At 65.5% G+C, this 57,671-nt stretch carries 45 protein-coding genes and 1 pseudogene (1 of these 46 running past the window's edge); 8 read left to right on the forward strand and 38 right to left on the reverse strand.

All coding sequences use genetic code 11. The annotated features are described in order from the left end of the window. Positions 1-3,068, forward strand: a 3,068-nt coding sequence (locus CRD59_RS04745; protein ID WP_113853552.1) for an RCC1 domain-containing protein, incomplete at its 5' end; no start/stop codon positions are given. A gap of 390 nt (positions 3,069-3,458) precedes the next feature. On the opposite strand, the gene CRD59_RS04750 is transcribed toward CRD59_RS04745, so the two are convergent. The 3 genes from CRD59_RS04750 to CRD59_RS04760 all read right to left on the reverse strand — a co-directional run bounded on the left by CRD59_RS04750 (position 3,459) and on the right by CRD59_RS04760 (position 7,476). After that, on the reverse strand, positions 3,459-5,603 hold the full coding sequence (locus tag CRD59_RS04750) for an isopeptide-forming domain-containing protein (RefSeq protein WP_113853553.1): 2,145 nt from the start codon (positions 5,601-5,603) through the stop codon (positions 3,459-3,461). 301 nt (positions 5,604-5,904) lie between these two features. Then, entirely contained in the window at positions 5,905-6,546 is a 642-nt protein-coding gene (locus tag CRD59_RS04755; RefSeq protein ID WP_113853554.1) for a hypothetical protein, read from the reverse strand. Between the two features lie 18 nt (positions 6,547-6,564). Further along, entirely contained in the window at positions 6,565-7,476 is a 912-nt protein-coding gene (locus tag CRD59_RS04760; RefSeq protein WP_113853555.1) for an HhH-GPD family protein, read from the reverse strand. Between the two features lie 78 nt (positions 7,477-7,554). On the opposite strand from CRD59_RS04760, the gene CRD59_RS04765 reads away from it, so the two are divergent. Continuing rightward, on the forward strand, positions 7,555-8,208 hold the full coding sequence (locus CRD59_RS04765; protein WP_113853556.1) for a tRNA (cytidine(34)-2'-O)-methyltransferase: 654 nt from the start codon (positions 7,555-7,557) through the stop codon (positions 8,206-8,208). A gap of 4 nt (positions 8,209-8,212) precedes the next feature. Here CRD59_RS04765 and CRD59_RS04770 read toward each other — a convergent pair whose 3' ends face one another. The 17 genes from CRD59_RS04770 to CRD59_RS04850 all read right to left on the reverse strand — a co-directional run bounded on the left by CRD59_RS04770 (position 8,213) and on the right by CRD59_RS04850 (position 30,295). Next, a complete protein-coding gene (locus CRD59_RS04770) occupies positions 8,213-9,256 on the reverse strand; it encodes a LacI family DNA-binding transcriptional regulator (RefSeq protein WP_161522282.1) in 1,044 nt (347 codons plus the stop codon). Between the two features lie 221 nt (positions 9,257-9,477). After that, positions 9,478-10,737 (reverse strand): galactokinase, encoded by a 1,260-nt coding sequence (gene galK / locus CRD59_RS04775; protein ID WP_113853558.1) that lies wholly within the window; start codon positions 10,735-10,737, stop codon positions 9,478-9,480. Positions 10,738-10,827: 90 nt separating this feature from the next. Continuing rightward, positions 10,828-12,117 carry a galactose-1-phosphate uridylyltransferase gene (gene galT, locus CRD59_RS04780; protein WP_113853559.1) on the reverse strand — a complete coding sequence of 430 codons (1,290 nt, stop codon included), beginning with the start codon at positions 12,115-12,117 and terminating at the stop codon, positions 10,828-10,830. 88 nt (positions 12,118-12,205) lie between these two features. Beyond that, on the reverse strand, positions 12,206-13,042 hold the full coding sequence (locus CRD59_RS04785) for a DeoR/GlpR family DNA-binding transcription regulator (protein ID WP_113853560.1): 837 nt from the start codon (positions 13,040-13,042) through the stop codon (positions 12,206-12,208). A 171-nt stretch (positions 13,043-13,213) separates the two neighbouring features. Beyond that, positions 13,214-13,939, reverse strand: coding sequence for a polyprenol monophosphomannose synthase (locus CRD59_RS04790; protein ID WP_113853606.1), 726 nt, complete (start codon positions 13,937-13,939; stop codon positions 13,214-13,216). A 95-nt stretch (positions 13,940-14,034) separates the two neighbouring features. Further along, the gene (locus tag CRD59_RS04795; protein ID WP_407923112.1) at positions 14,035-15,339 is read right to left on the reverse strand and encodes an NADH:flavin oxidoreductase/NADH oxidase; all 1,305 of its coding nucleotides are present in this window, start codon (positions 15,337-15,339) and stop codon (positions 14,035-14,037) included. A 159-nt stretch (positions 15,340-15,498) separates the two neighbouring features. Continuing rightward, entirely contained in the window at positions 15,499-17,700 is a 2,202-nt protein-coding gene (locus CRD59_RS04800; RefSeq protein WP_113853561.1) for a transglycosylase domain-containing protein, read from the reverse strand. A 66-nt stretch (positions 17,701-17,766) separates the two neighbouring features. Beyond that, entirely contained in the window at positions 17,767-18,522 is a 756-nt protein-coding gene (locus tag CRD59_RS04805; protein ID WP_113853608.1) for a Crp/Fnr family transcriptional regulator, read from the reverse strand. Positions 18,523-18,622: 100 nt separating this feature from the next. Continuing rightward, positions 18,623-19,870 carry a lipoate--protein ligase family protein gene (locus CRD59_RS04810; RefSeq protein WP_113853562.1) on the reverse strand — a complete coding sequence of 416 codons (1,248 nt, stop codon included), beginning with the start codon at positions 19,868-19,870 and terminating at the stop codon, positions 18,623-18,625. Between the two features lie 24 nt (positions 19,871-19,894). Beyond that, positions 19,895-21,367, reverse strand: coding sequence for a TM2 domain-containing protein (locus CRD59_RS04815; protein WP_113853563.1), 1,473 nt, complete (start codon positions 21,365-21,367; stop codon positions 19,895-19,897). A 149-nt stretch (positions 21,368-21,516) separates the two neighbouring features. Beyond that, positions 21,517-23,952, reverse strand: a complete 2,436-nt coding sequence (locus tag CRD59_RS04820; protein WP_113853564.1) for a S9 family peptidase — start codon at positions 23,950-23,952, stop codon at positions 21,517-21,519. Positions 23,953-23,959: 7 nt separating this feature from the next. Further along, positions 23,960-25,144 carry an App1 family protein gene (locus CRD59_RS04825; RefSeq protein ID WP_236632731.1) on the reverse strand — a complete coding sequence of 395 codons (1,185 nt, stop codon included), beginning with the start codon at positions 25,142-25,144 and terminating at the stop codon, positions 23,960-23,962. A gap of 66 nt (positions 25,145-25,210) precedes the next feature. After that, complete coding sequence (gcvH, locus tag CRD59_RS04830; RefSeq protein ID WP_113853566.1) at positions 25,211-25,621, reverse strand: glycine cleavage system protein GcvH; 411 nt, start codon at positions 25,619-25,621, stop codon at positions 25,211-25,213. 71 nt (positions 25,622-25,692) lie between these two features. Continuing rightward, on the reverse strand, positions 25,693-27,492 hold the full coding sequence (locus CRD59_RS04835) for a L,D-transpeptidase family protein (RefSeq protein ID WP_113853567.1): 1,800 nt from the start codon (positions 27,490-27,492) through the stop codon (positions 25,693-25,695). Positions 27,493-27,588: 96 nt separating this feature from the next. Further along, the gene (gene nudC / locus CRD59_RS04840; protein WP_236632727.1) at positions 27,589-28,635 is read right to left on the reverse strand and encodes an NAD(+) diphosphatase; all 1,047 of its coding nucleotides are present in this window, start codon (positions 28,633-28,635) and stop codon (positions 27,589-27,591) included. Between the two features lie 33 nt (positions 28,636-28,668). After that, positions 28,669-29,538: an alpha/beta fold hydrolase gene (locus CRD59_RS04845; protein ID WP_201736554.1), complete on the reverse strand. Its 870-nt coding sequence runs from the start codon at positions 29,536-29,538 to the stop codon at positions 28,669-28,671. A gap of 127 nt (positions 29,539-29,665) precedes the next feature. Then, positions 29,666-30,295 carry an NUDIX hydrolase family protein gene (locus CRD59_RS04850; protein WP_113853569.1) on the reverse strand — a complete coding sequence of 210 codons (630 nt, stop codon included), beginning with the start codon at positions 30,293-30,295 and terminating at the stop codon, positions 29,666-29,668. 157 nt (positions 30,296-30,452) lie between these two features. On the opposite strand from CRD59_RS04850, the gene trxA reads away from it, so the two are divergent. Then, positions 30,453-30,809, forward strand: a complete 357-nt coding sequence (trxA, locus tag CRD59_RS04855; RefSeq protein WP_113853570.1) for a thioredoxin — start codon at positions 30,453-30,455, stop codon at positions 30,807-30,809. 202 nt (positions 30,810-31,011) lie between these two features. After that, positions 31,012-32,025: an aggregation-promoting factor C-terminal-like domain-containing protein gene (locus tag CRD59_RS04860; RefSeq protein ID WP_113853571.1), complete on the forward strand. Its 1,014-nt coding sequence runs from the start codon at positions 31,012-31,014 to the stop codon at positions 32,023-32,025. A gap of 435 nt (positions 32,026-32,460) precedes the next feature. On the opposite strand, the gene CRD59_RS04865 is transcribed toward CRD59_RS04860, so the two are convergent. The 3 genes and pseudogenes from CRD59_RS04865 to rhuM all read right to left on the reverse strand — a co-directional run bounded on the left by CRD59_RS04865 (position 32,461) and on the right by rhuM (position 36,170). Continuing rightward, positions 32,461-33,861: an NCS2 family permease gene (locus CRD59_RS04865; RefSeq protein WP_113853572.1), complete on the reverse strand. Its 1,401-nt coding sequence runs from the start codon at positions 33,859-33,861 to the stop codon at positions 32,461-32,463. A 186-nt stretch (positions 33,862-34,047) separates the two neighbouring features. After that, on the reverse strand, positions 34,048-35,052 hold the full coding sequence (locus CRD59_RS04870; RefSeq protein WP_113853573.1) for an AEC family transporter: 1,005 nt from the start codon (positions 35,050-35,052) through the stop codon (positions 34,048-34,050). A 78-nt stretch (positions 35,053-35,130) separates the two neighbouring features. Continuing rightward, positions 35,131-36,170 (reverse strand): annotated as a pseudogene (gene rhuM / locus CRD59_RS08410) (RhuM family protein). Between the two features lie 722 nt (positions 36,171-36,892). Between rhuM and CRD59_RS08365 the strand changes: the two are divergent. Then, complete coding sequence (locus tag CRD59_RS08365) at positions 36,893-37,327, forward strand: RCC1 domain-containing protein (protein ID WP_113853574.1); 435 nt, start codon at positions 36,893-36,895, stop codon at positions 37,325-37,327. A gap of 185 nt (positions 37,328-37,512) precedes the next feature. Here the strand turns inward: CRD59_RS08365 and CRD59_RS08275 are convergent, their stop codons facing one another. After that, positions 37,513-37,644 carry a hypothetical protein gene (locus CRD59_RS08275; RefSeq protein ID WP_269088371.1) on the reverse strand — a complete coding sequence of 44 codons (132 nt, stop codon included), beginning with the start codon at positions 37,642-37,644 and terminating at the stop codon, positions 37,513-37,515. A 1,117-nt stretch (positions 37,645-38,761) separates the two neighbouring features. On the opposite strand from CRD59_RS08275, the gene CRD59_RS04885 reads away from it, so the two are divergent. Continuing rightward, positions 38,762-41,212 carry a leucine-rich repeat domain-containing protein gene (locus CRD59_RS04885; protein ID WP_113853575.1) on the forward strand — a complete coding sequence of 817 codons (2,451 nt, stop codon included), beginning with the start codon at positions 38,762-38,764 and terminating at the stop codon, positions 41,210-41,212. A 158-nt stretch (positions 41,213-41,370) separates the two neighbouring features. After that, complete coding sequence (locus CRD59_RS04890) at positions 41,371-41,577, forward strand: hypothetical protein (protein WP_201736555.1); 207 nt, start codon at positions 41,371-41,373, stop codon at positions 41,575-41,577. A 137-nt stretch (positions 41,578-41,714) separates the two neighbouring features. Here the strand turns inward: CRD59_RS04890 and pstB are convergent, their stop codons facing one another. The 4 genes from pstB to CRD59_RS04910 are packed head-to-tail and all read right to left on the reverse strand — an operon-like array spanning position 41,715 to position 45,754. After that, complete coding sequence (pstB, locus tag CRD59_RS04895) at positions 41,715-42,494, reverse strand: phosphate ABC transporter ATP-binding protein PstB (RefSeq protein ID WP_113853576.1); 780 nt, start codon at positions 42,492-42,494, stop codon at positions 41,715-41,717. Between the two features lie 55 nt (positions 42,495-42,549). Next, positions 42,550-43,548 (reverse strand): phosphate ABC transporter permease PstA, encoded by a 999-nt coding sequence (pstA, locus tag CRD59_RS04900; protein WP_236632732.1) that lies wholly within the window; start codon positions 43,546-43,548, stop codon positions 42,550-42,552. Between the two features lie 35 nt (positions 43,549-43,583). Beyond that, positions 43,584-44,561: a phosphate ABC transporter permease subunit PstC gene (gene pstC, locus CRD59_RS04905; protein ID WP_113853611.1), complete on the reverse strand. Its 978-nt coding sequence runs from the start codon at positions 44,559-44,561 to the stop codon at positions 43,584-43,586. A gap of 47 nt (positions 44,562-44,608) precedes the next feature. Then, complete coding sequence (locus CRD59_RS04910; protein WP_113853578.1) at positions 44,609-45,754, reverse strand: phosphate ABC transporter substrate-binding protein PstS; 1,146 nt, start codon at positions 45,752-45,754, stop codon at positions 44,609-44,611. A gap of 308 nt (positions 45,755-46,062) precedes the next feature. Between CRD59_RS04910 and CRD59_RS04915 the strand changes: the two genes are divergently transcribed. Continuing rightward, a complete protein-coding gene (locus CRD59_RS04915) occupies positions 46,063-47,712 on the forward strand; it encodes an MDR family MFS transporter (RefSeq protein WP_113853579.1) in 1,650 nt (549 codons plus the stop codon). Positions 47,713-47,872: 160 nt separating this feature from the next. Here the strand turns inward: CRD59_RS04915 and CRD59_RS04920 are convergent, their stop codons facing one another. From CRD59_RS04920 to pgi, 10 genes are all read right to left on the reverse strand, one after another. Further along, entirely contained in the window at positions 47,873-48,691 is an 819-nt protein-coding gene (locus tag CRD59_RS04920; RefSeq protein WP_113853612.1) for an HNH endonuclease family protein, read from the reverse strand. A 13-nt stretch (positions 48,692-48,704) separates the two neighbouring features. After that, positions 48,705-49,553: an aldo/keto reductase gene (locus tag CRD59_RS04925; protein WP_113853580.1), complete on the reverse strand. Its 849-nt coding sequence runs from the start codon at positions 49,551-49,553 to the stop codon at positions 48,705-48,707. Between the two features lie 190 nt (positions 49,554-49,743). Continuing rightward, positions 49,744-51,261: an L-arabinose isomerase gene (araA, locus tag CRD59_RS04930; protein ID WP_113853581.1), complete on the reverse strand. Its 1,518-nt coding sequence runs from the start codon at positions 51,259-51,261 to the stop codon at positions 49,744-49,746. A gap of 54 nt (positions 51,262-51,315) precedes the next feature. Continuing rightward, complete coding sequence (locus CRD59_RS04935) at positions 51,316-52,008, reverse strand: L-ribulose-5-phosphate 4-epimerase (RefSeq protein ID WP_113853582.1); 693 nt, start codon at positions 52,006-52,008, stop codon at positions 51,316-51,318. 87 nt (positions 52,009-52,095) lie between these two features. Beyond that, a complete protein-coding gene (locus CRD59_RS04940; protein ID WP_113853583.1) occupies positions 52,096-53,724 on the reverse strand; it encodes a xylulokinase in 1,629 nt (542 codons plus the stop codon). Between the two features lie 147 nt (positions 53,725-53,871). After that, positions 53,872-54,984 (reverse strand): LacI family DNA-binding transcriptional regulator, encoded by a 1,113-nt coding sequence (locus CRD59_RS04945; RefSeq protein ID WP_113853584.1) that lies wholly within the window; start codon positions 54,982-54,984, stop codon positions 53,872-53,874. Between the two features lie 87 nt (positions 54,985-55,071). Beyond that, on the reverse strand, positions 55,072-55,791 hold the full coding sequence (locus CRD59_RS04950; protein ID WP_113853585.1) for a ribonuclease HII: 720 nt from the start codon (positions 55,789-55,791) through the stop codon (positions 55,072-55,074). Beyond that, positions 55,788-56,615, reverse strand: coding sequence for a signal peptidase I (gene lepB / locus CRD59_RS04955; protein WP_113853586.1), 828 nt, complete (start codon positions 56,613-56,615; stop codon positions 55,788-55,790). Before lepB ends, CRD59_RS04950 begins: the two co-directional genes overlap by 4 nt. A gap of 197 nt (positions 56,616-56,812) precedes the next feature. After that, positions 56,813-57,184, reverse strand: a complete 372-nt coding sequence (gene rplS, locus CRD59_RS04960; protein ID WP_113853587.1) for a 50S ribosomal protein L19 — start codon at positions 57,182-57,184, stop codon at positions 56,813-56,815. A 316-nt stretch (positions 57,185-57,500) separates the two neighbouring features. Then, on the reverse strand, positions 57,501-57,671 hold the final stretch of the coding sequence (gene pgi, locus CRD59_RS04965; protein ID WP_113853588.1) for a glucose-6-phosphate isomerase. The gene runs 1,524 nt beyond the window's last position; the window shows 171 of its 1,695 coding nt (coding positions 1,525-1,695); its start codon lies off the right edge, out of view; its stop codon occupies positions 57,501-57,503.

A 57,671-nucleotide genomic window follows, 5' to 3' on the forward strand; every position in this document is an offset into this window, starting at 1 on the left:
CCACCCCCTTCTACCCCCCCCCCAGCCCCCCCCATTCCCGCCTCGCCACCGGCGACGCCGGAACCCCCTCCAGCTGGGGATTGAACCAGTACGGCCAGCTCGGCAACGGCAGCAGCGACCTCAACCCCCACCCCACGCCCGCGCGCATCATCGACCCGGCCCCCGACACCACCTGGAGGGCCATCAGCGCAGGCGACGACCACAGCCTCGGCATCGACAGCAACGGACACGCATACAGCTGGGGAAACAACGGCTACGGCCAGCTCGGCAACGGCAGCAGCGGCGGAGTCAACCCCACGCCCGGGCGCGTGACCGACCCGACCCCCAACACCACCTGGACAAGCATCAGCGCAGGCGGCGAGCACAGCCTCGCCATCGACAACCACGGACACGCATACAGCTGGGGAAACAACGACGCCGGCCAGCTCGGCAACGGCAGCATCGACAGCATCCCCCACCCCGCGCCCGCGCGCGTGACCGACCCAGCTGGCCAACCTAACACCACCTGGACCTCTATCAGCGCAGGGAGCTTCTACAGCCTCGCCCTCGACAACCACGGACACGCATACAGCTGGGGAGCCAACAGCTTCGGCGAGCTCGGCGACGGCACCACCACCGACCGCAACACGCCCGTGCGCGTCAAAGACCCGGCAGACCAACACGGCATCACCTGGACCGCCATCAGCGCAGGCTGGCAGCACAGCCTCGCCATCGACTACAACGGACACGCATACAGCTGGGGATACAACGAGTTCGGCCAGCTCGGCAACGGCAGCAACGACATGAACCGCCACCCCACGCCCGCGCGCGTGACCGACCCAGCTGGCCAACCTAACACCACCTGGACCTCTATCAGCGCAGGCTACGGGCACAGCCTCGCCCTCGACAACCACGGCCACGCCTACAGCTGGGGATACGGCGGCACGCTCGGTGATGGCACCGGCACCTACCAGAACACGCCCGTGCGGGTGGCAACGCCCCGGTACACCATCACCGGCGTCAGCGTGGGCGGCGCCGCCATCGGCGCCGGCGACCGGAGCGTGAACCCCAGGACCGGCGCCTGGGACATCACCCTGCCCTCCCACGCGCCCGGCAGGGTCGACGTGACCGTCACCTACCGGTACGAAGGACTGGACGCCAACAACAACGTGATCGCCAGCAACCTCACCACCACCGGCACCGTCACCCTGCACTACACGTACGCCACCCAATACACCGTGCGATTCAGCCTGGGCGACGCGGCCGGCCACACCAGCAGCCCCACACCCGCCGACCAGACCGTCTACTCCGACGACCCCAAGCCCATCACCTGGCCGCAGGACCCAGAATGGGAACACCACTGGCTGACCGGCTGGGCCAAGGCCGACGGCAGCAGCTGGGACTTCAACACACCCGTCACCTCCAACATGACCCTGACCGCCCAATGGCAGGCCTGGCAATTCACCCTCAACCCCGCCAGCGGACCCGACACCGGCGGCAACACCCTCCACATCACCCCACCCCCCAACCCCCCACTACCCCACTTCACCCAAATCAGCGCAGGCGCCTACCACACCCTGGCCATCGGCAGCGACGGCAGCACCTACGCATGGGGATACAACGACCACGGCGAGCTCGGCGACGGCACCACCACCTCCTGGCGCAACACGCCGGTGCGCGTGCACACGCCGGCCGGCGTGCGCTTCACCCAGGTCAGCGCAGGCAACAACTACAGCCTCGCCATCGGGGACGACGGACACGCATACAGCTGGGGAGGCAACGGCTGGGGCAATCTCGGCAACGGCAGCAGCGACGACAACATCTACACCCCCCACCCCACGCCCGCGCGCGTCACCGACCCGGCCGCCGACACCACCTGGACCACCCTCAGCGCAGGCGGCTACCACAGCCTCGCCATCGACAGCAACGGACACGCATACAGCTGGGGACGAAACGACTCCGGCCAGCTCGGCAACGGCAGCAGCGGCGGCATCAACCCCACGCCCGCGCGCATCATCGACCCGGCCGCCAACACCACCTGGACCACCATCAGCGCAGGCGACTACCACAGCCTCGCCATCGACAGCAACGGACACGCATACAGCTGGGGATGGAACAGCGGCGGCCAGCTCGGCAACGGCAGCAACGACCGCAACCCCCACCCCACGCCCGCGCGCGTGACCGACCCGGCCGCCGACACCAAATGGACCACCATCAGCGCAGGCACCGGGCACAGCCTCGCCATCGACAACCACGGACACGCATACAGCTGGGGATGGAACATAAACGGCCAGCTCGGCAACGGCAGCAACGGCACCAACCCACCCAACTATGACAACGCCGACAAGAACACCCCCGTACGCGTGACCGACCCGGCCGCCGACACCAAATGGACCACCATCAACGCAGGCTACAATTACAGCCTCGCCATCGACAACAACGGACACGCATACAGCTGGGGATGGAACCGGTCCGGCCAGCTCGGCGACAACAGCAACGGCACCAACCCACCCAACTATGACAACGCCGACAAACACACCCCCGTACGCGTCCACGACCCGGCCCCCAACACCACCTGGACCACCATCAGCGCAGGCTGGGGGCACAGCCTCGCCATGGACAGCAACGCACACGCATACAGCTGGGGATCGAACAACGCCGGCCAGCTCGGCGACAACAGCAACGGCACCAACCCACCCAACTATGACAACGCCGACAAGCACACGCCCGTCCCCGCCGGACTGCGCACCATCGCGGTCACCGGCATCACCCTCGACAGGAACGACGCCACACCCCCACCCGCCTGGAACACCGGCAGCCACACCTGGGACACCACAGCACCGGCCCACCCCGACGGACAGGTCACCGCCAACATCCACTGGACCCTAGGAGGCCAACCCCAACCCGACTACCCACTCACCTACACCTACACCCACCAATACACCCTGCCCAAAGCCGGCAGCATACCCATCCAACGACTCAGCGGAGGCACCCTCCTACTGCTCACCACCCTGGCCGCCCTCACCACCACAGCCCACCAACACGCCCGCAGACACCAGCCAGGCAGACACACCACCATCAGCGCCTAAACACCCAGGAGCGACACACACACCACGGCCCGGCGGCAACACACACCACCGGGCCGCTCCCATACCCACCGGCACACGAACACCAACCCCCACCCGCACCCTCCAGCCCGCCCGGCCCCACCGCCGGACCACCCTCCATTGTTTCGCACAAGGCCTTGCATACTTGCATAAGAGAAGCCACCAAAGTAAAACACCCAGCGCAATGCAGACACGCAGACAGGGACCGACCAATCACCACCCGGCAACCAGGATGGACCCCCACGACCGGACCCGTCCAGGCACAGACACGCGAACAGAAAGCAGGCCAGCTCACCCGCAAACCCGGGACCGCCCCGCACCGGACGCGGTACGGCCATACCGATCCCCGGCCGCACCGCCGGAGGCGAACCGCTATGCCGCCCTATGGTGCCCGTAGGGCAATCCGTCCCAGATGAGACGCCTGTGCGCCTGGTATCCGATGACGGCCATGATGGTCGTTCCGGCGAGCAGCATCAGTGCTATGCCGATCCCCCCGGTCAATGGCAGTGAGCCCACCCTCTCCGGGGCCGATTCGTCCGGCTTCCAGTTGACCACGCCCCGGGTCACGGGATCCCCGTTCAGGTCCTGGTAGCTGCCGGCCGGCGCATTCGACAGGTTGGCCTCGAATTCACCGAAGACCAGTCTGCCCATGTTCGCGGCCAGCCTGGTGCGGCCCTGCACGATCGCCTCCGGGGTGCGGCCCGCATACTCGCCGAGGTCCACGCTGGAGAAGGGCCGGCTGCTGAAACGGTAGACCGTGCCGTTCCTGTCCCTGGGCGCGGTCACCTCCACCAGGTCGTATCTCAGGTCTCCGGCCGGCTTGACCTTGCCGTCCGCCCCCAGGACCGGTATGCCGGTGAAAGTGACGATGCCCTGGCTCGTGGGACCGGATTGCAGGCCCGGCAGGCCGCTTGACTCATCACTGGTCTTGTTGGAGGTGGCCTGGATCCAGCTGACCCCGTTGGGCAGGGGCGAGCCCGCCGCGTGGAAGCGGCCGTCGGAGGCCAGGTGCAGGTTGCCGTCGCCGGGCTTCGCCAGGCGGAAGACCGCCCCGCTGAGTCCGGTGTCACCGTTGCGGCTGGTCTTGGCGAATTGGAAGCCGGCGGTGAGCACCCAGGCCTGGGCCCTGATGACGGGTCGGGCGGCAATGGCCCCGCCTGCGACGCTGGTGTTGTCCACATGATCCGCGGACACGGTGTTGAGCAGCTCACCGGTCGGGGCGGCCTCGGAGTCCCCCAGGCCGGTCACCACCGTATTGTATCTGATGGTCACCTTCATGTTCAGGTGCCTGCCCGGCAGGTCGGGGCGGAAGGCGGCGACCAGGTCATCGCGGACCCACCGGTACTGCAGGAAGGTCGTGCCTGCGGACCATGAATCGTACATGAGCAGGCTCTTGTGCGGCGCCTGGTTGTACATAGGCCAGCGCGGCGGGGATGCGGCCATGGGGCCATCGGTGGGCGAACCGGGGGCAAGCGGCAGGGGCAGGCCTCCGGAGCCGACCCAGGCGCCGGCCACGTTCTGCCAGTTCTGTTCGCACCGACCCAGATCGGTGGTATGCAGCTTGCCGTCCTCCTCCTCCCAGCTGGCGACCACGCTGGACGAACCCTGCGCATATGCCAGCGAGGAAGGCAGCCGGTCGGCGAGTTCGTAGCAGTCGGTGTGTCCACCGGAAATCGGGCAGGCGTCCAGCTCCTTCATGTCGAGTTTGCCGTCTCGGTTGAGCCCGCCGCCGGTGTTGCCGTCGTAAAAGCGTTGGTTTATCTCCCAGGTGACGGTGTCGCCCGCCTGGGCCACCAGGTCGGAGCGGACCCGGCCGCCCGCGTCCTTGACTTCGACGGCCCGCTTGGTCAGCTGGTTCTCCGTCATGTTCTTGGGGAAGAGGTGGAGGTTGTAGACGAACCCTTCCACCGAGGTGGTCGAGGTCACGCGGCCGCTCGCGTCGGTCGTCTTCGTGGTGTTCCTGGCGCTGTAGGGCAGGCCGAAGATACTGTCCTTGGCCGCCGCGTAGTCCGAGCCGGAATAGGGGGTGCCGCTCTCATGCAGCAGGTAGTAGTGCACGCCCGCCGGAAATTCGGCCGCCGCTCCGTCCTTGGTCCACACGCCCGGTCCGGTGCCCGTACCCACCTGGATGGCCCCCTTGCTGTCGGTCGTGCCCTTGTAGACCATGCCTGGCACCGTGCTGAAGCCGCTGGGCGGCGTGGCCTGCATGTCGGAGATCTTGCCGGTGGGTCGGATTTCGGTCAGGGTGAATTCGACGCCGATGCCGGGTGCCATGAGCGCCTTGAAGGAATCCTGGTGGGAGCCCGTGGCCTTGTGCCCATCCATTTGCGTCAGGCGCTTGAACAGCGAGAGATTCGGTTTCTTGCCGGGATCGGGGTTGATGCCTGCCACGAAGTCGTCCGCGCTGTCATAGGTCGAACTGGTCGTATCCGCCTGCGCCGGCCAGACCGTCAGCAGGGCCATGGCGGCGCAGACGACGACCGCCGACAGCCGGGCGACAACCTGCCTGACGCGCATGATGGCACCACCTTAGAAGCATGGGACACGGAACGCCCCGCCAAGAGCCTATGGGGGCACCCACGTTATGAACTCCGACCGTTGAAACCCGGACCAGGACGCCACCCCCGACGCCTGCCGGAACCGTCCCACTATACCCCGGCCATGCCTTCTGCGGACGGCCATCAGACCACGCCCACGCAAATTCAGCACAAGGCGCAGAGCGCCTCCCCGGCGGGCCTTTCGCCCCCGTCCGCCGAATCCGCCTCGGGCAGAGACCCACCCCTCCGGCTGGTTTGTTCCCCGGCGGCTACTGCACGATCTACTGCACGATGAGCGGTACGGGCTGTGAGGCTATCTTGCTGTTGGATTTCAGGACCAGCTGGGCCTTGTAGGAGCCGGCGTTGACGGTGGGCAGCTGGTCGTCGGGCTGGCATTGGCCGCCCGTTGAATTGGCGTTCCAACGCAGCTTCTGGTCGTCGTGGTCGCCTTGCGCCATGAGCAGAAGACGGCTGTCGGCCGGGCAGGAATCCGATCGCCAGATGGTCTGATCGCCGGAGGTGATGACCAGCACCCGGGAGGCGTTCGACCCATCCACCAGACAGGACCGCGTGCCCTTATGGCGCATGGTCGCAGTGAATTCCACGTAGCCGCCTACATTGGTGGTCGGCTCGGGCGCGCTCAGGGAAAGCTCCAGGTCCGAAGGCGTGCAGAAGGGGACGCTTGGCTTTGCGCCGGCCCTGCCTTTCGCGTCTTTCCCGGTCTTCTGCCTGCCTTCGCGCCCCACCGCGGCGGCCTGCCCGCCGGCCGTGGTCGCCTTGGCCTCGCGCGAAGCGCTGAGTGCCCGCACACCCGTGGCGATCCCCCACACCAGGGCGACAAGCAGGGCCAGGGCGATCAGAAGCGCGACGATGCGGCGCCGGCGATACACCCTGCGCTGTTGTTCACTGATCCTGCCCTTCATACGACCCATTCTACCGAATCAGGAAGGCAGCCGCGCACCCCCGCCCGGCTCGATCTCAATCAGCCCGTCCTCGTCCAGGGAAGCCAGGCAGGCGCCCAATTGTGAGGCATCGGGCCACAGGGCCTCCACCCGCCCCTTGGGCAGGACGCTCCCGGCGGGCAGCTCGCGCAAGGCTGCCAGTATCAGCCCCCGGACCTGCCTGTCGGTGCCCTGGAAGCGCTGACGGGGGCGGGTCCGCCCCTGGCCCAGGCCCGGCCGCCCGGCTGCCAGGAAGGCGCACAGCCCATTCACAGGGCAGTCCTGGCAGGCCGGCGACTTGGCGGTGCAGACCGTGGCCCCCAATTCCATCGTGGCCTGGTTCCACACCACGGACCGGTCGGCTTCCGGAGGCAGCACCCGCTCGGCCAGTTCCCTGTCCGCCGGCCTGGCCGCGCCGCCGTGCGATTCCACTCCCGCGAAGACCCGGCTCAGGACCCGGCGGATGTTGGTGTCGATGACGGCGATCCGCTGCCCGTAGGCGAAGGCGAGGACCGCGCTGGCCGTATAGTCGCCGATGCCGGGCAAGGAAAGCAGGGTCCCGTAGTCCCGGGGCAGCCGCCCCTGGTACTGCTCGGCCACCACCCTGGCGCATTCCTGCAGGCGCAGGGCCCTGCGGGGGTAGCCCAGCCTCCCCCATGCCGTGATCACCTCGGCGGTGGAGGCGGCGGCGAGCGCCTGCGGGGTGGGCCAGGCCTTCATCCATGCGGTCCAGTAGGGCACCACGCGGCTCATCTGAGTCTGCTGGCTCATCACCTCGGAGACCAGGATCCCCCAGGGTGTGGTTCGTCCGAACCGCCAGGGCAGGTCGCGCGCGTGCCCCTCCCACCAGGCCGCCAGCAGCCGCTGCGCCCGCCGTGCATCCGGTGACCCGGCCTGTTTCGTCTGTGCCATAAGCCCCCATTGTCCGGGCATCGCCTGACTTTCGGGACCGTGTTCGCCTGTCGCTTGAAGCGGTTAGGTTTAGGGGTTATGAGTCAGTCAGAGCATACGTCGGACGGCAACGCCCCAGGGCGGGTCGAGGCCATGTATGAGTACGGGTATCGCAAGGCGGGCTATGGGCCGGACGAGCTGGTCACGGACGCGCACGGGAACCCGATTTCGGTGACCGATGCCATGATGAAGGCGGCGGACGCGGCCAGGCAGGTCACCTCCACCCCCCACCTGTGCTACTACTCGCCGCGCATCCCCGGCAACACCGGCTCGGCCATCCGCCTGTGCGCGGTGACCGGCTCCATCCTGCACCTGGTCGAACCCCTGGGCTTCAACCTGCGCGATACCAAGCTGCGCCGGGCCGGGCTGGACTACCACGATATGGCGCATGTGGTCCTGCACCCCGACTTCGACGACCTGGTCCGCTCCATGCCCGACTCGCGCATCATCGCCTTCACCGCGCATGCGACCAAGCTCTACACCGAAGTGGAATACCGCCCCTCCGACATCCTCCTGTTCGGCCCGGAACCGGGCGACATCCCCGACCCGATGGACATCATGGCCGGCCCGCACGTTGCCGAGCAGGTGCGTCTGCCCATGCGCCCCTCCCTGCGCTCCCTCAACCTGACCAACTGCGCCTCGATCGCCATCTATGAGGCCTGGCGCCAGCTGGGCTTCGCCGGCGGTCGGTGAGCGTTCACCGAGCGCGCTGCGGGGGCCGCGCTGTCGAGCCGCGCAGCATCAGGATGGGGTCGGCCAGCGAGTGCCGCTCCTCGGGTTCCTCACCCCTCATCAGCGCCAAAGCCTTGTCCGCGGCTGATCGGGCCATCTCCTCCGGGTTCTGGTGGACCGTCGTCAGGTCCGCGGCGGCCGCCACGTCGGCGTCATCGAATCCGACGACGGACATGTCCTGGGGCACGCGGATTCCATACTTGCGCAGCCCACCGATCAGGGCGATCGCATATCCGTCCGATTCCACGCACAGGGCGGTCGGCATCGGGTCCAGGGCCAGGACCCTGGCGACGCCGGAACCGACCGCTTCGTCATAGGTGCGGTAGTCGGCCCTTCTGCCCACGTCGATCCGCAGGAGGTCGCGGGGCTGGAAGCCCATCGCCAGCGCGGACTCCATGAAGGCGTCGCCGCGTCGTTGGGAGCTGAATTCGAAATCGCCCGGTTCAGGCATGCCCACATACGCCATACGGCGGTGACCCAGCCGCTTGAGGAGGGCGACGGCGTCATGCATCCCCTTGCGGTCGTCCAATAGGACGGAGGCGTCGAAGCCTTCGATTGTCCTGGAGTCCAGGCCGACCGTGGGGATGGTCAGCCGTTTGAGGATGTCCGTTTCCCCGCTCCCCAGGTTGATTGAGGCCACGATGACCGCGTCGACGTTGCGGTCGGCGGGCAGGCGGGAGAAGAAGGCGCTCAGCTGCTCATAGGTGCTCACCGTACTGGGGATCAGGTCGTAGCGCTGGGGGTAGAGCACCTCGTAGGCCCCTTGCAGGACCGAGGCGTCGAACCAGGTGTTCAGCTTGTCGGAGAACAGCAGGGAGATTCGCATGGTCTTGCCGGAGGCCAGGGACGACGCGTTCCGGGAGAAGGAGAAATGCAGGCGGTCCGCCGCCTGGCGCACGCGCGCTCGGGTCCCCTCGTCCACCTTGTCCAGACCCCGCAAGGCGCGGGAGACGGTCGAGTCGGAGACCCCGGCCTCCACGGCCACCTCATGCAAGGTAACCCTTACCATCCTCCCCACCTTTCCGGTTCGTTCCCCGCCCGGACGCCACAGGCGGTGATCGGGCCGGAACAAGCCAGAACACCTTATCATGGACCACTGGCCCCAGTACCGGAATACAAGCGCTTGCAGCAAGGACGGCCCCGGTTCCCCCGAGCGCGACCGACCCGGCTTCCCCGACGGGCGCTGCGGCCACGGGGCCTGCAGTCCACCGGGCGGACCCTTGGGACGGCTCAGCCCTCGCGCTGCGCCGGGGACGAGGCCAGGGCCGCGAGCGCGCGGGGCCTGCCGAAACCACGGCGACCGAACTCGTCGGCCACTGCGGAGGCGACGTCGCGTGAGCGCCCCGCGTCCACCAGGGCTATGATCGAACCCCCGAAACCGCCGCCGGTCATGCGGGCGCCGTAGGCCCCCTCGGACCGGGCCACATCCACGGCCACGTCCAGCTCGGGCACGGTCACCTCGTAGTCGTCGCGCAGGGAATCATGCGAGGCGTTGAAGAGCTCACCGGCCCGTTTTACGTCACCGGCGCCGAAGGCCTCAACGAACCGCCCCACCCGACCGATCTCGGTGATCACATGCCGCACACGCCTGCGCTGGGTGGGGTCGTCGAGCCTGGTTAGCACCGCCTCCAAGGCCCGCCCCGGGTCGTCCGAAGCCGCGACCTGATCGGCCGGAACGCGCAGGCTCCCCACACCGAGCGCCTGCGCCGCCTGCTCGCATGAGCGCCTGCGCGCCGCATACTGGCCGTCGTTGAGCCGGTGGGGGGCCCGGGTGTCCAGGACCAGCAGCTCCAGGCCATGGGACTGCAGGTCGAAGGGCACCTGCCTGGCCGATTCCAAGGCCGACAATCCGGGCCGGAAGTCCAGCTCGATCGCATGCCCGGCCCGGCAGCGCATGGAGGCCGACTGGTCCATACCGCCGGTCGAGGCGCCGGCCATGTCGTTCTCGGACCTGATCGCCGCGTCGATGAGGGTCAACCGTCCCTGGTCGGAACCACCGAAACCCAGTCCGTACACCTCGTCCAAGGCCAGGGCCGTCGAGCATGTCATGGCCGCCGATGAGGACAGCCCCGATCCCACCGGCACACAGGAGACGAAAGCCGCATCGAAACCCCGCACCTGGTCGAACCCGGCCTGGCGCAAAGCCCATGCCACACCGACCGGGTAAGCGGCCCAGCCCTTGACGCCACCCGGCTTGAGCCCGTCCAGGCTCGCCTCCTCAGGACTGTCCGGGGACAAGGAGGAGACCAGACGCACCCTCCCGTCCCGGCGCGCACCCAAGGCCAGGAAAGTCCGGTGGGGCAGGGCGATCGGCAGGCACAGGCCGGCGTTGTAGTCGGTATGCTCCCCAATCAGGTTCACCCGGCCCGGCGCCGACCATACGCCGTCGGGCGCCTTGCCGAAGGTCCTGCTGAAGAGCGCGGCCGCCTGGCCGGCCCCCTCACCATCGGCCCCGGTGGACAAGGCCTCCACGAATTCCACAGTCTTCATCGTCCTCGCTCCTTTGCGTGCTCCATCGTGTACGACTTCCGCCACGGCCCGCGCCGCGACCGCAATGCACGGCCTTGCCTGACGGGTGCCTCAGCCCCGGTCGGCCAGGTCCACCGGACCCAGCTCGTGGAAGCGGCCGGCGATCCGCTCGGGTGTGGTGTCGGATATCCAGGCTCCCATGCCGGACTCGGATCCCGCCAGGTACTTGATCTTGTTCGCGGCCCGCCGGAAGGAGAAGAACTGCAGGTTCAGCCGGTAGTTCACCCGGCGCGCGTCCCGCACCGGGGCCTGATGCCAGGCCGCTATGTAAGGCAGGTCCATCCCCCGGCCGTCCCCCTTGTCGAAGAAGGCGTTGCCGCGCCTGAGCAGGGTCGAGTACATCTGTGCCAGGTCCCACCGCTCCTGGTCATCCAGCTGGTCGATCGACAGCACACCGTCACGCACCGGGGCCACATGCACCTCCAGGGGCCAGCGGGCAGCCGCCGGCACGTATGCCACCCAGGAGTGGTTGCGCATGATCACGCGTTCGCCGGCCTCCAGTTCGGCGGCCAGGATGTCCTTCAGAAGATTCCCTCCGGTGCGCTCGTGATAGGCCTCGCTCTGCCGGAGCTCGGCCTCCAGGCGCGGCGCGATGAAGGGGTATGAGTAGATCTGGCCATGCGGATGGGCCAGGGAGACGCCGATCTCCTGCCCGTGGTTCTCAAAGGGGAAGACCTGCTCGATGCCGTCCAAAGCGCTCAGCTCAGCGGTGCGGAAGGCCCAGGCCTCCACGACCGTGCGGAGCCGCCTTACCGGCAGCTCGGCGGGCAGCGAGGATTCATCCGGGTCGAAGCAGACCACTTCACAGCGGCCGTTGGCCTCGCGCCGCGGCCACAGGGGGTTGCCATCCACATAGGAGGTCGCGGTGCCGGCCCCGGGGACCTGCATCATGGAGGGGAAACGGTTCTCGAACACGACGACGTCATAGTCGGTGTCCGGCACTTCGCCGTCCTGATAGGGGTCGCCCGGCTTGCGGGCCGCCAACGGGTTCCCGCTGGCCGTCGCGCCGGGGCCTGCGGTGATCGGGCGGTTCATGCGGGCCGTGGCCATCGGTATCCAGTCGCCGGTCAAGGGGTCCCGCCTCATCTGCGGGGCCTGGACGGGGGCGGGGTTGCCGTCGGCGTCCACACCGGGGGCGAACCGGTCGGCCAGCGGACGGGGGTCCTTCAACTCGCGGGTCCTGGCCCCCGAGACGTACGCGGGGTCATCGTCCAAGTAGAAGAACTGCCGCCCATCGGACAGAATGGTCGGGGTGATGCGGATATGCGCGCGCGCATAGGCCCCGGGATGGTACCGCTCGAACTCGTAAGCCCCGGACCCTGCCTCTTCCTTGCGGCTCATGGAAACCTGCCTTCCTGCTCTTTTGTTCACGCTCGTAGGCCCACGACGGTGGCGCCTGCGGGTACAAGCCTGTGCGACCCTGCCGGCCTTATTCCCCGCCTTCGGCGGCGACCGCACCGCCCTCCTGGTCCGTGGGGGCCAGGACCAGTTCGCGCACCAAGGCGCGGGTCTCGTCCGCCGAAGCCTGGTCCAGGCCGTCGTCGGTGACCACCGTGTCCACCTGGTCGAAGGAGGCGAACAGGGACAGGGACGTGCAGGACCATTTGGTGTGGTCGGTCAGGATGATGGTGCGGTCGGCGATGTCCATCAGGGCCATGTCGGTGGCGGCCTCCAAGGAGTTGGGCATCAGGAACCCCCTCGGAATCGAGACCGAGTGGGTGCCGAGGAAGACGGTGTTGACGCGCAGGGAGGCCACGACTTTGTCGGCGATCGGACCGACCAGGGAGTTGGAACGGGTGATGACGCCCCCGGTGACGATCACCTCCACCTCCTTGCTTTCCATGGCCTGGACCAGTTCAGCAACCGGTATGGAGTTGGTGAGTATGGTGATGCCCTCGCACCGGCGCGATTCGAGCAGGTGCTGGGCGAAGACATAAGCCGTGGTGCCGCCGCCGATGGCTATCACGTCGCCGGGCGAGACGTAGGAGATCGCACGGCGGGCGATGGAGTCCTTCAAACCCATGTCCATCTGCGACTTGACGGAGAACAGGGGCTCGGCCAGCAGCGAGGAGGTGGTCACGGCACCGCCATGCACCCGCTTGAGGAGGCCTTTGTCGGCCAAGTCGGCGATGTCGCGCCGGATGGTCATCGCCGAGACCCCAAGCTCCTTGGATAGGGCCGTGATTCTGACAGCGCCACGGGTTCGAAGCCGGTTCAGGATGAGATGCTGCCGCTGTGAAGAAATCATATGAACATTATCGCACACATTCAACCATCTGAGCAAGCCGCTGTCATGCAGGCCTGGAAAACGGCACGAAACCCCGCCAAACCGCTGCTATCACCGCATGGTCCGCCCATTCGGCGACTATTCGCCCGCTCCGCGAACCGCACAGCCAGGACCGCATGTGTGTGATTCGGCAGGGAAACGCACACGCCGTCAGCGGCCTGCGGGGCCTCGGCCGAAGCATCCACGGACCCGCTCAAGCCCCCATCCGGTGACCCTGACCATGGCCTCCAGGACGATGGACGGCCCCATCTTGGACACACCCTGCGTGCGCTCGACGAACACTATGGGCAGCTCCACCACTATGCCGCCTGCTGCGAGGATGCGACGGAGCATGTCGATCTGGAAGACATAGCCGGAGGATTCCACGCTCCCCAGGTCCACCCGGCGCAAGGCCCAGGACCGGTAGGCCCGGAAACCGGCGGTCGCATCCCGCACCCGGATCCCCAAGGCGTGCCTGGCGTACCAGGACCCCAGTCGCGAGATCAGGTCACGGTACCAGGGCCAGCCCGCAGTGGCACCGCCGCTGACCCGACGGGAGCCTAAGACCAGGGCCACCTGGGGGCGCCGGTCCAGCAGGGCCAGCAGCCGGGGCAGGTCCTGCGGGCGATGGGAGCCGTCCATGTCCATCTCGCAGATGACGGCGAACCCCCGCTCCAGACCCCAGGCGAACCCTGCGAGGTAGGCCGGGCCCAACCCCCTGGGTCCCTCCCGGTGCATCACGTGCACACGCCGATCACCGGCGGCGATGGAATCGGCCAGGCGGCCGGTGCCGTCGGGCGAACCGTCATCGACCACCACGATCGAGATGTCCGGACAGGCTTCGAGCACCTGGCCGACGGTCCGCCCGATGGTACCCGCCTCGTTGTATGTGGGCATGACCACAAGGACGCCATCGCCACTGCCCAGGCCGGCGGTCCGGTCGGACCGGTCCGTCGGGGATGCGTAGGCGGGGGCGCGGGAGGACGTGTGTGTCATCGCTTGGTGCCGAAAGCCGCCCGTACGTATTGCTCGGGATAGGGGGCGCGATCGGTGGGCAGCCCCAGCTTATAGGCCGCCCGCAGGGGCCAATAGGGGTCGCGCAGGCCGGCGCGCCCGATTTCGACCGCATCCGCCTGCTCATGCTTGACGATCCGCTGGGCCTGCTTGGGCTTGGTGATCAGCCCGACGGCGGTAGTGGGCACCAGGGCCTTGGACCGTATCCGCTCGGAGAAGGGCACCTGATAGTTCGGCTTGGCCGGCGTATGGACCCCGTGCACGATCTGGCCGGTCGACACATCGATCAGGTCCACGCCGCGCGCCTTCAACGCCCGCGCCAGCTCGATGGTCTGGGCCAGGTCCCAGCCGCCATCTCCGGCCCAGTCCGTCGCCGAGACCCGCACCAGCAGGGGCATGCCCCTGGGGATGACGGCACGCACCGCTTCGCTTACCTCCAAGGTCAGCCGCATGCGGTTGTCCAGGCTGCCGCCGTAGTCGTCCGTACGCTGGTTGCTAATCGGATCCAGGAATTCGGAGAGCAGGTAGCCGTGGGCGGCATGGATCTCGATACCGCCGAATCCGGCCTGCACCGCCCTCTGGGCTGCGGAGGCGAAATCACGGACCACGCCCCGTATGTCTTCGACGCTCAGCTGCGTGGGCTCCTCCATCCTCCCATAGGCCAGGGGGCTGGGCGCTTCAGGCCGCCAGCCGCCTTCGCCCTCCGGCACGGTCCGCCCGATGTATCCCAAGGGGGTGCAGCCCGAGGAGCCCTTGCGGCCCGAGTGGTTGAGCTGGACCACCGGTAGGGCGCCGGCCGCTCGGACATCCGCCGCGATCCGCCGGAACGCCTCGGCTTGGGTGTCGTTCCACAGTCCCAGGTCGCAGGGGGAGATCCGCCCCTTCGGGCTTACCGCGGTTGACTCCACAATCACCATCCCGAACCCTCCCAGGGCCCTTGAGACGTAATGCTGGTAGTGGAAGTCCGTGGGCACGCCGTCCTGGCGGGCCACCGAGTACATGCACATGGGCGGCAGCCATATGCGGTTGCGAATCCGTTCATGGCCCAGGTCGATCGGGTCGAAGAGCCCGGGCGCGTGGGCTCCGGACCGTTGGGCGGCTGCTGCCTGCTCCCGCTCGGCATGCCTGACCCGTGCGGCTTGTTCCTTTTCGCGCCCCTTGCTGTCTGCAGCTACCGGATTGTCCACCGCCGCGCCGGCCCCTTCGCCCGACGAGGCATGGCGTCCACCCCTGCGGGTCCCGGCTGCCATCCCCCTCGTCACTGCATCATCATTCGTCATCATCCACCCTCGGCTCTGATTGCGCGATACCGCCTTGTTTCAGCGTCAGCTGAACCGTGCGCCCCGGACCCCTTGGCATTCCGGTCCCGGTACGGTCGGGCGCAGCCTTGCCACCATTCTATGCGTGCGACGACGCGGATTCCAGAAGCCGGAGCCGTCCACTTACCGCCGGCGGGGTTGCTGCTGCCCGGGGAGGGGCTGGCTGTTCTGGGCCTGTGGCTGCGCACCGCCGGTGTACTTGGGGTCGGGGTTGCCATAGCCGTTGTCCGCGGGGATGCCGGCGGCGTTCAGGTAGTTGTTCATGAACATCTTCCAGGCAGGTGTCGCAATGTACATGCCGTACCAGGCCCCACGGGTGATGCCGTTGATGGTCATGCCATTGAAGGACACCGATCCCTCGGCGTTGCCGACCGCCACATAGGAGGCCACCTGGGGCACGAAACCGCCCGTGAGCATGTAGGTGTCCTCGTTCGTGCCAGTCTTGGCGAAGGTCTTGCGACCCCCGTCGAGCTGGGTCATCGAAGCCTCGCCGCCAGGCTGGACGACGCCCTGGTTCAGGGCGTAGGCGGTCGTCTCCGCGATGTTCGGGTCGATTGCCTGGTGGCAGTTGGCCGATGGCACCTGTATCTGCTTGCCGCCCTTGTTGACCACTTTCTTGATGGCGATGGGCGAGCACTCCACCCCCTTGGCCGCGATCGTGGCATACATGTTCGCCATGGTCAGCGGAGAGGCCGAGGAGGAGCCGATCGTCATGGTCGGCTGGAAGGAGTTGGTCGAATGGACGTCCATCTGGTCCTTGGCTGAATTGTGATACCCCATCTCCTGGGCGGTGTCCGCTATCGAGCACAGACCGATCTGTTGGGCCATGGAGGCCTGGGTCGTGTTATGGGAGCGGATCAGGCCCTGCAGGGGGGATTCGGGTGAAGTGGTGCCGCCGCCCGAGTTCTCCACATGCCAGGAGTCTGTGCCGAAGGCGTACTGCTGGCCGTCCGAGCCTGTGCAGTTGAAGGAGCTCTTAGGATAGGAGGTCGAGGTGCGCAGGGCTTGGTTGATCGACTTGCCCGCCTTCATCCAAGCCACCATGTTGATCGGTTTCCAGGTTGACCCCACCTGGAAGCCCCAACCACCGCCGTCCACCTGGTCGACCGCATAGTTGATGGCCGTACGGGTTCCACCGCCCGAATTCTCGGTCGCGTCGTAGACGCGGTTCAGGCCGAAGCCAAGCACCTCGCCGGTACCGGGCTTTATCGCCGCTATGGCCACTTCGAAGCCGGACCGGTCCTCCACCGGGATGGTGGCCCTGGCGGCGTTCATGGCCGCGTTGTTGGCATTCACGTCCATGGTGGTGTAGATATCCAGCCCGCCCTCTTTCAGCAGCTTGTTGCGGTCCTCCTGGGTCTTGCCGAACTCCTTGGAGTTCAGGATCTGCTTGGACACGTAGTCACAGAAGAATGCCGCGTCACCGGCGGTCTGGCAGCCGGCGTTCACATCCTGCACATGCAGCATGGCCTCCAACGGCTTGGCCTTGGCCTTATCGCGCTGTGCTGGGGTGATGTAGTTCTCCTGGGCCATCAGGTCCAGGACGATGTCTCGCTGCTCCTGGGAGGCCTTGGGGTCCACCGTCGGATCGAACTTGGAGGGATTCTTGGTCACGGCCGCGATCGTGGCCGCCTCCCCGGGATCCAGGTCCTTGGCCGACTTGTTGAAGTAGCGGCGGGCCGCCGTCTCCACTCCATAGGTGTTGGTGCCGAACTGGGCTATGTTCAGATAGCCCTGGAGAATCTCCGCCTTGGTGTAACGCTTCTCCATCTGCACCGCGATCAGCATCTCGCGCATCTTGCGTGCGATGGTCTCCTCGCGTGCGTGGTATTCGGCGATCGGGTCGTTGTTCTCCTCCGCCTGGTTCATCAGCACGTTCTTGACATACTGCTGGGTCAGCGAGGAACCACCCTGCGTGTCGCCCTGCTTGACATAGGTCTGGATGAAGGCACGCAGCACGCCTTGGGTGTCGACGCCTGCATGTTCGAAGAAACGCCGGTCCTCACGGGCCACCACAGCCTTCTGCATGGGGTCCGAGACATCCTTGAGGGGCACCACCACCCTGTTCTGGGCGTAGAAGGTGGCCAGCACGGTGTGGCCGTCCGAGGCGTAGAGCCTGGACTGCTGGGGCAGGTCGTTGACGTTGAAGTCGACGTTCTCGACGGTCAGGGAGGGCAGCATGCGCTTCGCCGCGGCATTCGCCCCGTAGACGCCGGGAAGAAGGAAACCGGAGACAACCACACCACCGGCCACGCAGAACAGCAGGTAGGCGAGCAGGAGGATGAGAAAGCGGTGGACCGTCATCGACTTCTTGTTTTCTGGCATGGCTTCCATTCTATGACTGTGGCTCTACCTGCCGCCGCGCCGCTTCCGCGGCCGTACGACCCTGTTTCACATGCGCGAGCGACGAATCAGCGCACCCGGATGGTAGATGATGATGGTACGACCTTTACGAGAAATCCACTTGCGGTTGGAAAAGTCCATCAGCGCCTTGTTCACGGTCTCCCGGGAGGCGCCCACCAGCTGGGCCAGCTCCTCCTGGGTCAGGTCGTGGGGGACCATCAGCCCCTGCTCGAACGGTTCTCCGAAGCGCCTTGCCAGGTCTATCAGCGTCTTGGCCAGGCGGGCCGGCACGTCCATGAAGACCAGGTCGGAGATGCGCTCGTTGTTGGCGCGCATGCGGCCTGCGAGGACCTGGAGCATGTCAACGGCCACACGCGGGTGCTGGTCCAGCCAGGAGAACAGGTCGTCCCGCTCCAGGGCGGCCACCTTGGAGTCATTGACCATGACGACCGCAGACGCCGTCCTGGTCCCGCCGGCCGGGTCGAAGACCGGAATCTCGCCCAGGATCTCGCCCCGGCCGTGGATGCTCAGCAATTGGATGCGGCGGTCGGGCGACTGGCGCACCAGCTTCACCCTGCCGCGCTCCAACAGGTACATGCGCCGGTCCGTATCGCCTTGACGGAAGATCGTCGCACCCTTCGGCAAGGTGTATTCCTTCAACGCCCCGATGAGCTGGTCCGCTTCGCTGCGTGCCGCCTGATTGAACAGCGGGGTCTGTAAGAGCGCGTTGTCCTCTTTGGGAATCTCGTTGACCTTTCTCACCACCGCCGACCAGCTTTCTGTCTCGTCTGACCTGTCGTCCATACCGGTGCGTGTGCAGCCCTGGCACGGCGGCATCCGGTCGAACGAGCCCGGCCCCACACGGGTGCCGGAAGGCACACGCGGGTGACCAAACCCCAATCCATCATACGATATAAGCCGTCCAAGCCGCCTGGGAGAAGCGTTCGGCGGCCAGTCGCCTGGCGGCGCAGACCACATGTCCTCCCACGGGTGCCAGCCGGGCCCTGGGAGCCAGATCCGGCAAGCCCTCCAGAAGTGCGGTCACCAGCTGCCGGCGGCCGAGGGCGGTCTGCGCCGAAAGGGGGTCCACACGCGAACGTGCCGAGCGTACGGCCTTGTCCCGCATCTTCTCATCGGAGACCTTGAGCACCTGGAGCATCAGATCGGCATCCATCCGGTACGAGAGCATGTCGTGGTGGAGGATGCCGCCATCCTCGCCGGGGCCGCCCGGCAGCCGCCGCTGGGCGGCCCCTCCGATCTTGCCCCGTCTGGAGGCTATGTCGTTCATGCCCGACCAGCCTACGTCGAAGCCCAGCCTGCCCAGCCCTTCGAGGAGCCACAGGTCATTCAGCCGGTAGGTGGAGGCCGTGTCCAGGCCGTCGGCGAAGGAGGCGGGCACGGTCAGGGAATAGGTGATGACGTCATCGGGCTGGGCGAACATGGCCCCTCCCCCGGTCACCCGCCGTACGACGGTGAACCCCAGCTCCCGCGCACGCTCCTGGTCCACCTCGGCCCCCAGGGATTGGAAACGGCCGATCACAACGGTCGGAGCGGTCAGATTCCAGATGCGCAGGGTCGGCGGTTGCGACCCCTCCCGCACGGCTCGGACCATGGCCAAGTCCAGGGCCACCTGCTCGGCCGGCGGCCTGGGTTCGTCCACGCTGACCCGCAAGGGCAGGTGCCCCCAGCGCCGCCGCCACTCGGACAGGTCTGCCACGTCAAGGTCAGCCACCCGCAACAGGTCCCCGCTGCCACCGACGGCGGGCCCCGGCCTGTCATCGGTCTCGGGGGGCTGTACACCCCCCTGGCTCAGGGCGCGCAGGAAGGCCCGGGTCATGGTAGCGGCATCCGCGCCGATCAGCCTGCCCTCGTGCGCGCTGATGACCTGGCCCAGCTCGCGCTCGACCAGGCCTGGCTCGATCGGTGGGGCGAAACCCTCCATCCGCCGTTCGAGCCGGTCGATGACCGTGGCAGCGGCGGCGCCCCCCTCCAGAAAGAAGTCGCCATCAATCCTGCAGGACACGATCCGAACCGGCTGCGACGGTACGGTAGGTGCGGAGGGGTCGGCCGCCAGGCAGACTGTTATGGCTGCCAGCTTGCCGCCGGAGAGTTTGGCTTCACCCCTGAAGCAAGCGCAGGTTTGCTCAGGCATGGCATCCTCCCCCGTCCGCTCGACTCACTCGGCCAGTTCCACCCCATAGGCGTCCTGGTGCCGACGCGTCCCCGGCTTGGAGCACAGGATCAGTACGCCTTCCAGGATGCCCCAGACCCAGGAGACGATGGGGCCGATGAAGAAGAAGAATGCACCCACACAGGTGATCATCAGCTGCGCCAGACCCCGGCCCGTATTGCCCAGGTAGAAGTTCTGCAGGCCAAAAGCCCCAAGGAAGATGCCCAGCAGGGCGGCGACAAGCTTGCTGTGCGCCTTCACCTGTCCGCCGGCCGGAGCAGGGTTCCCCTGGTTCATCGGCGGCGCCGGCTGCTGATAGGCCGGCTGGCCGTTCCGTCCCATCACCGGCTGGGTGCCAGGAGTCTGGGCCATGCCGGGGCCCGGGTAGGGCATCTGGGGTTGCGGCCGCCAACCAGCGTCGGCGGGATTCTGATCCGGATAACCCTGTGCCGGGCCGGCGGGCGCCGACGGCTGCCAGCCGGGTCCGGCCGATCCGGTCGAATCAGGGCCCGGGACACCGGGTCCCGTCGGTGCGGCGGGATTGGCCCAGGACTGTGGACCGGTCGAATAGCCGGTCTGCGGAGCCGGCATGGGGGCGGCGAACGACTCGCCCTGTGGAGGCGCATAGGACTGTGCCTGAGCCGGATAGGCCCCGTAACCACCTGCCGGACCGGACGAGGGCGAGGAGCCGAGCGGACCTGACGATGCACCCGGACCCATGTCCGGAATCGGGCCGGCGGACGAACCCGCAAGGTATGGATCAGGCGTGTAGGTGCCTGACACGGGGACAGGGCCCGACCCTGCGCCTGTCGCCCCCGCTGCCGATGGCAGCCAGGACTGGGCCGCAGGCTCGGGTTCAGGCCGCCAAGCGGACTGTCCAGGTTGGGTGCCCTGCGCCGCCGCACCGGACTGCCCCGGCTGAGGTGACTGAATTGGTTGTATCGACTGGCCGGCGTGCGAATCATCGGACCAGGCCGAAGCGGATGAACCCACGGCCGGCTGGTAGGCCTGGCGATCAGCGGAGCCCATTGGGCCCACCGGTGCGGACGATGCCGCGGCTGGCCGCATGGAGGGATAGGGGGCGCTGTGATAGCCGCCGGAATCGACGACCGAGGACGCATCCCCCGTGTCGAATTGGCCGCCATGAGTTGTTGGCAGGCCGAATGAGGGCGAAGGGTTTCCGGTCCTGCCGGGCTGGCCTTCGGCAGGAGCCGTGCCGGGCGCCCGCCAGTCCTGGGAGCCCGTGCCATACCCCGCGTAACCGCTGGTTCCCGGATTACCCGAAGCGTAGGGGTAAGCCGCCTTCGGATTGGCCCGTGGCTGATACCGCCCGGAACTTTCAATCCCGTTTGCGGGGCCGGAATCCCCATCCTGCCGGGCCTGCCCGCCCGTCAATGGCCCGGGTCCGGACCCTCCCGGCCCCGAGGAGACCAGCCGGCCCTCGTGCGTGCCCTTGCCGCCAGTGTGCTTCCCGCTCATCGCTCACCTTCACCTCTGCACCGCGTCGTCCAACATCGAACCGCCGCGGATACGGCCTGAGAGCCTTGCGGCCCCGGACCTTCCCATTCTCTTCCTATGCCTCACCACTATAGCCTTCGACCTGCCGGAAATCGGCCGCTGAGCGGACCTCAGACCTCCTGCGGCGTCAGGATCGACAGGCAGAAGGCGTTCTCCTCCGCCAATTCCTCCCATTGCCTGTAGCGGCCCGAGACGCCGCCGTGCCCGGCTTCGGTCTCGATTCTGACGATCGCATCCGCGCCCACCGTAGGCTCCTGCAGGCGGGCCACCCACTTCAGGGGTTCCACGTAGAGCACCCTGGTGTCGTTCAGGGAGGTGGTGGCCAGGATCCGCGGGAAGTGGCGACTGCCGAAGCGCGCCTGGCGCTCGTCCGCGTCGGCCACGTTCTCATATGGGCTGTATGACTTCATGTACCGGTAGACCTGAGGGTCGTGCAGGGGGTCTCCCCACTCATCCCACTCGGTCACGGTCAGGGGCAGGGAGGGGTCCAGGATCGAGGTGAGCGCATCCACGAACGGCACATCCGCTTCGATGCCCGCATAGAGCCCCGGGGCCATGTTCGCCACGGCCCCCATCAGCAGGCCGCCGGCCGAACCGCCGTTGGCGACGGTGCGGCCCGGATCGGCCCAACCAGCCGCCTGCAAAGCCGCAGTGGCATCGATGAAGTCCTCGAACGTGTGCCTCTTGCTCAGACGACGCCCCTGCTCATACCAGGCGCGGCCCATCTCACCGCCGCCGCGTGTATGGACGCAGGCGTAGAGCACCCCCCGGTCCAGCATGCTCAGCCGACCGATAGAGAAACCCGGGTCCGAAGCGATCTCATAGGCCCCATAGCCGGTGATGAACAAGGGTGCTCCGGCACCCGCCCGTCCACCCGCCGGTCCGCAGGGAACCGGAGCTTCCTCCGGCGCGGAGAGCACCTCGTGGGTCAGCCCTTCGGCGGCGGCCCCATCCATGGCTGGCACCAGCCCCCTCCGCCAGACCAGGGAGACCGGGACTTTCGCACCATCCCGCGCCCGCACCCAGACCCGGCGCTCCCCATAGGCCGCCCGGTCGAAGCCTCCCAGGACCTTGGCCCGTTTGAGCAGGCGGTCACGCCCGCTGGCCGGGTCCAGTTCGCGCAATTCAGCGGGGCTGGTGTAGGAGCCCAGGGAGTAGCGCATGGTCGGTGCCTCATAGGAGGGGTTGTCGGCCGCCGCGATCGAGTACAGCCGCCCGGCTCCCCCGCCTTCCGGCAACACTTCGGTGAAACGCCAGGGCCGGCCCGCCCGATAGTCCTCCAGGGCGCGGTCAATGGGTATGACGGCGAGGCGGAGCAGGCTGTCGGCCCGGTAACCCAGCATGGCGAAGTGCCGGTAGATCGCCACACCCTCGATGCTCAGCCCCCTGGCGCCCTGCAGAATCCCCGGATTGCACGGGTCCCGGTAGGGCCTGTCCACCGGTCCATCGAATCCGGCCGGCGCCTGCTCGCAGCCGTAGGGGCTTCCCTGTGCCAGCAAGACCCCTTCCGACAGGCTGTAAGGCGGCTGGTGGGCCGTCATGTCGATCAGCCGGACGCTGAAGTTCGGATTGTCCGCATTCCCATAGACCACGGCCAGGGGCAGGTCCCCGCCACCGCTACCGGCTCCCGCCAGGGAGGCGAAGGACACATCGTACTCGACTCCCTCCCGGCGCGGAATGAAGGGCCTGAAGTCGCCGGTGGGATTGTCCAGGGACAGGAGCAGGACCTCGCTGGTGGTCTTGGAACTGGTCCCGATCACCACCCTGGTCTCGTCAAAGCTCAGGCCCACGCCCACCCAGAAACGCTCGTCGGTCTCCTCGAACACACGAACGTCCTGCGCCGGATCGCTGCCCACCCTGTGTCGGCACACCGCGAAAGGCCGCCATGTCTCATCCACTTCGGTATAGAACACCCAGCGCCCGTCCGGCGTAAGGCACGGCCCGGAGGATACCTGGTCCACGCGATCGGGCAGGTCACGCCCGTCAGCCAGGTCGCGGATGCGCAGGTCGTAGCGTTCATCGCCCCGGGTATCGACACAGTACAGGAGCCATCGTCCATCCGCGGACAGGTCCAGGCCACCCAAACGGAAGAACTCATGGCCCCTCGCCTCCCGGTTGGGGTCGAAGATGACTTCCTCCCCCGGCAGGGAGCCCGGTTCGCCCTTGGGATCGACGGCCGGCGGGTCCCAGTCGTCAGGCCCTGCGACAGGCAGCCTGCATTGGATCGCGTACTGGGAGCCTTCGCGGGTGCGCGAGAAGTACCAGTACCCGTGCAAGCGTGTCGGCACCGACATGTCGGTCTCCTCCACCCTGGCCCGGAACTCATCGAAAAGGCGCTGCTTGAGCCCTTGGAGGGACTGGGTCCGCCACCGGTAGTAAGTATTCTGGGCATCCACATAGGCACGAAGGTCGGGGTCGTCCTTGCGGCGCATCCACTCGTACGGATCGGTGAAGACATCGCCGTGGACCTTGCGGTCCTTGGGCTCACGTCGCGCGGACGGCGGCTGTGCTTGCGGATCTGGTGTAGCTGTCTGGCTCGTGCTCATGAGCCGATTATAGGCGTCGCGCCCTGCGCAGGTGCTCCAGATAGGGCAGCATGGTCTTCATCAGGTTGGCACCCGTGGTCCCATAGAAGACCGGCGCATCCATCTCCGGGGCCGGCTGCGTGCTGGTCCTCCGCCGGGAGGGCAGGCCTGACTCGCGCGGGCTCAGCTGCCGGATGCCGATGGCCAGCACCCGGCCGGGGTAGCGACGGGTCACCTCCGCGTATGTTGACGGGTCGCGCTGTCCGTCGTCGCCGAAGAGGATGAAACGCATACGGGGGAAGTCGGCCATCAGCTGCTGGATGAACTCATGCTTGTGCTGCACTGTGGTGGGCACGAAGGTCTTGGGCCTGGGGTCCAGATCGCGCAGGAGCAAGGGGCCGCTAGGGAATCCGTGGTCCTCGAGGAAATGGCGGATGGTCCGTTCCACATTCCAAGGCGATGCGGACAGGTAGAAGAAAGGCATGCCTGGGGCGAGGTCGGCGATGCGCGAGTAGAGCACGCTCATGCCCGGTACCGACGCCCGCTTGGCAGGGTTGGCCAGCAGGAGGTTGTAGGCGGCCTTGAACATACTGGGCGCCTGGGTCACCATGATGGTGTCGTCCACGTCCGAGATCACACCGATCCGTGCCGAGGATGCGAGTGTATACAGGGGTCCGGGGACAAGGGGACGGCCGGGCACATGGTAAGTGACCAGGTGGGGGCCGGGTTCCAGGCGGTGCTCGGCCACAAGGTCCAAGTAGCCGGATCGATCCGAGCGGGCGTATTTACTGCTGAGGTTGCGGCTTGGATCGGGTGCGTCGTAGAGCTCCGAATCGCCCAGCTGCACGGTCTCAATGGGCTCGCCGTCGATGGCTATCGTTACCCGGGTCCTGGGGGCGGGTACGGTCAGCGCGGTCCTGATTCCTCGGCCGATGGAACCGGCCGCCGCCTTGGGGGAAGCAAGGACGGTGCGGCAGATCAGACGGGAATAGCCCTCGGTGCCGTACCCCACGTAGGGGTCCACCCGCGGATACCAACCCAGATGCCGGCAGAGAACGGCCGATAACCTGGCCCAGACGTCGAATCCGGTGGTGACACCCATGCGAACCGCTTGCACCGGCAGGGGCTGTCGTTCGAAACGCTCCCTTGGGGCGGCGGCATCGAAGGAGGTGGAGACCCGCCGGGCCCGGATCGGCTTGGGCGTTCCTGCCATATGCGTGGCCCTCTGCCGCCGGCCGCCCGCCTGCCCGCTAACCTCGCTCGTCATGGCCGCCCCACGTTACTGGGCTGCGTCGATCAACTTGGCGTATTCGTCGGCGTCCAACAGGTCGGGCTGGTCGTCATCCAGTTCGATCTTCAATATCCAACCCTCCCCGTACGGGTCGGAGTTGATCACGGCCGGATCGTCCGCGGCGGCCCTGTTCACATAGACGACCGTGCCGGCCACCGGGCAGACCAAGGGTTCCACGGCCTTGGAGGATTCCAGCTCGAGGATTTCGTCGCCGACCTGGACATGGCCGCCCGCTTCCGGCAGATCCAGGAATACGAGGTCGCCGAGCTGCTCGGCCGCGTACTCGGTCACCCCGAGCACGGCCGGGGAACCGGAGGCGTCCAGCCAGACATGGTCCTGCGAATATTGCAACTGCTCAGGCACACTCAGGCGCTCCGAGTTCTTCTGTGATGCTGTCATGGCTCCAGCCTACATGGACCGGTCCGGTGGCGCCAGCCACCGACCCAGGTGCATCATCGACGTCCCGAGTTTCAGCGCACCGGTGCGGTCGGCTGCGCGCCGATAACCTTTACCATGGTGCCCTTGGGGCAGTTGTCATAAATCCACTTGGCGTCCTGCTCGTACATGTTGATGCAGCCATGGGAGCCGCGGTTGGCCGCATCCCCATGGGCGATCGCGTCATAGTTCCACAGGGCCGTATGGAAGCCCTCGGAGCCGTTGTAGTAGGAAACCCAGCGCACGTTTGGGGAGACATAGCCCGGACCGCGCATGGTCTGCACATCATAGCGGATGTTGATGAAGAAGGTGCCCGGATCGGACTCATCCCCGTTGCGTGGCAGTCCGGAGCAGATCGGGAATGACTTGACCATGGTCGTGCCCTTGTAGGCCGTGGCGGTCTGGGTGGACAGGTTGACCTCCACCCACATATCACCGTCCGGCACGTCATAACGGGCTGTCCTGGTCTCCTCCTTGTGCTGCTCCACGTCGGCGGCGGCCTTGATCGGCGCTATCCGACCGGACTGGAGCAGGCCGAGGATCTGTGCCGCCGTGGCATCGGTATCCTTGAGCTTTACGCCGTCCTGGCCCTTCTCTGTCACAGCCACCACTTCGCCCTTGGTGTTCTTTACGTTCTTCTCGGTCACCATGTCCTTGTTGAGCTTGGCCGGCAATTCCTTGGCCGCATAGGCCTTGATCGCATCCTGGTCATACTCCAGCTCCAGCGTCCCCCGGCGCAGATCGGCCGTCGGCTTGATCCATTGAGCCACCTGCTCGGTGGGTACGGTGAACTTGTCGCCCGCCCCGTTGTCGACCACCATGGGCGTGGACAGACGCTGGTTGGCCTCGTCGGCGGCCTTGGCGGCCACATCCTGCGTAACCGGGGTTTTCACGTCCCGGTAGCCTGTGGTCACCGTCTCCTTGCCGCCGGGTTCCTGGGCGGTCCGTTCGAGGGCCCGCTTGACGGGGGCGAGGTCGGGGGCCCTGCCGTCCCTGCCGCCCTGGACGGCGAAGGTCTTCGAACCTCCGTCGAATACGATGATCGAAGGTTGCGCCCGCTGGTCCTTGTCCACGAAGTTCCTGGTCAGGAAGTCGTTCATCTTCACTTCATCGACCCTGTACGCCAGGGGCACCGTCTGACGCTGGAAGGGGTTCACCCTGGCCAGCTGGTTGCTGGACTTGGCGGAAAGAATCGCTTCCACGGTCTTGTCCACGTTTGATGTGACACCCAGCTCCTTCAGATTGGCATGGGCATGACCACCCTTGCCATCGGTGACGACGAGCTGTGAACCGGAAGCCTTGGCGGCCACCAGGTCCTTGAGCTGGCCTGCGTCCTTACCGGCGACGCTTTCACCGCCGAAGCGCACACCGGGAGCAGCCCGGTGCGCATAGTAGGAACGGGCACCGAAGAAGCCAGCGACCATGGCCACGATCAGTGCGGCAAGCACACATAGGACCACAATCAGCCAGAAACGCGGCCGCTTGGACCCGGCGTCCGCATGGGAACCGATTCCGTCGACTGGCGGCATATCCGAACCGTCCATGGTCACCTGGGAAGGAACAGTCGACTGGGCGGAGGGGCCAAAGGCCGGCAGGGCCATGGTGGCGTCCGCGCCAGGCACCCCGATGACCTGAGTCTGGTCTGCGCCCGTCAGGCTCTGCGGATAGGCACCCACTGGAATCGCCGGCGCAGGGAAGGCCGCTCCGGTCAGCGGCGGCATCGACATGGTCCGCTCGCCCAGGTTCTCGGCACCTGCATATGCGTCCGCACCCCTATGGGCATCGGTGGCATCGTAGGATGGAATCCGCGCGTTACCATGCACATCGTTGACCATAGTTCACCTTTCCGTAATCTTCCCCAATTATTCAACTATAAACCAAGGACCCTGCCCCCCCCCCCCCCGAAGTAGGGGAACAGGCCTGTGCCACCTTCAGATCCCGTGCCCCAGCCACTCCTCGATCAGGCAGCGCGCCACCGATATCCTGCCTGGTGGGGTCATCCGCCCTTCGTCCAGCGCCCTCGTGTATTCCTCGCGGGTCATCCAGCGGGCATCGGCCGTCTCCACCCCGTCGACATGTATGTCAGTGTCCAGGGCCCGGGCCTTGAAGGCCATCATCAACGAAGCCGGGAACGGCCAGGGTTGCGAGCCCATGTACCGCACTTCCCCAAGGGGCAGCCCCAGTTCCTCCCGGGCCTCCCTCCTGACCGCATGTTCCAGGTTCTCGCCCGCTTCGACGAACCCGGCGCATACGGCGTAGCGGGTGGGCTCCCAGGCGGCGTTGCGTTCCAGCAGCAGACGGTCCCTGGAGTCCACTATCGCGGTAATGACCGCCGGCTCGATTCGCGGGAAGAACGGCCCGTGCCGTGGTTCACGTACGCATTCCTGGGTCCAGCCATTCTGTCCTGGTGCTGTGGCCGCGCCGCAACGGGGGCAGTGACGCTGCCTACCGTGCCAGGCCGAAAGGGCGAGGGCGCACGTGGCCATCCCCACATCACGCGCCGACGCTTTCGTTGCGAACAGATCCAACCCAACCCAGTCGAAGCGGTCGGCCGTCTTGTCCAGCAGGGTGGAGCCCTCCTGGGAACCCTGACCTTCGTCGGCCAAGCGACGGGCCAGGCCTACGTCCAAAGCGAACCAGTGTTCATCGCTCGCCGAACCAAGGAAATACAATGCGCCCGGCCTATCCTGGCTCGGTGTCAGTCCACCGGGCAGGTACTCGCCGGGCAGGGAGGCCGGACGCAGGCCCGCCGTTCCCAGCCGGGCGCGCTCCTGGCTATGCAATGGCAGGGCGAGCCTGCCGTCATGGACCAGCATGACGTGCACATCGCCGGGTTCGTCATCCTCGCCCAGGCGGCGGAACAGGCCCGGATCGGTCCGCAGCTCCGTACGGTAGTCGGCACCGCCACGGGCCAGCGGCAGGAAGGGCAGGGCGCGGGTGAGTGAAAGCGGGGAAAAGTAGATCTGCCGGTCTTGCACGTGTGGGCCTCCCAATCGGCTATCGGCGTGCGCTCAGTGACGGCCGGCATCGGCGGCCGCCACCCGGCGGACCAGGTCGAGCAGGGCGGCGGCCACACGGTCGGGCTGTTCGGCGGCGCTGAAATGGCCGCAGTCGGAAATGGCGGTGAAGGAGGGGTGGGACATCCGCATGGCATCGACCATGGCCTGCATGGCGGCGGGCGGGCTGGAGGGGTCCAGCTCCCCGGAGACGACCGCGGAAGGCACACGCACCGATGCCAAAATTTCACGCTGGTCGGGTCTGCCGGCGGCCATGCGCTGCCGCCAGGCGATTCCCTCCGGACTCTGGTCCCGGATCCAGCCGGTGAACCGCTCGATGTATTCAGGCGAACGCTTGACCGTCGAGTCAGACGGCCCCGCCTGGGCGAACCCCATGACCGGCTCGACGCTATCTTCGCGCTCGGCCTGGGCCGCCACCCGCAGACGGTTGTCACGAGCCCCGGGCTTGTCGGCATCGGCTGTGGTATCGCAGAAAGCCAGCCCAGCCACCATGTCGGGATGGAGTCTCACCATGCCGGCGGCCGGGTAGCCGCCCATCGACAGCCCCACCCAGATGGCCCGCCTGTGGCCCAATCCCTTGAGCAGGTCCGCATACCCCTGGGTCATCCGGTCCAAGGCCTGGGGATAGGAGCCGTCCTCGGCGACCGGCCCGCTCTCTTCGGGGGCCGGGACCGGACTCAGGCCGGAGCCGGGCATGTCCGGCGCATACACCGCGAAAGGCTGCACCCCCGCCCTATCGGCCTGCTGGATCAGACTGCGCGCGCATTCGTCCCACATCCGGTGATCAACGGGGAAGGCATGCATGAGCACGACCGGAATTCCCTCCCCTTCGCGATATGCGTGGTTGACGATCTTCATGCTCAATCCTTCCTGCTCATCAATGGACTCATACACGTTTCACCAGGACCGTCGCGGCCGCCGGACCCCTTCCCCACCTGATATAGGGCGCTAGGGCGACTTCCCCGGCTAGGGAAAGGCTCAGCTGCGGCCCCTATAGCACCCCGGCCCAGGCCAGCGCCTGCTTCAGGATCCTGCCGTGGCCGCCCGGCATCTGACCGGCGAACACATCGAGCATGTCCGAATGGGGCTCCACCCATTCCACGTCCAGGGTCTCGTCCTGGCTCTTGCAGTCGCCGGCCACGGGCACCAGGTAGCACAGGGCTATGGCATGCTGGCGGGGGTCATGGAATTCCGAAACACCTGGCGTGGGGAAGAACTCGGCCACGGTGAAAGGCTGGACCGAAGGCGGCAGTTCAGGCAGGGCCAGCTCGCCAAGATCCTTGGAGATGTTGCGCGCCAGGGCTTCGCGGATGGACTCGTGATAGAGCACGCGTCCCGTGATCAGGGTGCGCTGGATGTCCCCGGCCTCATCCACGCACAGGAGGGTTCCCACCTGGGCAACCCGCCCGGTCGCATCGGTGCGGGCCGGAACCACTTCCACATAGGGCATGGGGAGCCTGCGCCGGGCCCAGTCGATCTCATCCGGGCCCAGCCAGCCCGGAGGGTTGCCATGGCCCGAACCGCGTATGAAGTCCTCGGGGGTGATGTTCGAGAACTCACCCCTATCCTTCCCCGCGTCGTAGTCGGAGTCATCGGGTATCTCGTCATGTAGCACTGGCATGGCTCCCATTATCGTGCCCGGGGCCACCGGTTTCAAGCCCGGGGACAGGCAAGCGCGGAATGCGCCAAGAGCATACTTCCAAGCCTGGTGGAATGCTGGAGGCAACAGAGTGGTTGGCCCTGTAAGAAGCAGGGCGGGACAGCAAGAAGGAGCGATCATGGCTACGGTAACGTTGACTTCACAGAACTTCCAGGAGACCATCGAGAAGAACGACCTGGTATTCGTCGACTTCTGGGCTACCTGGTGCGGACCTTGCAAGGCCTTCGGACCCATCTACGACAAGGCCTCCGGCAGCAACAAGGACATCGTCTTCGGCAAGGTCGACATCGACCAGAACCAGGAGCTCGCGGCGGCGGCCGACATTCAGGCCGTGCCCACGTTGATGATCGCCAAGCAGGGTCAGATCATCTTCAAGCAGGCCGGCGCCCTGCGCGCCTCGGACCTGGACGACGTGATCCGCCAGGCCCGCGAGGTCAAGCTGGATGAGGGCGCCAAGGAGCCCGTCAACCAGTAAGGTCTCCGGCAGGCTATCCGCGACACCGCCCTCCGGTGAACTGTACAAGCAGCCGCCGGGGGGCTAAAATGTGTCAGGAGTGTGCATTCCGACGGCGCTTCGGCCGGTTCTCTTCGGAGGTCGAAGCCGCATGCCACCCGGGGTCAAGCCCCGGATACGAGAAAGTCCGTCGAGGACGAACAGGCAGAGCAAGAGGAGCGTAATGGCGTCCCATCGCAAGGACCGTACAGCCGGGTTCAAGGCTTTGACCCGGCGGCAGTGGATGCGTATCGCGGCGGGCTGCGCGGCAGCCGTCATGGTGATCGGGGCCGGCGTGGCCGCAGGCGGTTACCACCACTTCCAGAGCACGTCCTCCGACCCTTCCGCCATGGCCTTCTCCGCAACCCAGTCCAAGAGCGCCGAGGTCTCCCGCGACAACGTACGCAGGTCCCTCAATCAGGGTGCGGGCGGGTCCAGCTCCGGCACCTCGTATGTCAATGTGGAGATCAATGGGGCCAAGCGAGTCGTCCTGGGCAACCATTTCACCACCGTCAAGTCCGTGCTCGACGCGGGTGACATCACCCTCGAGCCCGGCGACCAGGTCTCACCCTCCCTCAGGACCAAGGTGAGCGAGGCCACCACCATCAAGGTTGAACGTACCGATGCTTCGGTGAAGACCGAGGAATCCGCCATCCCCTTCAACACCATCGAGGAAAGGACCGACTCGTTGCCGGCCGGCAGCACCAAGGTCAAGACCGAGGGGCGGAACGGCGTGATGGAGACCACTTCACTGATCACCAAGGCGGGCGGCAAGAGCCTGTCCTCAAACATCTTCGCATCCTTTGTAAAGCAGGCCCCTGTAGCCAAGGTCGTGCTGGTAGGCACCGGTTCAGCCGGCTCGTCCCCCTCCGCCCCCGGTTCGTCCACGACCGCCCCGATCGGCGATTCGCAATCCATCGCCCATGAGCTTGTGCTCTCCAAGGGCTTGGGCGAAGGGGAGTTCACCTGCCTGGTCCAGCTGTGGAACAAGGAGTCCGGCTGGCGCACCAATGCAGCCAACCCCTCGGGTGCCTACGGCATCCCGCAGGCCCTGCCCGGTTCCAAGATGGCTGAGGCTGGCCCCGACTGGCAGAACAATGCCCGCACCCAGATAACCTGGGGCTTGGGATACATCGCCGGACGGTACGGCACCCCCTGTGGTGCCTGGTCACACTCCCAGTCCTCCGGCTGGTATTAAATTCCCGAAAGGGGGCCCCGAGAGGCCCCCCTTTTTTTTTTAGCCTAATCCTGCTTCCGCAATGCAGCCTCGTATTGCAGTGGCATCCATGGTACGGTCACGCGACCGGGACTTGCACAACTCCCACGCTGACCCCTATTTCGGGGGAATACACCCGAAGGCATTGAACCCAAGCCGAAACCGCCGCTGCTCAGGATGCTGCCGGCAACGAGGCATATCGACGGCCTTGGCCAGGCGGCAGGCCTAGCCTTTCAGCATGGCCACGGAATTCCGCACAGATCAACAGCGGACATCACCTGCCCACCTTCCATCCCGGCAGCCCGGGCGATGCGAACCACCTGCTTTCACCCTGAAGCCACCGCCGACCAGCCTACACAGAACGGCCCACCCAGGTGGAACCCGGGTGGGCCGTTCCTTTGTCGCGCGTCTCCTGACCTAGAAGATGGCTTGAAGGACGAAGTCCAGGATGAAGAGGGCGCCGACCCCCCAGATGATCGGGTGGACCTCCTTCGCCCGGCCCTTGCAGGTCATGGTCAGGCAGTAGGTGATGAAGCCCGCGGCCACACCATAGGAGATGGAGTAGGAGAAGCCCATGAAAATGGCCGCGAAGAAAGCGGGGATCGCCTCGGTCAGATCCGACCACTTGATCTCACCGAAGGAGGACATCATCATGCATCCCACGATGACCAGGACAGGAGCGGTTGCGGCTCCGGGCACGGCAGACACCAAGGGTGCGAACAAAGCGGAGAGGGCGAAGCAGGCGGCGATGACCACGGATGTCAGTCCGGTGCGACCGCCCGCCGCAATACCGGAGGCGGACTCGACGAAGGTCGTGGTGTTGGAGGTGCCGAAGAGGGCGCCGAAGGAGGTGGCGGTGGCATCGGCGAACAGGGCCCGGTCCATCTTGGAGGAGAAACCGGCACCGGTCTCCAGGGCCTGCTCGTCGGCATCGGAGAAGATGCCCGAGCGGCGGCCTGTGCCTACGAAGGTGCCGATCGTGTCGAAGGTGTCCGACAGGGAGAAGGCGAAGATGGTCACCAGCACCATGGGCAGTTTGGCCGGGTCGGAGAAGAGGGCGGGGAAGCCGGCCGGGGTGAAGATGGCCAGGAAGGTCTGCGGCAGCTGGGAGAAGGCCTGCCCCAGGTCGACGGACTTGGCGGCGGTGGTGACACCCATGGGGATGCCGATCAGTGTGACCGCAATGATGGCGATCACGAACGCGGCCTTGTTCAGGATGGCCCAGCGGCCCCGGAACTTGCAGAGCAGGAGGACGACCGTGATGACCAGACCGATCACGAACAGGATCGTCGAGGGCGTATCGAAGGTGGTCAGCGAGGGGTTGGCGCCGGCGGCCGAGGACTTGTCGGGGCTGAACTTGATGATGCCGACGTTGAGCAGCCCCACGTAGGCGATGAAGACGCCGATGCCGCCGCCGATCGCATGCTGAAGGATGGGCGGGATGGCGCGGATGATCATCTTGCGCAGCTTGGTGGCCGTTACGATGATGTTGATCACGCCGCAGATGAAGACCATGGACAGGGTCTCCTGCCAGGTGAAGCCCAGGCCTTTGACCACGGTGAAGGTGAAGAAGGCGTTGAGCCCGACGCCCGGTGCGACGCCGTAGGGCACGTTCGCCACGAACGCCATGATCAGGGTGCCGATGATGGCGGCGATGATGGTGGCAATGAAAACTGCCCCCCATGGCATGCCTGCCGTGGAGAGGACCGAGGGGTTGACCGCGATGATGTAGGCCATCGCGAAGAAGGTCGTCAGGCCAGCGACGACCTCTGTTGAAACTGTGGTATGATTCTCTGTAAGCCTGAACAGCCCGTGCATAGTTCTCCTATGTGAGTCATGATTTGGCGATCCGACAAACAGCAGGATAGCACGGGCTCCAGGCTTTTCCTTTTTCCGGTCTCAAAACGTGTCGCGCCGCCGCTGGTGTGATACCCCGACCACGAACTCAAACCGGTTCCAGGCATGGTACCGGCCCGCCTCATATGTCAGTCCGGCCTGCCAGGTTCACAGGGCCGCGATCAGCAGGTGGCCGCCGATCATCATCACCGTGCCCATCACCGCGGTAAGGGCGAGGGTGAATCCGGCCAGGCGGGCGTTGCCCAAGACCTTGTCGGTGAACATGGTGGCGAACACCGCCGTGGGCGACAGGCAGCACAGTGCCACGGCCTCGCGCACGGTCGGGTCGAAGGGCAGCAGGAACCAGGCGGCCGCCGCGAAGATCAGCCCGAAGGGCAATCTCCAAGCCAGCACCTGGGCCACGTCCTTGATGTCCCGCGACCCGGAGGGCAGTTCCATCAGCATGCCCACCATGATCATCGCGCAGAAGGAGTTGGCCCCTGAGAAGGGCTGCGTGACCTGTGCCACCCAATGGGGCAGGTTCCAACCAAGGAGCATCATGATCGCCATGACCAGGTATACATCGAAGCAGACCGAACCCAGGAAACCCTTGATCACCCCCTGGGCGAGGGCCTTGCGTCGCAAGCGCCTGGCGTCGGGGTCGTCGGTGCGCGGGGAGGGCATGACCGGCGCATCCACCGCCCCCTGTTCGGACAGGGGTCTGCCAGGCTGAATATGCAGGAGATTCTGGGTCATGACGGACGTGCCGGCCGCCACCATCACGTCGTTGCCCAGATCGAACATGGCCGCCGGCACCAGTGCAGCCGGACCGATCAGCAGCTGGAGCATGGGGAAGCTGAAACAGCCGATGTTGAAACCGGACGTGTTGAGCATCAGGAAGGCACGACGGCCCACCGGCGTGCGCCTGGTGGTCAGGTAGACGCCCAGGGGCGGCAGCAGGGCGGCCAGCACCGCGAACGCCGACAGCAGCAAAAAGCTCACCTGGTGGGGGTTGGTAGCGAAGGAATAGATGATGGCCCCGGGCAGGACCAGGTCGAACTCAAGTGTCTGCACGACCCGGTAGTCACGCTCCCCCAGGAGTCCGAAGCGTTTGAAAAGGTATCCCGCAAGGATGATCGCCAACAGCGTCGCCGGCTGTATCAGCATCCCCATCGGCCCCTCCTCGCGCGCTCGGCAGTGCCCTCCCATACTAGCGCCGGCAACCCCTCCCCCGCCAACCCCCGCCCGCGCTCAGCCTGCGGACCCGCCCTGCTGCTTCTGGACGTTCTGGACGAAGCGGTCGAAGTCGGAGATATTGCGCTTGTCGAACTTGGCGAACTCCTCTCGCGCGCGCCGGTCGGCCTGGCTCTTGTTCATCCTGCCCCGGCCTTCCAACAGTTGCCCGCCGGTCAGCCCGATGTACTGGTCGCACAGGGCGACGCACTCGCTCATGGTGGTGATCGTATGGTTGCGCACCCGCAACTCCGCCGCATCCAGGAAACCCGACACCAGCTGGTTGAGATGCCCGATCTCCTCCTCACTCAGGTAATTTTGACCACAGTCACATCCGAGGAGTGGATACGGCCATCCGGCGACCCCTTCCAGGAAGCAAGCCCCATGTTCGGCTTCGCTGCATCCGCCCGTTCGGCGATGATCTCAGCCGCGGTATGACCGCTGATGACGTAGTGGAACTTGTTCTGAATGCCGACGAAGAGGTCGCGCGCGGTCTGCGAGTGGGGGTCGTAGTCCACGCTGATGTCCTGGAACAGGTCGGTCACCTTCTGGTAAAAGCGCCGCTCGGAGGCCCGGATGTCGCGGATGCGGCCCAGCAGCTCGTCGAAGTAGTCCAGACCGAAGGGCGTCCGTTCTTGAGCATGTCGTCGTTGAGGGCGAAGCCTTTGATGATGTACTGCCTGAGCGTACCGGTCGCCCACTGGCGGAACTTGGTGGCCTGCCTGCTGTTCACCCGGTAAACCCACTGCAATGATCGCGTCCAGGTTATAGTAGGCCACACGCCTCGAAACCCTTCTGCCGCCTTCGTTGCGAACTATTTCCATTTTGGAAACAGTTGCCTCTTCCTGCAGCTCTCCTTCCGCAAAAATGTTGTCCAAATGCTTCGATATTGCCGGCGTCTTCACTCCGAACAGTTGAGCAATGCCCTTTTGTGGCAGCCAGAAGGTCTCATCCCGGTAGGTCACCTCCACCGGCACATTGAGCCCGTCCTGCTGGTAGAGCACAATCTCCGCCTTGGGCCCGGCCTCACCGCCCGTCCCATCCGTCATCTCCGCCATATTGGTCACCTTTACCCTTCGTGTTGCCTTGCTGTAAGCGCCTGTTTCCACCGAGGCTGGCAGGCCGCCGAGCCGAGCCCGGAAAGGCAGGGGAGGAATGTGGTCGAGTGTGACAAAACCCCCGCTGGGCGCAGGCAATTGTCCGCCAGAGGGGCCCAGAGCAGTCAAGGTCGCGGCGGCGATAATAGAGTGGATGGCAATGTTGGCGGTGGATTGCGGCCGGCCCGGTTGGGGAATCGGGGGCAGCGGTCGCGCACTCCCCCGCCCCGGCAGTGTGTTCCGTAAGGCCCGGCAGCCCCGTCCGCTCCGGACCGACCGCAGTCACAAGGGGATTTTGCTCATGTGCAGTTTCCGTACCGCCAGCGCCACTTGCGTGGCCCTGTCACTGATTGTCGTGGGGGGGGGGGGGCTTCAATTCGTAAGCACGGCCAACGCACCCTGTCCACCAAGCCTCCCCAAGCCACCTGACACGCGGCCGCACCCCCGGTACGGAAACCGTAGACGAATTCACCCCCTCCCCCAACAAAGGCCCAGCCAACACCACGGGCAGCCACGCCACCATCACCCCACCCACTCCACCGGCCAGCGGCATCACCTTCACCCAAATCAGCACAGGCTACGGGCACAACCTGGCTATCGGATCAGACGGACATGCCTATAGCTAGGGTTACGGCTACTACGGCCAACTCGGCGACGGCACCGAAGATGACTAGAACACGCCCGTGCGCATCAACGACCCTGCCGGCAAACCCAACACCACATGGACCGCCATCAGCTCAGGCTGGTACCACAGCCTCGCCATCGACAGCGGCCACCACGCCCACAGCTGGGGACAAAACACCTACGGCCAACTCGGCAACGGCACCACCTCCAACCGGAAAACGTCAACACCCGTCAACGACCCTGCAGGCAAATCGGGCACAACCTGGACCGCCATCAGCACAGGCGGCGCAACCAGCCTCGCCATCGACAGCGACAGCCACGCCTACAGCTGGGGAGCAACGATAAAGGACAACTCGGCGACAACACCACCACCGACCGCGCCAGGCCCATCCCCGCGGGCGCCCCGCCGATCGTGGTCACCGGCGTCCAATTCGATCAGACCGAAGCCAGCCCGGCCCCTACCTGCGACACCACCAGCAAGGTGTGGAAGCTGAAGGCCCGGCCCACATCCCAGGCCCCATCACTAGCAACATCCACTGGGCACTCGGCGGTGTGCCCAAGACGGCTACCCCCCTCCCCTACACCTACGTGTATACCCTCCCCAAAGCCGGCAGCCTACCCCTGCAACGCCTAGGCGGCGGCACCCTCTTGTTACTTCAACCTACTGACCGCGCTCACGCTATACGGCCACCAAACGGCCCGGCACCGCCAACGCCCCGGAAAGCACACCCAGGTCAGCGCCTGAGCCGATCGGAGCGGAGCGCATATCAATACCCAGCCCGGCAGTCCCCTTGCTGCCGGGCCGTTCCATACCAACCGGTCCAGCCAGGCCAATCAACCAACCTGCGTTATGGACGGCCAGACCAACTGACCGCCTATCTCGTTTATATCCCCATACCCGGCTCAGGCCGCTACTTGGGCGGGGGCCCGCCGGTGGGCGGCCCGGTAGAAGAGCGTGAAACCGGCGGAGGACATCGTACCCAGCCCGCCGCCAGCAAGCACAGCGCTGGCATACATGAACGACAGTAACGAGAACAGGAGCGGCAAGATTTGCTGATACCCGCCCAAAGGCACCGACATGGACTACCTCGCCGACACCGAGCTACAGAACATCGTCGGACCCCCCCCCCATCCTGCACTGAGAGACATAGGCCCAGACCCGGCAAAAGGAAACTGACCACCCACTGGAATCAAACCCAAACCAATGCCGCACTTGTAATCGGACAACGGCCCGGGCGCACACGGCGAGGCTGTGTGATATACTCGTGTCACAAAACGTGGGCGATGATCGTGTGCCTTGGATTGGGGAATCCGGGATTGGCGCGGGCGGCCCTTTGGTTGGAATTTTGAGCTTTTCTTGGGTCCGGTGCCGGTGGGCGCTTGGTGACCCGTTGTGGAGGGATTATGCGCTGCTCTCGTGTGGTGAGTGCCTTTACGGCCCTCATGTCCTTGACTGTCCTGGGGGGGGGGGGCTTAGTCTAACGGCACCCGCACCGGCTTACTCCCAGCCGACACAGCCACAGTCCAGACCCCTTCCGCAGACGTACAGCAGCACCCACACCGACCTCGTCAAGAACCTACCCCCGGCAGCGCAGCCGGCCGGTTCCATCCACACCGATATACATACCCAAACGGCCCCGCTGGCACGATTCGCGGTCCACACCCAGCCCAGGCCACACGCCCAGGCAGCGGGCCTGACCCCGCGCATAGAAAACTACTCCTGCACCCCAAACGTCAGCACCATAGCCCAATGCTTCCCCGACCCCGACCTCGCCAGATCAGTTATCAGAGATATTTTCGACCGTAGAGGCAAAAGGCCAAACGATATATTTAAACCATCGGAAAAACAATGTAACTATAGCTATACCGGTCGGTTCTGTACCTTCTCCGTCGACTTTTCGTCTGGCAGCAACCATAGTCTGCAAGGTGTGGAACAACTTTCTCAACTCATCGAGAGTTTCCAATTTACGGGCAGCGGTATGACCGACTCTGCGCTGTCAGGTGTCCGCTGGTCTGATCTGTACAACGTAACATCCATCGAAGTCAACAGCACATCACTAACGACGTTAGCTCCACTAACCAACATGTCAGGCCTCACAAGCATCAGAGCCCAGTACAACAGCCAGCTTAGTTCGCTAGGCACACTGAATAACCCAAATTTGACTGTAATCAATATGGGAGGATACGGCGAATATGGAGATGAAGCTGGAAACAGTCTCACCAGCGCCGGCATAGCCTCAGTGAATTGGAGTCGCCTAACCATGCTCAAGGAGCTATACCTGGCACACAACAAACTCACCGATATCAGCCCCCTGACCGACATGCCCAGCTTGTCCATTCTAGACGTGACCAGCAATCAAATCGAGACACTCGGACGGCTCAACAACCCTTCACTGACCAAACTATGGATAGGCTTCATGGCCACCGTCTACGATTACAACCAAAAACGTGGAAACAGACTGACCAGCGCGGGTATTGCGACAGTGAACTGGGCCAATCTCACCAAACTCGAAATGCTGTTCATGGATGATAACCGAATCACTGACATCAGCCCCATAACCAATCTACCCAGTCTCCGGGTGCTATACGCGGCCGGCAATCAAATCGATACTCTAGGCAGACTCAACAATCCCAAACTTGAAACGCTTTATCTCGGATATGCGTCTGGAACAGACGGTTATGGCAACAAACTGACCAGCAGCAGTCTTTCGACAGTCACGTGGTCTTCCCTAACCCACCTGACTACTGTGGACTTGGCCCGTAATCAAATCGGCGACATCAGCCCCATGACCAACATGCCCGTGTTGAGGGACCTAGACGCCCGATACAATAAAATTACCAACCTCGGCTCCTTGAACAATCCTAATATTGTTACCCTCAACCTACTTAACAACGAGCTGCCGGCGAACTCGCTCTTCACTGTCACCTGGTCGAACCTGACAAAACTAGTAAAACTCACCCTGGATAGCAACTACATCGCCGACATCAGCCCACTTACCAATATGTCCAGCCTAAGCGAGCTATCCGTCGAGAATAACAACGTCAGCACACTCGGCAGCCTCAATAATCCAAACCTCACAACGCTCGGCTTAGGAAGGGGTTACCAATACAAGCCCCGCGAAATACTGGGCAACCGTTTGACCAGTCCAAGTTTGGCAAGCGTCAACTGGAGCGCCTTGACCAAACTCTCTGCTCTGTTTCTGGACTCGAACCAAATAACGGATATCAGTCTGATAAGCAATCTACCGGCACTGGCGAGGCTCAATGCCGCGGACAACCAAATCAGTGTCATAGGAGCCCTAGCCAATCCTAAACTCACCGACCTAAGTCTAGAAAACAATAAACTTACCGGAAATTGTTTATCTACAGTAAGCTGGACGATTTTACAGCAGTCACTAAAACTACTAGTTCTCACCCACAATCGAATCACCGATATCTCCCCTATAACCGGCATGACAAAACTTACCCGACTGGATGCATCTGACAACAACATCAGTAAACTTGGGGCACTCGAAAACCCTGCACTTACCGAGGTGCATTTGACTGGTAACAATTTGACCGGTGAGAGTCTGGCTGGTGTGAACTGGGCCATATTGGGCACTTCACTGACACTCTTAAATATGAATCAGAACCACATCATTGACATCTCCAAAGTAGACTGGAGCAAACTCACCAAAATAGTCTACAGCGGATACCTCGGCATCAACAGCCAGACGCTGGTTTTGCCTACCATGCACAACTACTCCGACAACCCCATGGTGCTGGGGCCGGCCATCGTCAAACACTCGCCCGACACGTTTGCCACACCCACCCAGTGCACCAACTGGCAAAACAACCAGACGATAGATTGCTCAACACCGACCGGCGGATCTTACAACACCGGCAATGGCGAGTACTCCTGGGCCCACTCCTACCCCGGGACCTATAAATACCCGTTCACCGCCACAGTCGCATTGCCCTCTGGCGTCACGACGCCGTTCGAAGGAATCATCACGCGCGGGGTGGATGGGTTCACCGTCACCTTCGACCCCAACGGCGGCATCCTGCACACGCCGGCCGTGGTGCCGGTGAGCGGAGGCGGCCCGGTGGCCGAACCCAACCCCGCACCGACCATGAGCGGCGGGAAGTTCCTGGGCTGGTACACCCAGAGCTGGCTCAACACCAAATGGGACTTCAGCCAGAACGTCAGCAGCAACATGACCCTCTACGCCCGCTGGGCCCCTGACTTCTCCCTACCCAAGGCGGGCGCTATACCCCTACAACGGTTGGGCGGAGGCACCCTACTGGTCCTCTCTTTGCTGACCGCGCTCACACTGGCGGCCCACCAAATGGCCAGCCGACGCTCCCATCCCGGAAAGCACACCCAGATCAGCGCCTGAGCCGATCGGAGCGGAGCGCATATCAATACCTGGCCCGGCAGTCTCCTTGCTGCCGGGCCGCCTCATACTCGCAAGCGCCCACCCGCACGCGCGTGGAAGGCCCTTAAAATGAGTGGTGAGGGCCCGGCATGGGGCTGGGCCGGTCGATTGGAGGGATCATGACTGAGCAGGGTGGTCGTCGGATGAGGTCCAACGATTATTGGTCGGACAAGGACCAGAAGCAGTTCCAGCATATTGAGACCAGCGAGCAGGAGCGCGGACAGGATGAGAAGACCGCCGAGCGCATCGCCGCCGCAACGGTCAACAAGGAACGCAGCCGGCAGGGACGGACCAAGGCCCAGCAGGAGGGCAAGGCCAAGGCCTGAGCCGGCTGTCCGGCCGGGCACGATATCGGTTCGCCGGTCGGAAACGAACCATCAATACAGCAGAGAGGCCATCAGCGGGGGCGGGACCCCGCCGGTGGCCTTTCGCGTATGCGCGAATCCGCTGGACCGGCGCGGGCTCAGCCGAAGCGGCCGGAGATGTAGCGCTCGGTGTCCTCCTCGTGGGGGTTGGAGAAGATGGTGGAGGTGTCGTCCATCTCCACCAGGTGGCCGGGCTGGCCCACGGCCTTCAGGTTGAAGAAGGCCGTGTAGTCGGAGACGCGGGCGGCCTGCTGCATGTTGTGGGTGACGATCACGATGGTGTAGTCGCGCTTGAGTTCGTTGATCAGGTCCTCCACCGCCAGCGTGGAGATGGGGTCGAGGGCGGAGCAGGGCTCGTCCATCAGGAGCACCTGGGGGTGGACGGCCACGGCCCGGGCGATGCACAGGCGCTGCTGCTGGCCGCCGGACAGGCCGATGCCGGGCCTGTCCAGCCGATCCTTGACCTCGTTCCAGAGGTTGGCGCCCTTCAGGGCCCACTCCACCAAGTCGTCGGCGTCGGACTTGGAGATGCGCTTGTTGTTGAGCCGGATGCCGGCCAGCACGTTCTCCCGGATCGACATGGTCGGGAAGGGGTTGGCCCTCTGGAAGACCATGCCCACATCACGACGCACCGCCACCGGATCCACGTCCGGTGCGTAGAGATCCTGGCCCTCCAGCAGGACCTGTCCGGTCACGTGGGCACCGGGCGTGATCTCATGCATCCGGTCCAGGGTGCGCAGCACGGTCGATTTGCCACAGCCGGATGGTCCGATGAAAGCCGTGACCTTGTTTGGCTTGATGACCATGTTCACGTCCTGCACGGCCAGGAAGTCACCGTAGTAGACATTCAGGTGGTTGATGTCGATCCTTTGTCCCATTAGTGCGCCGCCTCCCCTGCCTGGCAGGAACCGATTCGTATGACTCTATCCATGGTTACTTGTCCGCTTTCACTGCAAAGACCCTTGCCACGAGGCGTCCCAGCAGGTTGAGGATCAGGACAATGATAATCAACGCGAGCGCTGCGGCCCAGGCCCGCTCCATGCGGATGCCGGCCACGCAGCCCTCGGCCGAGCCCGGCCCGCAGACCGCCAGACCCTGGGAGAACTCGTTGTAGACGTAGACCGGCAAGGTGGTCATGCGCCCCGAGAAAAGGTTGGGATTGGTGGAGGCGATGAAGCCGGATGCGATGAGCAGGGGCGCCGTCTCGCCGATCACACGGGCGATGGCCAGGATAACGCCCGACACGATGCCGGGCAGGGCCGTGCGTAGGACGATCCTGGTGATCGTGCGCTGTTGGGTCACCCCCAGGGCATAGGCCGCCTCGCGCAGGTCGGTGGGCACCACCCTGAGCATGTCCTCGCTGGTTTTGACGACCGTGGGGATCATAAGCAGGGAAAGGGCCACCGAGCCGGAGAAGCCGTTCACCGTGCCGGGCCCGGCGATGGCGGCGAACATGGAGAAGGCGAACAGGCCCGCCACGATCGATGGAATGCCGCTCATGACGTCCACCAGCAGGGAGATGGCGCCGGCCAGGCGGGAGCCCGAGGCGTACTCGACCAGGAAGACCGCGCACATCACGCCGATCGGAACCGAAATGACCATGGCACCGGCGGTGACCTCCAGGGTGCCGACGACCGCGTGCAGGATGCCGCCGTGACCGCCGGTGGCCGTGGGGCTGCCACCCACGACACCGGACATGTTATGGGTCAGGAAATCCCAGTTGAGGCGCCTGGCGCCGCGCGAAAGGCTGGCCCACAGGACGGATGCCAGCGGGATGAGCGCCAGGAGGAAGGACAGGGCGATCAGCCCGGTCATGAACAGGTTGTGGCGCTTTCGGGCGCGAATCGAGGAACGCGTTGGACGGAAGCGGTCGAAGTCGATGACCGGTTTGGCGGCCCTTTCCGCTTCCGAACGGGGTCCTGCTGGGGGGATGCCCCGCGCCGCAGGTTGCCGTTGGCTCACCGGATTCATTGGTCGCCCCCCTTCGCCGTGATGCGCCGTGCCGCATAGTTGACCAGGAAGGTGATGGCGAACAGCACCAGACCGGTGGCGACCAGGGTGGCCACACCCATGGAGTCGGCCTCGGGGAACTGGGCGGCGATGTTCGCTGCGATGGTCTGGTTGGCGGAGGCCCTGAGCAGGCGTACCGAGTATGTCAGTCCGGGCGAGAGGATCATCAGTACGGCCATGGTCTCACCCAGGGCGCGGCCCAGGCCCAGCATGGACGCGGAGATCAGGCCGGCCCGCCCGAAGGGCAGGACGGCCAGGCGGATCGTCTCCCATTTGGTGGCGCCCAGGGCCAGGGCGGCCTCGCGTTGCAGGCGTGGCGCCTGGGCGAAGATGTCCCGGCCCACCGATGTGATGATCGGCACGATCATGACCGCCAGGACCAGGGCGACCGTGGCCGCCGACCGTGCGGGGGCGGCTACGGGTCCGGCGAAAAGTGGAATCCAGCCCAGCCATCGGGAGAGCCAGGACCAGAAGCCGGTGATGGCCGGCACGAGCAGCAGCGCCCCCCACAGGCCGTATATGACGGACGGAATGGCTGCCAGGAGGTCGATCACGGCAGACAGCGCCGAAGCCAGGCGTCGGGGAGCATAATAAGTGATGAACAGAGCGATGCCCACCGAGACCGGAAAGGCCAGCAAAAGGGCCAGGCCGGCGATCAGGACCGTGCCGAACAGCAAGGGCCCTACATACGTCAGGAAGGAGGACGAACGGCCTCCGGAGAGGGATTCGAGCGCGGAGCTGCGCTCGGAGGGGTCACCGGTGAAGGCCGGCAGGGCGCGCAGGACCAGGAAGAGCGTTACGGCCGCGAGGGCCGCGAAAATCAGGAGGCCCGCCCCCCAGGCCAAGGCTTTGAAGATCCTGTCGGCCCTCTGTCCCGAACGGTCGGCGCCTTCATGGCCATCGGCCCCGCCGACCGGGACTGCTGAGCCATCCATGCCTGCCGCCACTCCGTGCTCATCCACCATCGGCTCCTCCCCCTGTCTCATGACGCCTCGATGGCTTCCACCGAGGACATGACACGTTGGCGCACGGCCGGACTCAAGGGGGCCGACCCGGCGTTGGTCTCGGATGCCCGCTGCCCCTCCTGTGAAAGGAGATAGGTCAACCAGGACTTGGCGAAGGCGGCCTTGCGTCCATTCGGATCGCGCTCGTAGGCCCTGCAGACGACATCATAGGAGACCAGGAGCAGCGGGTAGGCGTCCGGCTCCCGGGTGGCGTAATCCACGTCCAGGACCTGGCGCAGGGAGCCCTCGGACCGGTCCCTGAAGCGGGATTGGTCCATGGCCTTGGCCGCCCCCTCGGCCGAAGCCGTGACGAACCCGCCGCCCACTTTGAGCGCCACGGTTCCCAGACCAACCGCCTGGGCCGCGTCCGCATACCCGAAGGTGCCTTCCGCCTGCGACAGGGTCATGACGAGGCCGGCCGTACCCTTGGCGCCTTGTCCAACCTCATTGGGCCAGTTCTCACCGGGCCGGTGGGGCCAGGCTGGGCCGGCGGCGGCTTCCAGATACGAAGTGAGAGTCTTGGTTGTGCCGGATTTGTCCGAGCGATGGACCACGGTGATCGGCAGGTCCGGCAGTTGCACACCCGGGTTCAACCGGGCCAGGCGGACGTCGTTCCAGCGGGTGATGCCCCCCTCGAAGATCTGGGCTACAGCCGTCGGATCCATATGCAGGTGTGCGCCCGCACCGCCCTCTTGCAGGGAAGGGAGATTATAAGCCAGGGCGATGGGGGTGGCATAGACCGGCACCTCGAACGCCGTGCCGCGTGCGCAAACACCCCGGGACCGGTCCACCTGGGACTGACTCAACGGTTCGTCGGTACCCGCCCAGACGACTGATCCGGACAGGAAAGCCGTGACCCCGGCACCGGAGCCGGCTGGGTCGTACGAGATACGGGCGGATGGATGGGCGGCATGGAAAGCCGCGATCCAGGCCTCGTCAGCCGACTGCTGGGAAGAGGCGCCCGAGCCGGCCACCTCCCCCGCAAACGTGTCATCACCGCCGCCGGCCAGCACTCCCGCCGCCAGATCGGGGGACGGTGCGTTATCGCCGCATGCGGCCAGGGCAAAGGCCAGCGCTGAGGCGGTCAGCACAGCCACCACCCGGGCGAAAACCGGCTTACTCATGCTCCTCCTCGGCCGTCATGGGCACACGTCCATGGATAAGCTTAACCGGACCTGATGATGAATCGTAGGAGCCGCCATCCCGGTCTGGGCAATGTGATTGAGTGATTCTGGAACATCTCTCCAGATATTCATCAAAGGAACAGCATGGCCACGCCTGCTGCCTTTCCCGACAGCGGAATCCAGCCGGCAGCACCGCTGTCATTCGGCCGGCGAAACGCCGTCGCGGCAGGCATGATAAAACTAATGGATCCGGTCAGGCCGTCCGAGGCGCCCGGCACATTCTGATAGAGCAGAGGAAGTGGTTGCGAATGAGGAAACCGGAGCTGGCTGCAAGCAAGCAGGCGCTCAGCAGGGAAGCGGCCTTCACCGACGGCCACCTGACCCGGCCGGCTCTGATATCCCTGTCCATCCTTACTGCGATCACCTTTCTGGGCAACTTCACCCAGCTCCAGCTGGCTTCGGCCCTGCCGACGATTGTGGGCGAGTTCGGCATCACGCTGACGACCGGGCAGTGGCTCACCTCCGTCTTCCAGTTGGTGATGGGCGTGATGGTTCCGCTCACCGGCTTCCTTACCAAGCGCTTCTCCACGCGGCAGATCGTCATCACCTCGATGGCGGTCTTCACACTCGGCTCGATTCTGAGCTGGCAGTCCACCTCCTTCGCCCTTGTGCTCCTGGGGCGCATACTGGAGGCGGTCGGCACGGGCACCATGTGGCCGGTCCTGCAGATCACGGTCTTCTCCATCTATCCGCTGGCAAAACGAGGCATGGCCATGGGCACAGTGGGCGTGGCCATGAGCGTCGCCCCGGCGATCGGCCCCACCTTCGGAGGCTGGCAGACCGACTCGCATGGCTGGCGCTCCATCTTCCTGTCGCTGACGGTCCTGGGGCTCATCGGTCTGGTCGCTTCCACCTTCTGGCTGCATAACTTCGGCGAGACGGACAAGACGATCAGGACCGACTTCTTCTCGGTGGCCCTCTCGATCTTCGGCTTCGGCGGGCTCATGTTCGGATTCACCAACATCGAGAACTTCCCCATGGCCAATCCCATGGTCTGGCTGCCGATGGCCATCGGCCTGGTGGGCATCGTCTGGTTCGTCCTCCGCCAGCTCCACCGGAGCAAGCCCCTGCTTGACCTTCGCGTATTGAAGGTCAAGAACTTCACGGTCGGCACCGCCATCGCCTCCCTGTCATTCTTCGCCTTCAGCTCGGTGACCGTCATCCTCCCCCTCTACATCCAGACAGACCGGGGTTTCTCCGCCACCATGTCCGGATTGGTCATGCTGCCGGGCGCGATCGGCACCGCCATCGCCCAGTTCTTCGGGGGCCGGCTCCTTGACCGGATGGGTGCACGGCCCGTTGCCCTGACCGGCTGCACCATTCTGTTCCTCGGCACCGTCGGGATGAGCATGATCGGTTCGACCACTTGGATCGGCATGGTCTCCATACTCCAATTCACTCGCCAGATCGGCATGGGCTTCACCCTGATGCCGCTGACCACCTGGTCCCTGAACAACCTGCCGCCCAAGGATCTGTCCGCCGGTTCTGCCGTGACCAACACGGCCCGGCAGATCGCCGGCGCCGTGGGTGCGCCGGTCCTGGTCATCCTCATGGAGACGATCACCGCCATGCACCACCAGTCGGTCGGCGGCGGAGCCTCCACCCAGATCGCCTCCAACATCTTCGGCGTCCAATGGGCCCTGCGCATCTCAGGCATGATCTGCTTCGGCATGCTGATCCTGGTCTATTTCGGGGTCCGGGGGGCGGACGCGGGCTCCGGCCGCGCCATGACCCGTATGGTCCTGCGCCACATGCACTTCGTCCACGTTCCGGGTGCCGCATCGGCGCGCAAGGCTTCAACCAGTGAGGCCGAGGCCGACAAGAAGGAGGAGGCCGCGGCCACGCAGATGACCACTCCGGCCATCAACGCACCCGCCAAGCCCATCGATAAAGGCTGACGGGCCAGCATCCCCGGTCATACAGCAGGGCCGGCGGCGCCGACAATGCGCGCCGCCGGCCCTTGGCTCCCGAACCCACTGCCCCCGGACCGATGAACCGACATGCCGCAACGGACCTGCCCCTCCCCCGGCAGCATACAGTCCCGGACTGCGTCAGACCTCAGCCGCTGGGCACCGGCTGACCCGGGCAGGAATGCAGGACCGCCAGCATGGCGTCCTTCTCCCGGCCGGTCACGCTCAACCCATACTTGGCCTTGACACCGATCTGCCGGGCCACATAATCACAGTGGTATTCGGCCCGGGGCGGCAACCAGTAATCCGCCGAGGCCGAACCCTTCTCCTGGTTGGAAGGCCCATCCACGGCCAGCAGATTGTATGGGTCGTTACCCAGTCGGTAGCGTCGGGCCTGGTCCCAGTCGGCGGCTCCGGAGCGCCAGGCGTTCTCCAAGGCCACGACATGGTCGATCTGCACGGCCGAGCTGGTCCTGACCCCCCGGGTGAAGGGGATGGTCCTGCCCGTGTAGGGGTCCTGCAGGGTCCCACTGGCCACCTTGCAGCCGCCTTGAGTGGTGTACCGCACGTTTTTCAGGTCCCTGGCCAGGACATCCTCACGGATGTTGCAGCCGTCCCCGTCGTCATCGGTCTGTTTGAATCCGAAGGAATCCCGGTTGTAGTGACGGTGGACCCTGGGCCGGTCGACCACGGGCAGGGAGCCCAAGGTCTGCGCGGCATCGCCGGTGGCGGTGTAACCGCCGGTCATCCTGGAAACCTGCGGGCTCAACCGGGGCAGGACCAGACCGACGGTGATGCCGACGACGACCGCCAGGACCAGGGCGATCAGGAGCCGCTCGGTCAGGCTGGATGAGCGGAAGCGCACCGAACCGTGCGACGGCCTGCTCCACGGGCCCTGTCCGGCACTCCCCCATGCCCCGTATCCCTTCCTGCGTCTGCGCGGGCGATTCGGCCCGTCTGGCCCCATGTATCCACCCATGTCAGGCGTAGGTGAAGGTCATGGGATCATGCCCGGCACGGATGGGGCCGTCCAGGGCGTCGATCGCCTCATGCTCGTCGGCTCCCAGACGGAAGGAGAAAAGGTCAAGGTTCTCCTCCTGCCGCCGGCGGTGGACCGACTTGGGGATGATGATCGTGCCATTCTCGATATGCCAGCGCAGGATGACCTGGGCCGGGCTGACGCCATGGGACCTGGCGATACGCCCGATCACGCCGTCGCCCGCCTCCAGATCGGCCCCTCGGGCCAGAGGTGAGTATGCCTCCACGGCGATTCCGCGCTCCTTGCAATACGCGACCGTGTCACGCTGCTGCCATGAGGGATGCAGCTCGATCTGGTCCACGCTCGGGTATTCTCCGGTCTCGGCATGCAGCCGTTCCAGATGATCCGGCAGGAAGTTGCACACCCCCAGCGTGCGCACACGCCCCTCCCCCCGCAGGCGGTCGAAGGCCCGCCAGGTCCGGTCGGCCCGCCAGTCGAAGGGCGTGGGCCAGTGAATCATATACATGTCCACGTAATCGGTGCCCAGCGCACCGATCTGCCGGTCGAAGGCCCTCAGGGTCGAATCGTACCCCTGCTCGGAATCCTTGAGTTTGGTGGTCAGCCACAGATCCTTGCGTCTGTCGCCATCGGCGTATCCAGCCCGGACCAGCCCCCGGCCCACGCCGGCCTCGTTGCCGTAGCCGGCCGCGGTGTCGATGTGCCGGTAACCGACGGCCAGGGCCGATTCGACCACACCGTCCGTCCGCTCGTCCTCCACCCTCAGGACGCCCAGGCCCACCTGTGGGATCACCATCCCGTCGTTCAACCCGATGCCCGGCACCTGCCCCATGCTCGCTCTCTCCTTAGTCCCGCGCCCCAGGCGTGGTTCGTCATCCGCTCGTCGTCAGGACCACTCTAGTAGGACCTGCGACCCGACCGGCACCGGTCAGGACATGTGGTCGAATGTGCCAGGACGGGGGACGACGGAGGGCCGGCCGTCGCGAAGCGCGGCGGCCGGCCCTCCTGCCGGTCCCTCCGGATCAGTGGCGATCATTCAGCCGACGGTAGATCTCCTCCATCTTCAGGTCCTTCTCGAAGCGGGCGGGCTCGGTGGATCCGTCGATCACCGCCAGTTCGACGCCTGCGATACGGGCGAAGTCCTCCCAAGCCTCGCGGCCCACAGAAGTGGTCATGCAGGTGTGATGGGCGGCGCCCGAACGCAGCCAGCATTCGGCGGACACCTTCAGGCTCGGCTGCGGCTTCCACAGGGCGCGGGCGGTCGGCAGCACCTTGAGGGATCCATCGGGCTCGACCACGTCGACCACATTCATGACCAGACGGAAGCGCTCACGCATGTCGGCCATGGAGACCACGACCGCGTCCTTGTGCGGGGCCACGGAGAAGACCAGGCGAACCGGATCGGACTTGCCGCCGATGCCCAGCGGGTGGATCTCCAGCTTGGGCTTGGCCATGAAGCCCACAGCCGGTGAGACCTCGAGCATGTGCGAACCCATGATCTCCTCATGGCCGGGTACGAAGTTATAGGAATAGTCCTCCATCAGGGAAGCCCCGCCCTGCAGACCGGCGCCCATGACCGAGCCGATGCGCACCAGCATGGCGGTCTTCCAGTCCCCCTCGGCCGAGAAGCCGTATCCATGCTCGGAGGGCAGACGCTGGGCTCCCACGCCCGGCAGTTGGCTGAGCCTGCCCAGGTCCTCGAAGTTGTCGACCGCGGCTGTGGCCCCATAGTCCTCCATCATGTTGACCATGCCGGCCTCTTCCCTGGCGGCGGTGAAGAGCTCGTCATAGCGGGCGTCCAGGAGCTCGGGGGCCACGTCGTACTTGGCCTTGTAGTCCTCGATCAGCGCCTTGACCTGGTCATCCTTGACCTTGTCCACATAGGAGACCAGCTCGTTGACGGCCCAGGTGTTGACCTGACTGCCGAACACACGCTCCGCCTCCGTCTTGTCGCCTTCGGTGACAGCCACATTGCGCATGTTGTCGCCCCAGCGCATCACGCGCATGGTCTGAGCCGCGTCCCATCCTGCGCAGGCGCGCGCCCATGTGCCGATGCGTTCGGCCACCTCGGGATCCGTATAGTGGCCGACCACGATCTTGCGCGGGATACCCAGGCGGGACAGGATGTAGCCGAACTCGCGGTCACCGTGGGCCGACTGGTTCAGGTTCATGAAGTCCATGTCGATGGTGTCCCAGGGGATCTCGAAATGGTGCTGGGTGTTCAGCTGAAGCAGGGGCTTGGTCAGCACTTCCAGCCCACGAATCCACATCTTGGCCGGTGAGAAGGTGTGCATCCATGCCACCACGCCGATGCAGGCCGGGTCCGCCGAAGCCTCGGTCATGAACCGCTTGATGCCGTCGGAGGACTTGAGGGTGGGCTTCAGGACCAGCTTGACCGGGATCCTGCCCGTCCTGTTGAGTGCGTCGGCGATTGCCGTGGACTGCTCAGCCACCTGGCGTAGGGCATCCTCGCCGTAGAGGTCCTGCGAACCGACGCCGAACCAGATCTCCTTGCCTTCGAAGGGGTCCTTCATACTCATAATGTACTTCCTTTGCTTGCTTGCTGCTGCTGGAAATGGTTCGAAACGCCAGGCTCAGTGCTGACCGTAGACGTTCTGGTAGCGGTCGTTGAGCTTGGCGATGTCGGCCGGATCGATCTCGATGATGTCCCCCAGTTGGGATGCCGCCCACATGGTATGCGCCACCTCCTCCGTCATGGCGGCCGCCTTGACCGCCGCCTCCGCGTCCCGACCGATGGTGAAGGGGCCATGGTTCTGCATCAGGACCGCCGGCGAGTGGGGGTACTGCTTGAGGGTATCGACCACACCCTTGCCGATCTCCTCGGAACCGATCAGGCGGAAGGGCCCCACAGGGACCGGACCACCGAACTCATCACCCATCATGGTCAGGCCGCAGGGGATGTTCCTGCCGGTCGCGGCCCAAGCCGTCGCATACGTGGAGTGGGTGTGCACGACACCGTACACGTCGGGCATGTGCCGGTAAATATAGGCATGGGAGGCGGTGTCGGAACTGGGAGCCTCCGCTCCGTCGACCACGTTGCCCTCCAGGTCGGTGACCACCATGGACCGGGGGGTCAGGTATTCGTAACGCACGCCCGAAGGCTTGATCACCATCAGGTCGGCGGTGTGCAGACGCTGGGAGACGTTACCGGCGGTCCAGACCACCAGATTCCACTTGATCAGCTGCTCATGCAGGCTGGCCACCTGCTCGCGCACCTGCTTGACCTCGGCCCGCACCTCCGGCGAGAAATCAGCCAATGTAGCCATGACAACTCCTATCCGTATTGATGTCAACTGCACAACGTGTTTCGCAACCGATCCGGGCGACGCATCAGCCCGTGGGGGCTGCGGTGATCAGGATTGCAGGGGTATGGCCCCGATCGCGGCCCGCTCAATGGGCAGACCCCGCCGCCAGCGGCGGAAGAAGGTCTCGAAGCCCTCCACATCCCTCCCATCGGGCTGTTCGGTCGTGGATTCGACGGCCGCGAAGACCCGTTGGTCCAGGTAGTCCGCCAGACCCAGTTCGGCGTGGCCCAGGTAGTCGGCCAGAACGGCCATTCCCCAGGCCCCGCCCTCCGCTGCGGTGGACATGACCTTGATCGGGGCGTCGAACGCGGCGGCCAGGATCTTCTGCGCCACCTTGGGAGTGGTGAACACACCGCCGTGGCCCACCAGGGAGTCCACCTGCACGCCTTCGTCCTTGGTCATCACGTCCATGCCGATCTTGACCGGCGAGAAGGCGGAGAGCAGCTGGGCGCGCATGAAATTGCCCAATCCCATCCGGCTCTCCGGACCGCGCGCGAAGACCGGACGGCCTTCGTCCAGGCCGGCCAGGAACTCTCCCGAGTAGAAGCAGTAGTTGATCAGCCCGCCGGCATCCGGCTCGCCTTGCAAGGCCGCACGGAAGAGGGTGCCGTACAGGTCATCTGCGCCGATGCTGAATCCGGCGGCCTTGGCGAAGTCTGCGAAGACCTTGGCCCAGGCGTTCAGGTCCGAGGTGAAGTTGTTGGCATGGCTCATGCCGGCCGGGTCGCCGGCAGGGGTGGTGACCGGATCGACCTCCGGGTGCAGAGCCTTCAGCCGCCGCTCCAGCACCACCATGGCGAAGATCGAGGTACCGGCGGAGACATTGCCGGTGCGGGGCCGCACGGCGTTGGTCGCCACCATGCCGGTGCCCGCATCCCCTTCGGGAGGGGCCAGCGGACAGCCTGCCTCCAAGGTGCCTGTCGGGTCCAGGAGCCGGGCTCCCTCTGTGGTCAGAGAGCCAGCGTCCTGGCCGGCCACCATGGGCTTGGGCAGCAGATCGGCGATGTCCCAAGGCTGGGCGGCCACCTCGGGCAGGCCCCGGAACAGGTCCAGCATGCCCTGGTCGAAGACGCGCTTATCGGAGTCGATGGGGAACATGCCGGAGGCGTCGCCGATGCCGATGACCTTTTCGCCGGTCAGCCGCCAGTGCACGTAGCCGGCAAGGGTGGTGAAGAAGGCCACATGCGGCACGTGCGGCTCCCCGTCCAGGATGGCCTGGTAGAGATGGGCGATCGACCAACGTTCCGGGATGTTGAAGCCGAAGAGCTCGGAGAGTTCGCGATGGGCACGGCCGGTGTTGGTGTTGCGCCAGGTGCGGAAGGGCACCAGGAGCTCACCTGCAGCATCGAAGGCCAGGTAGCCGTGCATCATCGCGGAGAAGCCCATCGCGCCGATTCTTGCCAGGCCGCAGCCGTAGCGATCCCTGACATCTGCGGCCAGTGCGCCATAGGCGGCTTGCAGTCCCCGCCAGACATCCTCCAGGGGGTATGTCCAGAGGCCATCCACCAGCTGGTTCTCCCAGCCGTAATCACCGGAGGCCAGGGTCCTGCAGTTTTCATCGATCAGGACGGCCTTGATGCGGGTGGAGCCGAACTCGATTCCCAGACGGGTGCGCCCCTCTTCGATGGCCCCTGCCGCTTCGTCCCGCGTGGGTTCCTGTGCAATCGGATTGACCATTGGTGGACTCCTTTGTAACCGGTTCACGCCCCCCGCCGGCCTCCTGGAACCGCTCCCGGACCTGTTGGAAACACGCGATTGTGAGCGCTCACATTGCTGACTTGATTATAACCCCATATACGGGTGCGGGCAAGCCGCGGACGGGCGCTACAGGTGGCGGACGGCGTGACCCAGGGACGAGCGCAGGACCAGATCGGCCTTGATCAGCCCTACCCCGTGCCGGTTGACCGGGAATTCAGCCGGCTGCCCCTGGTCGGTCAGGGCCAGGACCTGGCGCATGGTGGCCGCGCCCAAGTCCTCGAACCGCGGGTGGACCGTGGTCAGGGGCGGCAGCATGTTGTCCACCGACGGCATATCGTCGAACCCCACCAGGGAGATGTCATGCGGGATGCGAAGGCCATGCTCGTGCAAGGCCCGGGCGGCGCCCACGGCCTGGTTGTCGTCGGCCGTGACCACGACCGAGGGCAGGGCGGCGCCGCTCATCCCCCGCTCATCGATCAGGTGGTTCATCAGGGCGTAGGACTCCCGGGCCTGCCAGGAACGGGTGTGGACCACAGCGGTGCGTATCCGATGGTGCAGGGCTGCGGCGCGCCAGGAATCCAGGCGGGTCGCGGCATCCCGCCACTCGGCCGGACCGGCTATGTACAAGGCGGTGCGATGGCCACGCGAAACCAGGAGCCTGGCCACATCCTGCACCGCGCCCCACTGGTCGATGCCGGTGAGGGCGATCCTGCTGGAACGCCGGGACAGGCCCGGCGCCTCGTCCGCCCGCACAGCACCGTGGGTGGAGGTGACCACCACCCTGGGCTGGCTCACCTGCGCCCTGCAAGCTGCCTCGAACATGGCATCGGTGGGGGTCAGGAATATGAATGCGTCCACGTTCTGCTGCAGGAACCCTTCGCACATGGCCTCGAAGTCGGTCTGCGTGCAATGGGCCTCGTCCACCATCATCACCGACATGAACAACCCGTGCTCCCTGGCGATCGACTCGATGGAGGTGATCGACGAGACCGGGCCGAAATGGTCCACACCGCCGGCGATCAGGCCGATTGTGCGTGAGCGGGCGGAGGCAAGGGCGCGGGCCGAGTTGCTCGGCCGGTAGCCCAACTGTCCAATAGCGGCCTGGACCTTGGCACGGGTCCGGGCGGAGACGTCAGGCGAATGGTTGATGACCCGGGATACGGTCTGGTGGGAGACCCCGGCCAGCTGCGCCACCTGGAAGATGGACGGGCGGTTGCTGCCCTTCCTGGTCGTCGCCATATCCCGGCCTCCTTTGCGCTGACCGCCCAAAGCGGCCCTTCCGAGCTTACTACCCCTTCCGGTGGCGCACCCAAAAGCCTCCGCCCCTCAGGCCAGGTGCCAGGACAGACGGTGGTAGGCGGTGGGGCCCAGGCGGGCGATGGCCTCCTGATGGGCGCGCGAACCATACCCCTTGTTCCGCTCCCAGCCATAAGGCGCGTATTCGGGGTGGCCCTGCGCCAGTTCCACCATGAGCCGGTCCCGGGTCACCTTGGCGATGACCGAGGCGCAGGCGACGCTGGCGCAGGAGGCGTCGGCCTTGACCTTGGTCGTCACACCCGGGTACAGGGGCAGCGACGGGGCGTCCAGGGTGCCCATGGCCTTGCCGATATAGTCATAGGGGCCATCGAGGATGGCGGCGATACGGGGGGCATCCACACCCCCGTCTGCGAGCGGCCGGCCGGCAGCCTCGAGCTGTCCTTCCACATGCTCCAAGGCCCGCAGTGCCGCCAGGCCTAGGGCATGCATGATCCCCCACTGGTCGATTTCCTGGTTGCTGGCCGAACCTACGGCCCAGGACGCCGCCCAGCCTTCCAGGGACTGGACCATGCCCTCGCGGGCCGCCGGGGTCAGCAACTTGGAGTCGGCCAGCCCCTCCGGGACCACGAGCTCAGCCAGATGGTCCGACCTGAGGGCCACTGCCCCGACCATGACCGGACCGGCCAGGGCCCCACGGCCCACCTCGTCCAAGCCGACCACCCATTCGGCACCCTGCCGGGCCAAGGCGGCCTCGACATCCAGGCTGGGAGGCTTCCTGCGGGCCTTCATCGCTCACCTCCGAACACACGCCCGGACGGTCCGTCCCCGCTCCCGATGTCCGGCACCGAAGCGAAGGGCCCATGGCCGTCGTCAAGCCGTCTGACATGCCCGACGGGCCAACAGGTGAACACCGCCACGCCCGTCACATTGGCCACGGGCACCATACCGTCGGCACCATCACCGCGATGGTATCGGGAATCTGCTGAATTGGCGCGGTTGTCACCCAAAACGAACAGGTGGCCGGCTGGGACGGCCACATCGAAGGCGAAGGCACTGGGCTCCGCACCAGGCTTGAGATAGGAGGATTCGTCGATGGGCGAGCCGTTGACCGTGATCGGATGCCCCCCACCCTCGCAGGCGACCCGATCGCCGGGCAGGCCGATCAGGCGTTTGATCAGGAAGTCGTCGCGCGAATCCGGGCCCGCTCCTTCCGAACCCAGCCAGCCGGCCGGATCACGGAAGACGATGATGTCACCGCGCCTGAGCCCGCCCCGGTTCAGGGTCAGATTCTGGGTGGTGATCACCCGGTCGCTGACTGCGAGCGTGTTCTCCATGGAGCCGGACGGGATGGAGTACTGCCCCAGGAGGAAGATGCGCGTCCCCAGGACCAGCAGGATCGGCAGCAGGCAGGCCAGCAGCAGTTTGCGGACGACCTCGCCGAGTTCATGGCGTATCGAATCAGGCAGGACCAGGCGTGAGGCATGTCGTGGATGGAGTTCGAAGGCCTTGCGGACATCATCACCGGAACGCGGGGCAAGGACCGGGAGTTGAGGAGGGGGTGCCGGCCCGGCAGGCCGGGCACGGCGAATACGGCCGTCGCCTCTCCTGTCCATATTCCCTCCTAAGAGCACGCAGGCGGGGAAAGTCGCAACCCCGCATCGACCGACCCCACCCGTGGGCGAACCGCCCTCTGGCAGCATACAACAGGAAGGGCCCGAAAGCCTTGCGGCTTCCGGGCCTTTCACAGGCTCCCTCTAGGAGCGACGGAACGGGCGGACCCGCCGGGGCACTCCCGGGGACCCGAACCGGCTCACTTGGCCTGGCCGGCCTTGGGCTCACGACGCTCGGGGATACGAGCGGCCTTGCCGCGCAGGTTGCGCAGGTAATAGAGCTTGGCGCGACGGACACGACCATGGCGGGTGACCTTGATCGATTCGATCTGCGGGGAATGCAGGGGGAAGCGACGCTCCACACCGACTCCGAAGCTGATCTTGCGCACCAGGATCGTCTCACGAACGCCCTTGCCCGAACGGGCGATGACGATGCCGGTGAAGGTCTGGATTCGGGTGTGGTCACCCTCGCGGATGTTCACATTCACCTCGACGGTGTCGCCGGGGCGGAAGGAGGGAATCTCCTCCTCGCCCTTCATGTGCTTGGCGTCGAATTGCTCAATGGCGTTCATGTCCACCTCCGTCGCCGCCGCATATCAGCGTACTGTATTCAAGGGCGGCCGGCCCATAAGGCCGACGCCCGCATCCGAGCCCTGCAGGTCAGCCCACAGGGAATCGCCGATCCGCCGGTTCTACCGGCTGGACCCAAGTGGAGGGGGCCTATGCGGCAGCCCACCTCCCGGCATGACAGGTAACCATTCTACCCCCTGCGCAGGACCCGTTTCCACCCATGCCCGGCCGTGGCCACGATCAGGCCGGGGGAATGCGGCAGCGGGCGCGCCGCGCTCCAAGGCAGGCCCCGCCCGTCGGAGGCGGGGCCGACCCAGCTCAGTTGCGGTGGGCCCTGTAGAAGGCGATCAGCGCACGGGTGGACTGGTCCTGTCCGGCCAGGGCCGCGTCGTCCTTGGAGATGGCGGGGGTGATTTCCTGGGCCAGCTTCTTACCCAGCTCCACACCCCACTGGTCGTAGGAGTCGATCCCCCAGACCGTGCCCTCGGT

Origin of the sequence: Bifidobacterium xylocopae (assembly GCF_003315615.1) — a bacterium.
Classification (GTDB): Bacteria; Actinomycetota; Actinomycetes; order Actinomycetales; family Bifidobacteriaceae; genus Bombiscardovia; species Bombiscardovia xylocopae.

What these genes read in the sequence shown, in the direction of transcription:
- CRD59_RS04815 (WP_113853563.1), bottom strand. Translation starts at nt 21,367, where the DNA reads ATGAGCGGGAAGCACACTGGCGGCAAGGGCACGCACGAGGGCCGGCTG.
- pstB (WP_113853576.1), bottom strand. Translation starts at nt 42,494, where the DNA reads ATGGGACAAAGGATCGACATCAACCACCTGAATGTCTACTACGGTGAC.
- galT (WP_113853559.1), bottom strand. Translation starts at nt 12,117, where the DNA reads ATGAGCCGCAAGGAAGAGGCAGGGTCCGGGGCTTACGAGTTCGAGCGG.
- CRD59_RS04820 (WP_113853564.1), bottom strand. Translation starts at nt 23,952, where the DNA reads ATGAGCACGAGCCAGACAGCTACACCAGATCCGCAAGCACAGCCGCCG.
- CRD59_RS04935 (WP_113853582.1), bottom strand. Translation starts at nt 52,008, where the DNA reads ATGGCTACATTGGCTGATTTCTCGCCGGAGGTGCGGGCCGAGGTCAAG.
- CRD59_RS04790 (WP_113853606.1), bottom strand. Translation starts at nt 13,939, where the DNA reads ATGCCCACATACAACGAGGCGGGTACCATCGGGCGGACCGTCGGCCAG.
- CRD59_RS04865 (WP_113853572.1), bottom strand. Translation starts at nt 33,861, where the DNA reads ATGCACGGGCTGTTCAGGCTTACAGAGAATCATACCACAGTTTCAACA.
- CRD59_RS04755 (WP_113853554.1), bottom strand. Translation starts at nt 6,546, where the DNA reads ATGAAGGGCAGGATCAGTGAACAACAGCGCAGGGTGTATCGCCGGCGC.
- CRD59_RS08275 (WP_269088371.1), bottom strand. Translation starts at nt 37,644, where the DNA reads ATGGAACGGCCCGGCAGCAAGGGGACTGCCGGGCTGGGTATTGATATG.
- CRD59_RS04810 (WP_113853562.1), bottom strand. Translation starts at nt 19,870, where the DNA reads ATGCCTGAGCAAACCTGCGCTTGCTTCAGGGGTGAAGCCAAACTCTCC.
- CRD59_RS04940 (WP_113853583.1), bottom strand. Translation starts at nt 53,724, where the DNA reads ATGGTCAATCCGATTGCACAGGAACCCACGCGGGACGAAGCGGCAGGG.
- CRD59_RS04770 (WP_161522282.1), bottom strand. Translation starts at nt 9,256, where the DNA reads ATGGTAAGGGTTACCTTGCATGAGGTGGCCGTGGAGGCCGGGGTCTCC.
- CRD59_RS04850 (WP_113853569.1), bottom strand. Translation starts at nt 30,295, where the DNA reads ATGCCAGTGCTACATGACGAGATACCCGATGACTCCGACTACGACGCG.
- galK (WP_113853558.1), bottom strand. Translation starts at nt 10,737, where the DNA reads ATGAAGACTGTGGAATTCGTGGAGGCCTTGTCCACCGGGGCCGATGGT.
- CRD59_RS04915 (WP_113853579.1), top strand. Translation starts at nt 46,063, where the DNA reads ATGAGGAAACCGGAGCTGGCTGCAAGCAAGCAGGCGCTCAGCAGGGAA.
- CRD59_RS04825 (WP_236632731.1), bottom strand. Translation starts at nt 25,144, where the DNA reads ATGGCAGGAACGCCCAAGCCGATCCGGGCCCGGCGGGTCTCCACCTCC.
- lepB (WP_113853586.1), bottom strand. Translation starts at nt 56,615, where the DNA reads ATGGACAGGAGAGGCGACGGCCGTATTCGCCGTGCCCGGCCTGCCGGG.
- CRD59_RS04795 (WP_407923112.1), bottom strand. Translation starts at nt 15,339, where the DNA reads ATGATGACGAATGATGATGCAGTGACGAGGGGGATGGCAGCCGGGACC.
- CRD59_RS04750 (WP_113853553.1), bottom strand. Translation starts at nt 5,603, where the DNA reads ATGCGCGTCAGGCAGGTTGTCGCCCGGCTGTCGGCGGTCGTCGTCTGC.
- CRD59_RS04910 (WP_113853578.1), bottom strand. Translation starts at nt 45,754, where the DNA reads ATGAGTAAGCCGGTTTTCGCCCGGGTGGTGGCTGTGCTGACCGCCTCA.
- CRD59_RS04835 (WP_113853567.1), bottom strand. Translation starts at nt 27,492, where the DNA reads ATGGTCAACGATGTGCATGGTAACGCGCGGATTCCATCCTACGATGCC.
- CRD59_RS04860 (WP_113853571.1), top strand. Translation starts at nt 31,012, where the DNA reads ATGGCGTCCCATCGCAAGGACCGTACAGCCGGGTTCAAGGCTTTGACC.
- pstC (WP_113853611.1), bottom strand. Translation starts at nt 44,561, where the DNA reads ATGGATGGCTCAGCAGTCCCGGTCGGCGGGGCCGATGGCCATGAAGGC.
- rplS (WP_113853587.1), bottom strand. Translation starts at nt 57,184, where the DNA reads ATGAACGCCATTGAGCAATTCGACGCCAAGCACATGAAGGGCGAGGAG.
- CRD59_RS04800 (WP_113853561.1), bottom strand. Translation starts at nt 17,700, where the DNA reads ATGCCAGAAAACAAGAAGTCGATGACGGTCCACCGCTTTCTCATCCTC.
- CRD59_RS04765 (WP_113853556.1), top strand. Translation starts at nt 7,555, where the DNA reads ATGAGTCAGTCAGAGCATACGTCGGACGGCAACGCCCCAGGGCGGGTC.
- CRD59_RS04760 (WP_113853555.1), bottom strand. Translation starts at nt 7,476, where the DNA reads ATGGCACAGACGAAACAGGCCGGGTCACCGGATGCACGGCGGGCGCAG.
- CRD59_RS04945 (WP_113853584.1), bottom strand. Translation starts at nt 54,984, where the DNA reads ATGGCGACGACCAGGAAGGGCAGCAACCGCCCGTCCATCTTCCAGGTG.
- CRD59_RS04920 (WP_113853612.1), bottom strand. Translation starts at nt 48,691, where the DNA reads ATGGGGCCAGACGGGCCGAATCGCCCGCGCAGACGCAGGAAGGGATAC.
- CRD59_RS04890 (WP_201736555.1), top strand. Translation starts at nt 41,371, where the DNA reads ATGACTGAGCAGGGTGGTCGTCGGATGAGGTCCAACGATTATTGGTCG.
- trxA (WP_113853570.1), top strand. Translation starts at nt 30,453, where the DNA reads ATGGCTACGGTAACGTTGACTTCACAGAACTTCCAGGAGACCATCGAG.
- CRD59_RS04805 (WP_113853608.1), bottom strand. Translation starts at nt 18,522, where the DNA reads ATGGACGACAGGTCAGACGAGACAGAAAGCTGGTCGGCGGTGGTGAGA.
- gcvH (WP_113853566.1), bottom strand. Translation starts at nt 25,621, where the DNA reads ATGACAGCATCACAGAAGAACTCGGAGCGCCTGAGTGTGCCTGAGCAG.
- CRD59_RS04950 (WP_113853585.1), bottom strand. Translation starts at nt 55,791, where the DNA reads ATGAAGGCCCGCAGGAAGCCTCCCAGCCTGGATGTCGAGGCCGCCTTG.
- araA (WP_113853581.1), bottom strand. Translation starts at nt 51,261, where the DNA reads ATGAGTATGAAGGACCCCTTCGAAGGCAAGGAGATCTGGTTCGGCGTC.
- CRD59_RS04925 (WP_113853580.1), bottom strand. Translation starts at nt 49,553, where the DNA reads ATGGGGCAGGTGCCGGGCATCGGGTTGAACGACGGGATGGTGATCCCA.
- CRD59_RS04870 (WP_113853573.1), bottom strand. Translation starts at nt 35,052, where the DNA reads ATGGGGATGCTGATACAGCCGGCGACGCTGTTGGCGATCATCCTTGCG.